Consider the following 57,671-nt stretch of genomic DNA (forward strand, 5'->3'; position numbering starts at 1 on the left):
GTCCTATCCGATGTCCACCTGCTCCGAAGATATGTCCCCCCGGTCCTATCCGATGTCCACCTGCTCCGAAGATATGTCCCCCCGGTCCTATCCGATGTCCACCTGCTCCGAAGATATGTCCGCCTGCTCCTATCCGATGCCCCCCTGCTCCATTACCCAGTTGCCCTGTTCCAGTTATTATCCCACCAATAGAGCCTGAGGATCCCCTTGTCCCAGTCACGATTATGGTCCCAAAATCAACCGCTGAAGCATGGATGGCTTCTGGCAAGCAGGATGAATTAAGTCCTGAGGATGCACATCAGTATGCGCTCCAGGCTGCAGAAGAGGCTTACTGCGCTGCTCTGGAAGAGTTGGGCATGGCTGGTGAATATTCCGGGTTCCCCAGCGTCAAGGGCTGTAAGAAAGGTGCATTTGATCCCAGCGCAAAAGAATAAAACATTCTGGATCCGGGAGGAATTCTCTCCCGGGTTCTTTCAGGTGGGTATTAGATGCTGATACTAAACAATCTAAATGATAATGATTTTCCATATTTTCCATATCCTCTTCAGGAATCCGGGAATGAGGACGATTATATCACAACAAATCACCTCATGGCCAGGCCTATTCGATTGAACCGGCAGGCAGCTGAAGTTCTCCGACTCGCAGATGGCGTAACACAACTTTCAGATATTATTGGTCATATCGTAGAGTTATATCCTGATGCTGGTGGGTCCGAAGTTATCAAACCAGGGGTTCTGGAACTCCTCAGGATATTAACCGAAAGAGAACTTATCTGGTGGCGTGGGGTTCCCGCCCTGCCGGTTCCTGTCCAGCCGCCGCAGAGCATTTTCTGGGAGATTACTGCAGCATGCAATCTTCGGTGTCTGCACTGTGTAGTCGGTGCAGGCCCTAAACTGGAAGAAGAACTTTCCACCAGCAAGTGCCTTGAGCTAGCAGAGGAACTTGCTGCTTTTGGGGTAAAAAATATAGCCTTTAGCGGTGGAGAGCCTTTACTACGTCCTGATTTTTTTACCATTGCAGAAAAGGTTCGGGAACTAGGGATGGGTGTCCAGGTGGCAACAAACGGAACTCTCATAACACCTCAGATTGCTCATCACCTCATGAACCTGGATGCGGATGTACAGGTGAGCCTTGATGGTTCAAGACCTGAGATCTATGATATCCTGCGCCCAGGGCAAAAAGCGTTTACTAAATGTATTGAAGGTATCCAGGCCCTGGTTGCAGAAGGGCATCAGGTCACTATTGGCACTGTGCTCTCATCTATAAATATCAAAGATATTCCAGAAATTGTGGCACTTACAGAGCGACTCGGAGCTACAGCATTTCGGCTTATCCCTTTTGTTCCAAAAGGTCGAGGACAACTGCATAAAGATATGGAGGTGCCTTTAGCACAGGTCAAGGAAATAGTCCAGTATCTTCATGATATGAGGGAACGTACCAGACTTCAGATTTCACCACTTGAATTTGAAGATATGCTTGATGGAAGCCTGTGCCCAGATCCTCTAGTACCTGAGATGCCTCTCAAGTGCGGGGGTGCAGTTGAGTATGGAACTATTACTCCTGCTGGAGAAGTACTTACATGTCATTTCTTTGAGGGTGTACGGGCAGATAATATTCGCTCTGCTTCATTTCGTGATGTATGGTACCGCTCACGTTTCCTGAATTATTTTAGGAGCCTGAGAGTATCGGACCTGCATGGTAACTGTTCCGCCTGTACTTGGCTTCCCAGGTGTGCCGGAAGCTGCCGAGCAGTGAATTATGCAAAGGGTGATCTTTTTGGAGGCAACAAGTCGTGCTGGGCCTCACAAAATACAACAGAAGCAAGGTTGAAGTAACATAAGTTAAACATAATATAATAGCATGATTGTCGTGGATGTTATCTTCCGTTCTGCAACAGGGGAATCGATCCTTCTAAAAGAGCCATCAGAAGATCGTAATTTCACTCGATATGCGGCAACTAAAGAGACTCAGGATGAAGCGGTTAAAGCACTGACCGGATTGGGATTTGAATTAGTAGGCCCGCCATCGCAATATGGGGTATCGATCTCTGGTCCTTCTCAATTAGTGCACGAAGTATTTGGGGATGAACCATTTACTGTTCCCAGGTCTTTAGCAAAGTGGGTCGAAGCTGTTCGGATACCACCACCTGTGGAGTTTTATGGAAAGGGTCTGGATGAATAATAACAACGTGTATTTTTTTAAAGGGATTGTCTCTTTGACTGGAGTTTCGTTGAAATTTTTTATAAATTCCTCAGAAGAAGCAGGGTCATCTGCCCGAAGAAGCCGGAAAAAACCGGTATCACAAGGTTATCGTCTATCTGGTTTACTGCGGTTTCCGTAAGGGTTGCAAAAAAAGCCATGACAAGGGACACTAAGGGGTCTCCGACTATAACGAGTCCGATCAGCAGATCAATTATGAATTCGGAAGTTGACCCTTCAAGAGATTTATCGTTTTTAAAGATTTTTTTGAAAATTCTTTTTTTTCCGTAGAATTTTCCTATCAGGGCTGCAGCCAGGTCTCCGAAGGTGGTCATAAGGATTGCAGCATAAGCGATTTCCCTGTTGAAGAGGGAGATTGTTGCAATTGCACCCAGAGCGAAGTAGATGTGCCCTCCTAAGCTATCGGCTTCATGTTCCCTGTACATCATATAGAATATGGGAATTTTCATGCCCTGTTCGAGCCGGAAGTATTCCAGGAAAAGGACGGTTACAAGGAAAAGCATGAGTACCCAGAGGATTGTCTCTTTTCCGAAAAATTCGTAGATGAGCACTATCAGGACTGAGACCAGATGTACACTTTTTCTCAGGATTTCAAAGATAACTTCTCTGGAGGGCATGGCATAAAGTTTTGTGAGAATAAAATATAAATCTATACTGGTCGGTGGGCTTAGAGAAACCCGGATTTCTTTGCAGTCGGATTTCTTGAAATTAAATATCTTGCAAAAAAGAGTTTTGAAAACCGGATTTGAGGATTTATCTCTCCAGTATTTCTCTGGCTTTTCTCTGGCTTTTCTCTGACATTTCCCCCGGTATTTTTCTCCGGCTTCCTTCTGGTATTTTCCCCGGTTTTCCTCTGCTGTACGGCGATTTTTCCGGTTCAAAATACTTTTTCAGGCGCTATGTGGGGGTTCAGCAGAGTCTCCTATTAGTTTTTTAACCATATTCATGTCTTTAATTATTTTCAGACTCATTAGTCCTCCTATTAAAAGGTTCATATGGTATGTCAGGGTTCTCCAGGCAAGCACGGTAATTCCCAGAATGGATGAATCTACAAAAATAGAGAAAATGGACGCTGCTCCTAATTCAGCAACTCCGCTTGCTCCGGGAGTTGCGGGTATTACCATTATAACAGCCAGTAGCACCTGAGCTGCAAAGACGGTGATAATTGAAGGTGTCCGCGAAAGGCCCATCAGGATCAGGACTAGGAGTGAAAATTCTACGGTCCAGAAAATAAAAGTATAGGCAATTCCACAGAGCAGCCCTCTTTTTCCTTCTGAAAAAAAGACCCTTACACTGTCATGAAAATGGTCTATTTCCCTGTCAATCTGTTCCATTAAGTGTGAAACTGCAGCATCGGTCTTTTTTCCAAAAAAAGGAGCAAGCCTGCCTGTTAGCCTGTGAGTTACGTATTTTACTTTTTCGGGTTTCCAGACGCCGTAAACAAAAAAGACGAGAAGTATAAAGACAAGGATATTTACTGTTAAGAAAGCTGCATCAAATTCATAATTTGAAATAATGTCCCCAAGAATGTAAAAGGCAAAAGGCAGACAGGAAAATATGAATATGGCATCAAGCAGGCGTTCCCCTACAACGATTGCAGTAGCCTTGCCGAGAGGAATTTTGTTCCTGCTCAGGCCGTGGACTCTCAGTATCTCTCCGCCTGCAGAAGAAGGGGTAATCCCTGCCACAAAAGTACCTGAGATGACTATCTCTGTCACTTTCAGGACACTTATCCTGTATCCCAGGGCTTTGCAGAGAGCCCGGGTCCGCAGCCCCCAGATAAAGTATGAGCTAATATGAAGGAGGGCAGCTGCCAGAATGTACTCCAGCTTGATCCTTTTCAGGGTTTCAATAGTCTCCGAGTTAAAAGTCAAGCATGTAACCAGGGCAATTGATACAGCGCTGATAACCAGCGACCCAATAAGCCATTTTTTATACCTGGTCATTGAAATCTCTTAATTTTATTCTTTAGTATAGGTATTATCTTATTTAAGGAAACTTCTTTCTCCAATATATAATGAACGGCACAAGAGAAGTTCGATATGTCAGAGTGAACTGTTTTCTTTAGTCTTGAGTCCAATTTTAAAAAGTCTGCACCGTTCTTATAAGATCCTTACTTATTCTTAACAGATTTATGTCTACTAAGCGATTGTATTTCTTAAAAGTTCCTGTTTCTTAAGAAATCTGTACTAAAAAATAAGAAAATGAAAATTATCTGTGTATCAGAAAGAAATTATCTGTATCAGAAATGATGGTTGTCCCCGGGTACACGGTTGAGATTTGGCATAAGGTTTCCAGCCCGTCTAATACTTTTGTTTTTATCTACTACTGTACGCAGGCGGGCTCAAGCCTTGAGCGACGAATTGAAAAAAGGCTTAAGACGTCATATACGGGCATTTCTTTAAATACCAACCAATTAAAAAGGGAGTACCGAAATGATAATAATCGGACAAAAATCCAGCAGAATGCCTGTGAAAGATTACAAAAGCAAAAAAGCAAAGGTTCTGATCAATATTGAAAACTCAATTTGAATTTGCAAGAAACCCGTATTTCCAGGGTATGAATAATTTTTAATTGAGTCCGGATAAATCCGGAACATACCTTTTGACCTGGAATTATGCGGTTGACCTGGAATACGGGGTCCGATTTAGATTCTCAATGCAGATTCTCGATTATACTCACTCTTAATTTTGGGTATCCTCTTTTGATTTTAGATCCTCTTATATATACTCTTAATTTTTGATCGGTTTTAACCTTTCTTTAAATCCTGTATTTCAGGAGCCTTCATATGTAGTATCATAGTCCGAATTGATTACAATTTCCTTTATGCTGGAATTCTTTTCGATCACAACTTCAGGCCAGATCTTTACTCCCGAATGTATGGTCGAATTGTTCCCTATAACGACTTTATGCCCGATTACTGTCCCATTCTCCAGGCTGCACTCATCTCCTACAGCAGTTTCATCCGCAACTACAGCTCCGGAGATGTTGGAGTTTTTACCTATGCATACATCATCAAAAAGGTACGAAGAAAGAATCTTTGCATTATTATCGATAGTGCAGTTTGCACCTATCACGCTGTAAGGTCCGATAAGGACATTATCGCCAATTACAGTGTTTTCTCCTATAACAATGGGCCCAACGAGTGAAGAATTCGAACCGATCGAGACATTGTTTCCTATGGATAAGGGGCCTCGTATTCTTGCGTTTCTTGTTGTGAAGTTTCCTTCTATTGTGGTCCCTGGAAGGGCATCCAGCATCCAGCGCTGGGCCTGCCTGTAGGCTGCCGAACTCCCTACATCAGTCCATTTTCCCCGGACAAGCATGCCGTTAATTCTCTTATCTGCCGCAAGCAGGGCAGGGAAAAGGTCTTTTGCAAAATCATACTTTTTATTTTCAGGGATCCAGTCAAAAATTTCAGGGTCACAGATGTAAATGCCTGTACTTGCAAGATTGCTGAATATCTGTCCGGATTTGGGTTTTTCCAGGAAGCGGTGGATCCGGTTGTTTATATCCATATCAGCAATCCCGAATTCCCTCGGGTCATCAATGGAAAGAAGTCCTATAGTTACCAGAGCATCGTTTGTTTCATGGAAGCGGTACATCTCCCTCAGGTCGAGGTTAAGGACGTGGTCTCCCCCAAGCACGATGAAAGGCTCATTTTTCAGGTACTTTTCAGCATTTTTTACCCCGCCTGCTGTCCCCATCTTTTCTTTCTCATACACATAATCTATGTGTACTCCGAACATGTGCCCGTCTCCGAGCTGTTCCTCTATGCGTTCTCCCATATATCCCAGGGTCATGACTATTTCATTGAACCCTTCCCTCGAAAGGTGCTCTATCAGGTGCAGGACTGATGGTTTATTGAGAATCGGTATGCTAGGTTTCGGGTGTTTGAAGGTCAGTGGCCTGAGCCTTGTCCCTGTGCCTCCGCACATGATACATGCTTTCATATTTTCTCAAATGTTACTCTATAGATATATTGTTAACGATCTGTTCTTCCTGTTTCAAAGCTTATTGATGACGATTATTTCAGAGCAATATCTTCTTTTCGTTCTACCCTTATCTCTTTCTTCCCCTTATACTCAGAAATAATGCCTGTTATGCTTATGAAGTCTCCTTCATTGATTAATCCGTCCAGGGCTTCGGCCCCTGCTGTCTTCGGGATAAATACGCTAAGGACTTCGGAGTCAAAGTTTACTTCTAAAAGCAGGTGATCTCCGGTATAAGTAAATCGTTTACTTAAAACCTCAGCATCAAGAGACACTTTTTCCCCAACTTCGGATTCGTGGGTGTACTTCAGGGCTTTTCCTTCTGACTGTTGTCCAGCTCCTGCAAGTTCCTGCCCGAAGAGCAGGTACGCTGTCGAAAGAGAGAACAATGCCATAACGAGCAGCACTACCACGACTTTCTCTTCCTTTTCCATCTTCCACCACTTTCCAGTTTGTGGATTCTTAAATTAACTTCTTGTGAATTATCTTGAATAAATTTATTTAAAGGATCAGTTTACATTTCCAGATCCGTTCACAATGGAGACAAGTTTTATTTCAAGGATCAGGGTTTTGCCTGCAAGTTCATGGTTGAAGTCAAGGGTTGCGTAAGTTTCCGTGGAATCGAGCACTTTAACTTCACTTCCCCCAGGCGTTATTATTTTTTTTCCTGCCTCCGGAGGGTACTTTAGTTCAAGTCTTGAAAGAGGAATTTTCTGAACGAGATAACTTTTAGATTCTCCGTAGGCGTCTTCAGGCACGATTTCAAGGGTTTTTTCTTCTCCTTCTCGCATTCCAAGAACCCCGTCATCGATACCTTTTATCACCTGACCGGTGTATGTCCTGAAAAATAAAGGTGTGTATTCTTTTTCTTCATCATATATGCCAGCCTCAAGAGCTTTTTCTTTTAAGGTGGTATCGAATACTGTTCCGTTCTCAAGGTTTCCAGTATAATCAATAAGGAGATAATCTCCCTTTTTCACAGTACGAGAGTTCTCCATTGTTCCTTCTCCTGCTAATTTTTTTTCTTTACAGTTTTTTCCGGCAGTCCTTATTCTTTTCCTGGTCACCAGAGGAGTGCATCTTTTTTAATGAAATATAAGCCGGTTTTAAACCGGTTTAACTGATGTAAGCTTCATTCTATTGAAATAAGCTTTATATCGAAAATCAGAGTCTTGCCTGCGAGTTCGTGGTTAGAGTCAAAAGTAACATGCGTTTCATTTACATCAATGACTCGGAACTGTCCCCCGTACATACTGCTGAATGTCTGTCCGATTTCAGGTTTCACTGACAGGTTCAGGTCCTCAAGGGGGACGGCCTGAATTTTTGCTTCATCATATTCTCCGTAAGCTTTTTCAGGGGGAATTGTAATGGTTTTTTCTTCTCCTTTTTTCATCCCGATTACGCCCTCGTCAAAACCCGGAATCATCTGACCTGCACCAGCTGTAAAGGCGAGGGGGCTGTAATTTCTTTCCTGATTATATGTGCCTGCTTCCTGTGCTACCTCTTTTATTGAAGTGTCAAAAACTGTGCCGTCTTCGAGTTTTCCCACATAGTCTACCTGGACGTTATCACCGGCCTTTACAGCTCTGCTTTCCCCTGTCACATCCCCTTTATCCGTGCATCCGCTTCCAAGGATTATGCTCCCCAGAAGCAGCATGGACAGGAAAAAAATTGTCCCCCTCCCCGCCCTCATTTTTTATGCCTCCATCGAAACGACTTTTATTTTGAATATCAGGGTCTTGCCTGCGAGCTCATGGTTGAAGTCCACAATGAAGTTTTCCTCGCTTACCTCTGTGATAGTGCCCCTGAGTCCGGTTTCCGTAGCCAGCTGCATCCCTACTTCCGGAGTAAAATCCACAGCATTACATGGCAGTTCCCTTGCGTACTCTTTCATATATTCTCCGTACGCTTCCTCGGGAGGAATTGTAATGGTTTTTTCTTCTCCCACTTTCATTCCGACCACACCCTCGTCAAAGCCTTTAATCATCTGCCCCGCTCCCACGGTGAATGTCAGAGGATTGTAGTCTCTCATTTCGTTGTATATACCTGCCTCAGCGGCAGCTTCCTTTTCCGATGTATCGAAAACTGTGCCATCTTCCAGTTTTCCCACATAATCAACGGAAATACTATCTCCGTTTTCGACTGGTTTGTTTAAATTTTTACTTATCTCTTCAGTCATAATAATCAATATGACAAAATGAGAGCATGTTAGATAAACATAATGATAAATAAGGTGTTAGAAACCGGTTAAAATGATTCCCGGAAATAGGAAACACAGGAAGCTTTAAACCTTATTTTTTAAGTTTTGATTTCGAATTTCGATTTCTGTTAGTTCTCTCTTTTAGCCCTGCTCATTTTCTTTCATTCCTTTTTCCAGTCCATTTCGCTTTTTTCACCTACTTCTTTAATCTTCTTTCATTTTCTTTCATTTTCTTTAAGTTCCTTTTGATATTCAATATATGAGTAAACAACAGTAATCCCGGCTACAAAAATTGCGGGCACAAGGATGAAGTAGATTGCAAATTCCGGAAAAAAAGCCCCGAAGATTGCTGCTATTCCTGCTATTTTGAATAGTTTCCCTCCAAGCCGGTTAGTTCTTTTCCACACCCTCTCGCTGCTGAGAGTCCAGGGTGTCCTGATTCCGATGAACCAGTTCTGCTCTGCATTTTCCGTAAGTATCCCTATATAATAAAACAGAAGCCCTATCCCTACAGGAATTACGGCATTGGGGCTGATCTGAATTCCTGTGTTCCAGAGCAGTATCTGGAGATGGACAGCGACCATAAACAAAACCATTATCGCTATAAACCCGTCATAATATTTCCTGAATTTTGCTATATTTTCTTTCAGCGGGTCAATTCTCGGAATTACCAGGAACATAATTACAAGACCCGTTATCACTAACGGCATGAAAAAGAGCCCCCAGAGTTTCGACATATAGCCGTCTACTTCTCCCTGTGAGTTCCAGTGAGTTGCCATCTGTTCAGGTACCTGCGGGTAAAAATAGATTGATAGGATAAAAGAAAGAAGAACCAGTCCTGTTATTGCTACTGTAGCTTTTCGCATGTAAATTCTTTAGATGTTTCAAATATTTAAAAATGTGGAGTACTTATAGGTCTGCCAACGCTAATGGACTGGCTACGGATCCGACACTGCATCTTGCACTGTATCTTGCACTGTATCTTGCACTGTATCTTGCACTGCATATATGAGTGGGAATGCTTATCGACCTTCAAGTTTTCTGAAAACCTTAACCTGAGTATGAGACGTTTTTCCCGGACTTCATTCTAAACCCGCCAATCAGTGCTGCAATCCCTCCTATTACAAGGGAAATTCCATATATCCAGGGCAGGACAACGGCACCTGCCAGGGGGTTAACCAGCAGGAGTATCCCGAGGGCAATTGTCAGGAGCCCGAGGACCGCCATTCCCGTTCCGCCTCCTTTGAGCGCCCAGACAAGTCTGATTACGCCGTATATAATACTCCAGATTCCTATTATGATTACAAGAAGCGCCAGGATTACAAAGGGACTGTACGGGTACACAAATACCACAATCCCGATAAGAATGCCCATAACACCGGAGAGCAATTTCCATCCCATGTTCTCTCTGTCCATTAGCAGTGAAACGATTGAAATAACTCCGCCCAGAAACCAGAAGATTCCGAGTATCTGGACTAAGGTTATGGTGGTTACTACAGGTGAAAACAACAGAAATAAGCCTATGATTACGGCAAAAATTCCTTCCAGTACAACCAGCCACCAGGGGACCTGCATTACTTCATATTCCACAGTGCGGTATTCTGCAGCTGTTTGTTCCATATACTTACCTCCAGAGTTGCTTTAAGTAGAAAATTTGATACTGTCGGCTACCCCAATAAAAAGTACAGGTATCAAAAATACACCTCTTACCTGAAGTATGAAGTTTCCCGACTCTTCTGTGCACTGTGATTCAGTCAGGTAAGAAGGTTAATCTCCGCTATATATTATATATTTGAAATTATATAAATCAATGAGTATTTATTTCTCTTCTAATGTTCTGTGCTGTGTTCAGGCACACATGGGCCATGCTTCATAGCTGCTCAATATTCATTTTTGAACGCCACAATGCATCTTTATTTTTAATCTTTCCTGTACACCGAAACCGGGACGTGCGCAACTCAAAAGACAATCTAAATAACTGCATGTGAATATTCTCAAACAATGTTTACTTCTTATTGGCACGTTGACTAAAAAATCACACCTTATCACAAAAAACTAGGATAATTTAGTTAATTTGATATAACATTGCCAATTTCGTAAAATAAATTCATTTTAAAACTCAATAAGTGTGACTTAGGACGTTTTTATGTCCTTTAAAGACAACGCCTCAGCCATACCAGTGCATCCTGTACAGTCAAAAATGGGGATTTGAGGTAACTCTTGATATTGAGATTCTAAAATAATTTGTAGGGGTTTTTCTTTTGTGGCAAATAAAAAGATTATTATCGATTTTATTTACAGTGGCTCTCGCACTTCAGGTTATTACCGGGTACGCAGCTGCGACTGAGTTTTATGTTGGCGACGATGGACCGGGGAACTACACAACAATCCAGGAGGCCCTGAAAGATGCGGTTGATGGAGATATCATTCTGGTTAGCCCTGGTACGTATCCTGATGAAACCATATTCGTAAATAAATCAGTGACTATCAAAGGAGCAGCTGGAGCTGAATATCCTTCAGTCGGTGGTTTTTCTCTTCTCAGACACTCCAGAATAGAGGGGCTCACAATCACAAAAGGCGTTGACTTCTCCGAGGGTGGGGTATCCTGCACAATTCGAAACAACCGGTTCAACGGCTGCGGTGTCAGCATGGGCACCAGTTACATGTACGGGAACCAAACCATAATGAATAACCTCTTTATGGGCAGCCCGGTTGGTGTATCTACATATGACAGTATTGACAACAAAATAACAGGAAACACTTTCAGAGAATGTGATATAGGTATCACACTCACATACGGTGCGGGTGGTCATATTGTAACTGGTAACATTATCAAAAACTGTGGCATCGGTCTTTATATCATCAGGGACTCTGCGTCGGTATATAATAACTATTTTTTGAATGACGTTAACCTGTTGATTGAGGACGGAAACCCCGGAGGGTCGTTCAGCGTCCCAAATATGCCTGGCCTGAACATAATAGGCGGTCCTTATATAGGAGGTAACTTCTGGGGATCTCCTGCAGGAGCTGGATTCTCCCAGATTCATTTGGATGCTAACGGTGATGGGTTTGCGGAGGAACCTTACTCTCTAAACGAGCAGAATATTGATTATCTGCCTCTGGTGACCCCCAGGACGGAGCCTGTACCTGTACCCCCTGTCGCAGACTTTACCGCCAATCCCACTAGCGGCTCTGCCCCCCTTCCCGTTCAGTTTACTGACCGTTCGCAGAACGCAACATCGAGGAGCTGGAAATTTGGAGACGGAGCTACTTCAAGCGATACGAATCCAACGCATTCTTATTACAAGGCAGGAAACTATACTGTTAACCTTACAGTAAGCAACCTGAAAGGCACGGATTCAAAAACTGCTGTTATAACTGTGCTGGAAGAGAATGTAGATAATGATGTATTTCCTGTAGCAGACTTTATCGCCAATCCTACCAGCGGCTCTGCTCCCCTTTCAGTCTCCTTTACTGACCGTTCACAGAATGCAACATCATGGAGCTGGGACGTAAACAATGACGGAGTCGAGGACTCAAACGCGGCAAGCTTTGTTTATGTGTATCCTGCCACAGGAACCTATACCGCTAAACTGACTGCGATCAATGCAAAAGGCACTGATGTAAAAACTACTTTGATAGCTGTAGAGAAGAAAAGCAGCGGAGGAAGCCACAGCGGTGGTGGCGGAGGCGGAGGCGGAGGATCTCCTGAGCCTGCAAAGAATGTAGAGGTCAAGGAGCTTGCCCAGGTCTTCATTACAAACGGTAAGGCCGTAAAGTTCGAGTTCACGAAGAACGCCACCTGTGTTGTGTCTGTGGGCTTCGATGCGATCAAGAACGTAGGCAAGACCACAACCATTGTTGAGCAGTTAAAGAAAAAGTCAGCCCTTGTCTCGAAGATGCCTGCAGGCGAGGTCTACAAGTCTTTCAATGTCTGGGTAGGAAATGCCGGATATGCAACCTCAAAAAACATCGAAAACCCCACCCTGAGCTTCAAAGTTGAAAAGGCCTGGATCCAGGATAAGCTAATAGAACAGGACTCGATCACCCTGAACAGGTATGATGAAAAAGTCTGGACGCAGCTGCCAGCCAGCCTGTCAGGTGAAGATAAAAAATACCTGTATTTCACAGCTGAAACCCCGGGATTTGCCTCTTTTGCGATAACAGGTGAGTCACAGGGTGCCCCTGAAAAAGTAACCGAAAAAGGGACTTCGCTTGAAACCCGGTCGCTGCAAGGAGAAGGTAATGAAAGTACAGGGTTGGACACGGATTCAGAACAGAGTGAGAGCACAAAATTCTCTGGCATCTCTCCGGTCTATGGCATAATAGGTTTACTCTTTTTAGGCCTGATATGTGCGATTATTTATAGACAGATACCAAAATGAGGTCATGAAAATGGAACGCTTCATAGCGTTTCTTTTTTATCTTTTTTTGTGAGGAAAGGTTGATACTCAATAAGCCTGTAATCGGTTTTGTCATAAAATCCTCATATCCAGGAATCAACCTCTAAAACCTTAAGAGAAGTAGTGGAATTAAAAACTATAATGGTTTCAGCTTAATTACCAATTTAATTAGAAAAGAATATGGACCGGTCGGGAATTGAACCCGAGGCCTCTACCATGCCAAGGTAGCGATCTACCCCTGATCTACCGGCCCATGTTGCGTTTTGCTTTGTCAGCACTCCCACATACACTCAGTATCGTATATATAACTGTCGCCACACATGCTCCGCTTCCTGTAAATAAAATTTAGTATCTGGGAAATTCCTACTATCCGAGCAAAAGGTATAAGTAGTAATTCGAGTATTAGAAGTGTTGTCGGATTGGGATGCTTTCCCTAAAAAAGCCTTTCAACTCTGATAATCATAGAAAAACCTGACATCTGGGCCCGTAGCTTAGCCTGGTGGAGCGCACGGCTGATAACCGTGAGGTCCTGCGTTCGAATCGCAGCGGGCCCACCACAATCCAACAATCCAACAATGTCTTCTCAGAGAACTTTCAGGTTTTCTAAACTGAATACCTTCATTGAGGGCCCGTAGCTTAGCTTGGTGGAGCGCACGGCTGATAACCGTGAGGTCCTGCGTTCGAATCGCAGCGGGCCCACTATACTTTCTCTTAATGATATCTCACTCTTTTTTGTTTATCCTTTTGTTTTTTTCCCTACATCTTCTTTCAGACATCTTCTTTCAGACATCTTCTTTCAGACATCTTCTTTCAATCAATAACTCTATTCCGATTCCATTTTTTCAATTGTATGTGATCTTTTACAACCTGATTACTTTTTTAATCTTCTGGAATATCCTAAAATAGAATCTCTTTTTTCATGTATTTTAGAATCAATTTCCACAAGTATGAAATACGGAAGGTATGAATAAAGGAAAAGCTTTGCCAATATTTGCGATCTAGTCCTCTTGAGCGAAGCTCACTGTGATACACTATAAATTAGTCTGCTTGAGCGAGCGAAGAGAAATGGATCGCGTCCTCCCGAGGCGCAATTCGGACGAGACACAATTCGAGCGGCTCAACTAGGGTTAGTAAGAATAATACTAACGGAAAAGTTGTTAACGAAAAAGTTGTTGGTAAGAAAAAAAGTTAGGGTGGGGGTAATCCCCTTTAAGACAGAACGGCTTCTGGATAGTTGAAGTCCAGGCAATTTGCGGTATGAAATCCTGCCCCTGACTTCAGGCCATTCTGTTCCCTATCATAAATTTCAGGCAATGTGCTTCAGGCGTTCAATATTCCTCAGCACAAGTCTGCTTTCGGCTATGATTTCGTCTTCGATCTTGCTAACAATGCGGTCCATCGGGACCGTTAGCCTGTACAGCTTGATCGGTCTGCCTTTACCTTTTGATTTCTTTTCTTCCCGGATGTTAATCCAGTCGTTTTCGCGGAGGTACCGCATTGCAACACTGACTTCCGGCTGTCTAAGACCAGATACCATTTCGATGCTCTGGGAAGAGATTTCCCTTCCTTTTGCAAGGCAGGCGAGGGTAAGAGCAATTGGCCTGCTGATATTGATCTTTCTAAATAATTCTATCATTTCATATTCGCTTGATCCCATGGATAAGGGAATCTCATTCGTTATGTCAGTAGTTTCTATAGCTAAACCACTTTCATCTACCATTATAATCACCCAAAGAAGCATTATAGAGTGAATTAATATAAATATTTACTTATGTTTTAGTTTTAATATATGTTTATTTATATTTATATTTTAAAATGTTACACTGGTTAACATTCAATTTTATGTGGCTACTGACTTCGTTTTGCTTAATTTGCTGCGGTTGACCTTTTTGGGGCTTTCTTCTTAATAAACGATATGAAGTGCCCTGACTCGCCTCCCCCTTAAATAATTGTGGCTCTTCGCTATTTCAAGTGGGTAATTTTACAGTCACTTCCTGAATATAAATGCAATACATATAATATTTTGAAAAATTTATTGTGGCAGCTGATTCAAGCAAAAGTAGCGTTATATTTTTCGAGTAAAAATAAATGAGTTATATAATCGACTCAGTTCTAAAATCCAGTGATTAGTGTAAACAAAAAAAATCACTGGATTTCAAAATTGGTTATAATTCTTTGAACACGTAATCAGGATTGAAGTCTATAGATGTCGAATATTGAGTTTATTCAAAGTATGGATTCTTTCTGCAAATTCATTGTTTCAATCAAAAAATGCAAAAATCACTGGATTTTGGACCAGAGCCATATAATCAATGGGTGCCAGAGACATTGAATAAGTGATAAAATTACTTTTGGGACCTCAAACCTGAGCTGGAATAAAAAAGAGAAAGCAAAAAGAGAATAAGATATCTTTAATTTAACTGTTCAGGTTATGAGGAGTTATTCCCTGATTATATATTCAGGTTTTTAATTTAAGAATGAACCTTTTACATATGAGATTGTAAGAGAAAAAACGCGTTAATCTCAATTTTTTCGCCGATTCTTCAGGAAAGGTTCTTGAGACGTTCTATGTTCTGGCGTATGGTATTACTCTCAGCAATGATGTTTTCTTCTATTGTGTCAATAATTTTTTCCATATGAACTGTCAGTTTGTATAGCTTTACCGGCCTGCCCTTGCCCTGGTTCTTCTTTTCTTCCCTCATGTCTACCCAGTCATTTTCACGAAGGTAGCGCATCGCAATGCTGACTTCTGGCTGTCTAAGACCTGATACCATTTCTATACACTGGGAAGAGATCTCTTCTCCTTTTGAGAGACATGCAAGAGTTAAGGCGACAGGTCTATTTATATTAAGCCTCCTCAAAAGCTCGACCATTTCGTACTCAATCTCTCCCATTTTAATATTATTGTCTTCTGATATTAGCCCATTATCTGCCACAACTATCATCTGCCGTTTATACCGTAGAGCACCTTATATTGGCCTCAGTATCATGTTTTATCCAGTATCATCAGATCATGGAAATATATTATTTTCAAACGAACAACTTTAATGAATTAACTTAACGAATTAGCTTTAATGAATTAACTTAATGAATTAACTTAATGAATTAACTTAATGAATTAACTTAATAAATTAACTTAATGAATTAACTTAATGAATTAACTTAATAAATTATCTCACTCAATTACTTCAAATGGTTAATTCCAAATGGCTATTTTTGAATTTTTTATTTTTTCACTTAATATATCTGTATTTATTTAAAGTTAAAATCTGAGGAAGTGCCCAACAAATCTGGCATCTCAGTTAATTTATATAATAATGATCTCCCTATATATAATTATATGCATATAATAACTTTCTGACAATAAGAGGCACTAAATATATTTCAGTCGAATACCCTGCACCTTGCGGCGGGGTGCGCCAGCGCAACTTTTATTTGCGAAATCTATGGAGCTACAGGGTAAGGAATAAGCTGGGCAACGTGATCTTTTGCAGTTCTTCATTCAGGTATATATAGGATTAAAACCTTTGATAGTATATCTTCTACAATCTGAGGACGCTTACCAGGGTACAACTGAAACAGATAAGCGTTAAAATCTCCTTTTTCTCAAATATCTGTCCTAATTTTGCAACTATGCTCTTTCATCTGTCCTCTTTGGGTTACTTATCCTATTTTTTCGGCAATGTTTAAATACAAATCCCTGAAAGATTTAGTATAATGACTGCTGGGACGACTGATGGACTGGACAAAGCTGCTGTATTTATCTGCCACTGCAGCGGGAACATTTCCGAACACGTTGATGTAGATGCCGTAAAAAAAACCCTTAAGGCAGAAGGGATCTCGGTTTTTGATTATGAGTACCTGTGCTCAAGCCAGGGGCAGTCCCTGATCAAAAATAAAATTCTGGAAGGGAATCTGAACAGGGTAGTAATAGGTTCGTGCACTCCTTCCAAGCATGGCACTCTCTTTAGAAAGTGCATCCAGGAAACCGGATTGAATAGAGCAGGGCTTGAAATTGCAAATCTAAGGGAACAGTGCGCCTGGGTGCATCCCGACAAAACAGGAGCTACTGAAAAAGCTCTTTCTCTCCTGCGGGCCAAGCTAAAACGCCTGGAAAACATAGAGCCCCTGAAAGAAATAAAAGTGGATATTGCTCAGCAGGCCCTTGTTATAGGTGGGGGGATAGCAGGAATCACAGCTGCGCTGAACCTTGCAGATAATGGGATTTCCACCTTCCTTGTTGAGAAAAATTCAAGCATAGGCGGGCAGATGGCGAAAATCGGGAAGATATTTTCCCCTGATAAGCTTGCGGAAGAGTGTGCAATGTGCTCACTCAGCCCTCTGATGAACGAAGTTGCAGCCCACCCGAAAATTACACTTTTGACCTGGACCGAAGTTGAAAGCCTGAGCGGAAGCGCAGGAAACTTTACTGTCAGGTTAAAGAAGAAGCCAAGATATGTGAAAGACAGCTGCACAGCATGCGGAAGGTGCAGCCGTGTCTGTCCTACCCCGGTTGAAGACGAGTTCAACTGCGGTTATATGGACAAAAAGGCAATTTCTCTTCGCTTCTCCCAGTCAGTCCCCAAGATCTACTGTATTGATCCCGATTATTGCCTCCAGTTAAAGGGGGAAACCTGCGGAAAATGTGCAGATGCCTGTAAAACCGGAGCAATTGATTTTTCCCAGAAGGAAGAAATTGTTGAACTTAACGTAGGTGCAGTTGTTGTTGCCACTGGTTTTGAGGAGTATGACGTCTCCCAGAAACCCCAGTATGGATACGGAATTTTTGAAAATGTGCTGACCCAGATGGAACTTGCCCGAGTCCTCGGCATCAATGGCCCTACAAAAGGGGAACTTCTGAGGATCTCCGATTTCAGTAAAGCTTCTGCTGTTTCAACTCCTGCAAGCTGTACTTCAAGGTGCGAAAGTTCCTCTGCGCCGTCCTCTGATGCCGAAACGCCAAAAAGAATTGTCATGATCCAGTGCGTGGGCTCAAGAGACGAAAAAGAGGGCGGAAATCGTTACTGCTCAAGATACTGCTGTATGGCGGCTCTGAAACACGCAAGCCTGATTAAGAAAAAATATCCTGAAATAGAAATCACGATTTGCTATATTGATATGAGGGCTTTTGGTTTTTATGAAAACTATTACCGTGCAGTTCAGGATACCGGAGTCAAATTTGTTAGGGGAAGGCCTGCCGAAGTTGTTGAAAAGCCGGACAAGAGCCTTGTTGTAAGGGTCGAAGATACCCTTAACCAGAAAATGAGAGAACTTCCTGCTGATCTTGTTGTACTTTCCGCGGCCATGATACCTTCTCCGGGGACCAGGAAAATTGCCAGTGTGCTGAATCTGAGCCAGGATGAAAGCGGCTTTATTAAGGAAAGGCACTCCAAGCTAAAACCAGTAGACAGTTCCCTTGACGGAATCTTTGTTTGCGGCACTGCCCAGAGCCCTAAAGATGTTACAGATACCATTGCCCAGTCCGGACTTGCAGCTATAAGGGCAAGGACTTTCATTACGGACAGCCCGAAAACGCTGGATAACGAAATTGCAGTCGTCAACCAGCTGCTTTGCACGCGCTGTGGGGAGTGCCTTAAATGCCCATTCGAGGCCCTTTCCCTGAATGAGGGCGGAAGGGTTGTTCTTGACCCTCTCATCTGTACGGGCTGCGGATACTGTACTGATCTCTGCAAGGATGGAGCCGTTCAGATCGCAGGCTTTACGAAATCCCAGCTAAAAGCCGAGATGGAGGGTGTGCTCGAAGAAGGAGATGTGCTTGGCTTTGTAAATTCCGGGATTGCTTCCCTTACCTGCGATAATATAGGTAACAGTGTGCTCACATATCCTTCAAATGTTAAATTAATCAAGGTCCCTACAGGCCTGGTAGTGGACAGAGACCTGGTGCTGCATGCTTTAAAACATGGGGCGTCTTCTGTCCTTTTTGTAGAAGACCCGCCTGACAGCCCGAGAGCCGAGATAATATACCCTCTTACTACCAGGCACGTTGAAAAACTCAAAGAAGAACTTGGAGATTCAGGAAACCGGATCTATTTCAAAAAAACCTATGTTCCGAACACAAAAGGGCTTGCAGGAACTTTTACCCGCCTTGCCCGGGAAGGAGAGGTGATCAGATGATGCCATATGTAAATAAATACGATACCCCGGAGTGTAAAACTCTTGCAGAGACCGCAAAAAAAAGTATCCGAACCCCCGAATCCATGGGACTAGACCGCTGTATCCAGTGCGGAGCCTGCACTGCTTCCTGTCCTGCAGCTCGGTTTACGGACTACAGCCCGCGGCAGATCGTAAAAAAGGTGCTCGAAAATGATCGTAGTGTGCTTGAATCTGAAATGATCTGGTCCTGCTTCTACTGCTATTCCTGTAATGTGCGCTGTCCCAGGAACAACAGCCCTGTAACAATCGTGCAGGTGCTCAGACAGATCGCTATCAACGAAGGAATCGGGGTTGAAAAGCTTGCCTATTTCCTTGAGATCGGAGAGTACCTTGCCGAAAACGGAGCCAGCAAGGTCCCGGGAGCTGGTGTCAAGAACATGGAGAAAGACCTTGGAGAGCGCTGGATTGGAATGAAAAGGAATCTGGAGCCCATCCGTTCCGAACTGGGGCTCAGCGCCAGGGATGTCAGGAACACCAATGGAGAAGTTCAGGCTATTCTTGAGAGCACGGGCTATTTCGAAAGGGAAAAATGGATCAAAGCAAGGATCCAGGAAAAAAAAATTCACGGGTTCCTGAAGACCGACGGCACTGAAAACGAGAAAAAACGCGGAGGCTTTGGCTTTGAAAGCGATAGAGAGTATACCGGACAGCAAGCTCTTACTGTTTAAGAGCTGCATGGTCGGGCAGGAATATCCTGGAATAGAAACGGCCACAAGTTACGTGTTTGACCGGCTCGGGATAGATTACGGTATAAACGATGAGCAGTCCTGCTGCACGGGGATAGGGCACTACACCGATATCTTTGAAGGCCTCACAACAGCAGCTATTGCAGCCCGGAACTTTGCAATCGCCAGAAGGAGCGGATATCCCAATATAACCTGCCTCTGTTCAACCTGTTATGCCATTAACAAGGAGGCATGCGAACTCCTTAACACCAATACTGAGGTCCGGGAAAAAGTCAACTCCATCTTCAGGGAAAAGGGCTTCGATGACCTTGTCTATGAAAAGGGCGATATGGACTCCCGGACCAACTTCTATCATGCAGTCGAGGTCCTCCTGAGTAAAGTCGATCAGATAAAGGAAAAGAAACAATTCGATTTCTCAGGAGTTAAAGCAGCCTCCCATCACGCCTGCCACTATTATAAAGTCAAGTATCTCGATGTAGTCGGAAGCCCGGAAAACCCCCAGCTTATAGACACGATAGCTGAAGCCTGCGGAGCATCCCCTGTCCGCTGGTACGAAGACCGTACCCTTACCTGCGGAATGGGCTTTGCCCAGCTCCACCTTAACAAAAGCACCTCTCTTCAGGTTACCAAAACTAAACTCGACAGCCTTCAGAGAGCCGGAGTGGAGTTAATGATCCACATGTGCCCGAACTGCCATATCCAGTACGACCGCTACCAGCCTGTAATTGAAAAAGAGTTCGGGGTAGAGTACGACATGGTGCATATGAATATTGCCCAGCTCGTAGCTCTTTCAATGGGCGCAGACCCCTACAAAGTATGCGGTTTCCAGACTCACTCCGTGCCTCTGGAAGGTTTTCTTGAAAAGACCGGAATAATATAAAGTCCAGTTTTTAAATAGAACTGGCTACCTTTTTTATTTTGATTTTTCCCAATTAATTTTTTGGCTTTGTTGAAATTTATCTAACTTCTTTGAGGAATTTTTGTTTATATATACGTTTTTTTCTTGACTGGTGTCTAATTCAATTTTTGGCGTCCCATTCAACCCACCAGTCATTGGATCATTAATGCCAATAATTCCGGGTTGTCCAGGTCCTTTATTACTTCTTCCTGAGTTTCCATCCACCATACAGGCAGATCAAGCTTCCCAATAATCCAAAACCTGGAGTAGAGTTATTTTTACTTGATTCATTTCCACCTGAGCTACTACCATTATTAGATTCAGAATTATTATTGTTTGAATTATTTAGTTCGGCAGCATTTATTTCTTCATATGATAAGTTCGTTTCTTCAACCCCTATATCTTCAGTTGAACTGGAGGTTGCCCCTGTGTTTTGATCAGTTACATTAGAATCTACAAAATGCCCAAAGACAATTTCAATGGGTTCGACTCCTACGTCCACAGTGGCTATTACATCGTTTGTAGCCGTGTCAATTACAGAAATAGTGTCGCTACCGTAGTTCACCACATACACCTTTTTTCCGTCAGGAGTGAGTGCAACTCCACAAGGATTAATTCCTACAGGAACTGTAGCTGTAATATTGTTAGTTGCTGTGTCGATTATAGAAACTGAATTGTTTTCCCAGTTTGTTACGTATACATTTGTTCCTGCAGGGTTAACTGCAACTCCCCAAGGATAGCGTCCTACATTTACTGTGTCTGTAACAGTGTTTGTGGAAGTATTAATTACAGAAACCGTGTCGCTGTTTGAGTTTACCACATACACTTTTGTTCCATCAGGACTGACTGCAACATCCCAAGGACTACTTCCTACGTTTACAGTGGCTATAACTTCATTTGTGGCTGTGTCAATTACAGAAGTAGTGTCGCTGATATGGTTTGTAACATAAATTTTTGTTCCATCTGGAGTGACGGCAACTCTATCAGGATTCAACTTCACATTAACCGTGGCTATAACTTTATTTGTGGCTGTGTTAATTACCAAGATATTGGTGCTGTCACGAACCGACACATATGCCCTTGTTCCTTCAGGGTTAACTGCAACTCCCCAAGAACTGCCTCCTATATTCATGGCATTAACTGTATTTGTTGCAGTGTCAATTACAGAGACAGTTTTGCTGCCTATACCTGAGTTCGTCACATATATTTTTGTTCCTGCAGGGTTAACTGCAACTTCGCCAGGATAGCCTCCTATCTTCATCATGTCTGTAACATTGTTGGTTGCTGTGTCAATTATATGAACAGTCCCACTGTTTATGTAGTTCCCCGCACTCATCACATATGCAAATGGAGCCGCACATGCAACATCCACCAGTATTAAAATCGCAAGTGCAGTTATTCCCAAAACTTTTATGAGAATATGCTCTCGATATGTTTTATCACATGTTATTTCTTTCATTATGATTCTCCCTTATGAATCCTTATAGTTGAGATAATCTCGAGATAAATATAAAATGTATTTTTGGTTTACTTATAAATTAAACTTTAAATCTTGGAACAATTTTGTAAAAAATGAAAATAGTAAACATTGTGTATATCTTAACTTAAACAAACATATTAAAAATAAAAGTTCGATAAACCTGCTCTTTGGTTTATCGTATAGAAACATGTAATCAACCTTTAAAGCCAGAATTTTATTGAACTCAGTGAGGATTTTTTATCTCACATATACACGTGCAACTTCTGGACCACCGTAAGTGCGTTCATATATTGCAGTACCGGGGAGCGGATCATTAATATACAAATAGAAATACCCACCTTCATTTTTGTATCCTCGACAAACCCGACAATGCCCAGAAACCAGACTGAAAAAAGGTCTTTCATTGTCAATCTCGGTAACAACGTCAATATTATTAAATGCAGAAGTCCTAGTAGTTGGCGTCTTTCCCCATTTATTTATAACCCATTTTTCAATGTCATAACATGTGAGCCCAACCGGGGGTTTCCCTTTCAAATAGGTATAGATAGACGTTTGTGAAGGGGCGGGATTCGGATCATTAAAGTACATACAAAGCATTCGGATACTAGTTGGAACACAGTAGTAGTTAGTTTCTTGTCCAAGATGGGGAACAGGAACATCTCCACTTGTTATTGCCGTTATCGCTGCATCGTCAATAAGTTTTTTAACATTTTCTTCAGTAACTGCAGCATTAATATTAACTCCTTTATTAGCTGCTGCTTGTTCTATAGATTTTGCGTACTGATCACTTTTCTGCCATTCCTTTAAGTTGTTTTCCTTTCCAGACTTCAAAATCTGGTCATACATTGACCAAACTCCAAGTTCTGTTTCAGTTACAGGTTTATCTTGTACCTCATCAAGGGTGTATCCGTCTACAAATATCCGGTGTTCAACTCCAGTGGTCTTGTCTTTCACTACAGTCATCGCTCCTATACGTGGATAGCTGTATACAACCAAATTGGTTGATTTGATTTCCCCATCTGAATACTCACTTTTGGCTATTTCTATTGATTTTTTCATGGCTTCAGCCACTTTATAAGGTTCCGGATCAAATACAATGTCATAAATTGAAGGCCCCAACGTTTTATCGGCACAGACGTCGATTGTACCTATTAATTTATTTTCTTTATATACTGAGAACCGATAAAATAATTTCTGACCATTTATATCATAAAGCTCAACTGGTTGGTATCAATAGATGCCTCTGTCCAATTTTCAAAGCCTGGTGCATCGGCTGCTATGAAACTTATCATGTTCGCATTAGCATGCTTAAAAGCTTCCTCAGCAGTTACAGAATAATCTTTTTCTTCCTATGCACTTACTGCCGGCATTAACACCATACCAATCAGCAGTGTTGCTAAAACAAGTATACTTACTCCAATTTTATTACGGTTCATACTTTAATCTCCTGTGTATCTTATACCCAGGAGGCAGGATCAGGCAAGCTAAGCCTTAAATACACGCAAAGCTAACATAAATCATGCCTCTTAGGGTGTATTTTATGGAGTTCGTATGGTACGGGAAATACTTTTGAACTCCATGAATTCCTCTTATCTAACTCCTTATAAGTTTTCCGGCCATTCCATCGAACTATCCGTTTTTCGTGCCTGTTTTGAGTCTGCAATATTCTGAATATTCTATAGTTGATGATCTGGCCAATAAGTATATGTATAAGCATATATCCTTGACATATATTCAAGAGTTGATATCCAAATGTAAAAATTCACATCTATACTCATATAAGAGGATCTTTGTGGACTGCTTACAGTATTACAGCAAAAGTCTCTGTGTTTGTATTTCATGTGAGCCTGTAGAGTCAGTGAATCTTCTAAACTTTGACAAGCATCTCCAAAAATTAGATCCTCTCTTTTTAGACAAATTCTGATAAAATACCGTCCGCACCCTTACCTTCGGAATGGGCTTTTCCCAGCTCCACCTTAACAAAAGCACCTCTTTCCAGGTTACCAAAACCAAACTCGACAGCCTTCAGAGAGCCGGAGTGGAGTTAATGATCCATATGAGCCCGAACTGCCACATATCCAGTATGACCGCTACCAGCCTGTAATTGAAAAAGAGTTCGGGGTAAAATACGATATGGTGCATATGAATATTGCCCAGCTCGTAGCTCTCTCAATGGGCGCAGACCCCTACAAAGTATGCGGTTTTCAGACTCACTCCGTGCCTCTTGAAGGTTTTCTTGAAAAGACCGGTATATTATAAAATCCCGTTTTAAAGTTGAACCGGTCATCTTTTTTATTTTGATTTTTCCCAATTAATTTTTTGGCTTTGTTGAAATTTATCGAACTTCTTTGAGGAATTTTGGCTTATATATACGTTTTTTCTTGACTGGTGGCGAATTCAATTTTTGGTGTACCATTTGACCCAACAGTCATTGGATCATTAATGCCAATAATTCCGGGTTATCCAGGTCCTTTATTACTTCTTCCTGAGTTTCCGCACTCCATACATGCAGGTCAAACTTCCCAATAATCCAAAACCTGGAGTTGAGTTATTTTTGCTCGATTCATTTCCATTTGAGCTACTACCATTATCGGATTCAGAGTTATTTTTGTTTGAATTATTAAGTTCGGCATCACTTCTTTCTTCAGTTGCATTGGAGGTTGCCCCTGTACTTTTGGCAGTCATATTGGAATCCATAAAAGGCACAATTACAACTCCAACAGGATAGATTCCTACTTTCACTGTGTCTGTTACATTGTTTGTAGCGGTATCAATTACAGAAACAGTGTGGCTTGCACAGTTCACCACGTATACCTTTGCTCCATCTGAAGTGACTGCAATTCCACAAGGTGCCCTTCCTACAGGTACAGTAGCTGTAACCTTGTTTGCGGCTGTATCAATGATATCAACAGCACCTGTAAGTGAATTGGGTCCTGGAAACTGTATCGCTACATATACCTTTTTTCCATCCGGGCTAACCGCAACTCCACAAGGAATGTCTCCTACGCTCACTAAAGCTGTAAGCTCATTTGTACTTGTGTCAATTACAGAAATAGTAGCTGTGGAGTCATGACGAATATTAGAGTTCATCACATATGCCTTTGTCCCGTCCGGACTGAATGCAACCCCAAGAGAGTTGTTTCCTGTGTGTATTGTGGCTGCAACAGTGTCTGTGGCTGTGTCAATTACAGAAACTGTACCTGTAAAGTTAGTTGAATCGCCGCCGGAATTCGCCACATATACCTTTTTTCCATCCGGACTGACTGCAACTCCGAAAGGAAAATTTCCTACTTTCAATGTGGCTGTAACCTTGTTTGTGGTTGTGTCAATAATAGAAACAGTGCCGTAGCTGAAGTCCGTCACATATGCCTTATTTCCATCCGGACTGACTGCAACTTTTTGAGGATAGATTCCTACTTTCACAGTGCCTATAACTTTGTTCGTGGTGGTGTTAATTACAGATACAGTGTTGCTACGTGAGTTCACAACATATACCTTTTTCCCATCCGGACTGACTGTAACTCCAGCAGGATGTTCTCCTACATCTACTGTGGCTGTAACCTTGTTTGTGGCTGTGTCAATTACAGAGATATTATTGCTGTCGGAGTTAGTAACGTATGCAAATGGAGCTGCACCTGCTACACTCACCAATATTAAAATCGCAAGTGTAGTTATTCCAAAAGCTCTTATGAGGGTATCTTCTCTGCGTGCTTTATTAGACATTGCTGCAGATGGAAGTGGAATAGAAAAAGTGTCAATCGATATTGTTGATATACTTTTATTTTTCATCTTTTATCCCCAAGCAGTATATGTCTTTCATGGCAGGGCTATTTTCAAAAGATTTGAACTTTGGACATTTTTCTAAATTCTTCATTAATTTAAGTCAATTTCAAGATAAAACAAACGAGTAATCAGGTGAACTAATTTCAGGATAAAATTTTTTTGATTACTCATTATTACTCTCCTTTATCCAGAATGCAGCTAGCAGGCTTACAAACCAGTAAACTATTTCAAATCCAGGAGTTCTTTTGCTTTCTTTTGCAGGAGTGTCTGTGTTTTTTGTTAAGATTACCCCGTCACCGCCATATTCTTCGCTTCCATTACTGTTTTTTTTATTGGAACTGCTTGTATTCAGCACGAATACCTTATCCACTTTTGAGGCTGTTATGTTTGCATTGCTTACTGTCAGGTTAACAGTATAGGTTCCTGCTGAAGAGTAAGTATGGATCGGATTTTGATTTGTTGAATTATATCCATCTCCAAAGTCCCAGTTCCATAAAGTTGCGTTCTGAGAACGGTCATTGAACTGGATCGAGAGAGGGGTGTAACCGGAGGTGATATTGCTACTGAAGTCTGCAACAGTAAATGCTGATTCCGGATTTGCTTTCAGAATAACAAGACCATTAACACCTTCACCTGCATAGACATAATTGCCGGAAACTGCAATATCTCCAGCAGAACCTGCATAAAGCCCTTTAAGAATTGGAGAAGAAGGATTGCTTATATCAACAACCACAAGACTATTATCAACGGCTACATAGGCGTAATTGCCTGAAATTGAAACACATTCAGCATATCCGGAAGTATTGTAGTTTCCTATCTGAATTGGAGAAGAAGGATTACTTATGTCAATAATCGCAAGCCCATTTTTGCTATCAGCTATATAGGCATAATTGCCGGAAACTGCAACATCGTAAGCAAGTCCGGCAGTATCGTAGCTTCCTTTCAGAATTGGAGCAGATGGGTTGCTAATATCAACAATCAAAAGACCGTTTCCTTCATCGGCTACATAAGCATAATTCCCGGAAACCGAAACACTCCAAATACTCCCGGTATAATCATAGTTTTCTATGATAATTGGGGATGTGTCATAAACTCCCTTAAGAATTGGGGAAGATGGGTTGCTTACATCAACGATGAAAATGCCATTAGCCATATCGGTTACATAGGCGTAATTGCCAGAAACTGTAATACCTTGAGCCCATCCGCCAGTATTGTAACTTTTATTTAGAATTGGAGAGGAAGGATTGCTAATATCAACAATCACAAGGTCATTCCTATCGGCTACATAGGCGTAATTCCCGGAAACTGCAACATCGTTAGCAGATACGGGAGTATCGCATCTTCCTTTGAAAGTAGGAGAAAAAGGATTGCTTATATCAACAATCACAAGGCCATTATCCCAATCGGCTACATAGGCATAATTTCCTGAAACTGCAATACTTTTAGCCCTTACGATAGTATCGCAACTTCCTTTGAGAGTAGGAGACGAAGGATTGCTTATATCAACAATTACAAGGCCAGTATTGCTATTCGCTACATAAGCGTAATTCCCGGAAACTTCAATACCATGAGCATATCCGGTAGTACTGCCGTTTCCTTTTAGAACTGGAGAAGAAGGATCACTTATATCAACAATTACAAGGCCATTATCATTATCAGCTACGTAAGCGTAATTACCCAAAACTGAAACATCACAAGCAATTCCGGCAGTATTGTAGCTTCCTTTCAGAGTTGGCGAAGAAGGATTGCTAATATCAATAATCACAAGACCAGTATTGCCATCGGCTACATAGGCGTAATTCCCGGAAATTGAGACACCGTAAATATCTCCGGTAGTATTGTAGCTTCCTTTGAGAACTGGTGAAGATGGATTGCTTATATCAATAATCATAAGACCATTATCCCAATCAGCTACATAGGCATAATTGCCGGAAACTGTAACATCGCCGGTAGGACCTGCATAACGTCCTTTGAGAATTGGATTAGAAGGATTACTTATATCAACAATCACAAGACCATCATTATCAGCTACATAGGCGTAATTTCCGGAAACTGAAACACAATAAGTATATCCGGGAATATTGTAGCTTCCTTTCAGAGTAGGAGAAGAAGGATTGCTAATATCAACAATCAGAAGACCATTGTCGTCATCGGCTACATAAGCATAATCTCCGGAAACTTTTATGTCCCTTACAAAACCTTCTGTCATAAGCTTACTCACTAAAACAGGTGAAGAGGGATTAGTGATATCCAATATCAAAAGATCCTGCCCCTGCCCAACGTAGGCATAATTGCCAGCGACATCAACAGCGTCTGTCGTCCCGCCAAAATGTCCCACCAGTTCCATGTTTACTTCAGGAGCAGCTACTGCCCCGGCAACTGATACTGTTATAGTTACAAAAAAAGCAACAAATATAACCGAATGAATTATTTTTCTGGTTATTTCCATTAATTATACATCCTGTCCTTCAAGTTCTCACTCTCGTATTTTTCAAAGATGTCAAACCCTTAACCACAGATACTTTTCGACTTCCATTTTTGATACTTCCATTCAAACAGAATCTAGCTTTCCAGTTATACCTTAAGAAATGATAACGGATTTAGAATTAAACTGAAAGTCGTTGACTGACAATCATGACGTTTTATTGGCATAGAAATCTATTCTACTTACTGTGCTGTTATATTTAGTTTGGATGGCATGGAAAGTACTTTTGAACTCCATAAATTCCTCATAGTCGACTCCTTATAAGTTTTCTGGCCATTCTCTCTAACTATCCGTTTTCCATACTCATTTTGAGTCTGTAATTATTTCCTAATCTTCGATTGTTAGAGACTCTGGTCAGAAAATATTTATATGAGCAGCTACCCTCACTCAAATTAAAGTATTTAAATAATAAAGAAAGTATCACAACTAATATTCATATATGATTATATCTGCGAAAAGTCCCTAACTCCATGGCAAGGGAATAATCAAAGGTGCCGGATTTGCATCTCTGCTCTCGTATAGGGCCTATAATGTGGTAGGTAGTGTAAAAATCGAATCGGTGAAAGTAGTTTACAATACTGTCAAATCAGGGGTAAAGGTAACTAAGCATTACAGTGCAAATATTTTCATTTTGCTCTAACTCATTTTTTATCTTTGTTGCTTCTTTTTCCGGAATCCACCAGTTCTTAGATCCCTTATAAAAACGAATTTCGCACCAAACAAACCTTTTCAACTGAAGATCGTATTTGTCCAGCACCGCAAGGAAATTTTTATCATAGGTAGCTTGTTCATATACCGTAATAATGTAATAATTTCCTTTTTTGATAGCAGGAACAGACTTAGTCCAATTGTTTTCTTTCCCTAATTCATCTCTTACATCCGTTATTTTATTTTTGTCTACCATTATGTAATATATTTCATCTGTACTATTTGTGTCATATTCCATTCTATAGTCTACAGTCATGTTAGAGTTTTGAAGAATGGTTTTTACTTCCGACTCAGAAATTCCATCTTTAAATTGAATATACAGACCACCTACTTGCGATCCCGGAACTGGAAAAGATGTATTAACTGGTGGTTTCGTATCAATTGTCGTTTTTATAACTAATCCTGCAATTATTATGATAGTCAGAAAAACAATAAAAAAAAATTTCTTTGAAATTTTACTCATGCCAACACCTATAAAATGAGGGGAGCATAAATCCCACTTATATACGGTTGATTTTTGAATCAGAGACTTCAATTGTTTTTATTTCGAACCGGAATCTAAATGTATATATTTTTCCAACGACTTTTGCTTATCCAATCCACTGTAACTTCTTTTTGAACTTCCACTCCCATATTGGCAAGCCAAGCTTCCCAATGATCCGAAGCTTGGAGTATTACCCATCAATATACCCAAGACCTACAGTCAAAATTTTCTCATTTGTTTCAAGCTCATTTTTGATCCTTATTGCATCCTTTTCCAGAATACAATTCTTTCCCACAACCCAGTCCGCTGGTCCAACTCCAAAATGGATATAACACACAACTGCCTTTTTCAACTGAAGGTTATTTTTTTCCAATATTGTAAGAAAATTTTCATCTGGAACAAATTCTGCAGATAACATAATTATGTTATAATTTCCTTTTTTGATTTCAACTAAAGAAGTCCAGTTTTCATCTTTCCTTAATTCATTTATCTTATCTTCATCTACTTTTACGTAGTACATTCCACACGAAATATTAGAATTGTAGTCTATGGTATAATTCACAGGTATGTTGTAATTCTCAAGAATGGCTTTTACTTCCGATTCAGTAGTTTCATTTTCAAATTGAATAGATAAACCAGCTACTTTAGCTCCTTGAGATTGTGTCATCAGTACTACGATAGTTAGAATGAATATAAAAACAAGTATACTTACTCCAATTTTATTACGGTTCATACTTTAATCTCCTGTGTATCTTATACCCAGGAGGCAGGATCAGGCAAGCTAAGCCTTAAATACACACAAAGCTAACATAAATCATGCCTCTTATGACGTATTTTATGGAGTTCGGGTTATTGGGAAAGCACTTCTGAACTCCATAAACTCCTCATAGTCGACTCCTTATAAGTTTTCCGACCATTTTCTCTAACTATCCGTTTTTCATACCTTTTTGGGTTTGCAATTATTCTGAATCTTCGATAGTTTGATGATCTGGCCAATAAGTATATGTATGAGCAGCCACCCCCACTCAAATCAAAGTATTTAAATAAAAAAGAAAATAGTACAACTCAGATTCATATGGGGGGATATTTGTGAAAACCCCACAACCCCGTTGGCAAGGAGATCACAAAAGGTGCAGGATTTGCATCCCTGCTCTCGCGGAGGGCCTATAATGAGGTACGTAGTGTAAAAATCAAATCGATGACTTCTTCCGGAATCCAATATGTCAGAGGTCCATCATTAAAAAGAAAACGAATATCACACCATGTAAACTTTTTTGTCCCAATATCATATTTGTCCATTATTGCAAGAAATTTTTCGTCCTGGATCGCTTGTTCAGAGACCGGAAGAACGTAATAATCTCCTTTTCGGGTAACATCAGCAGGAGAAGATATAGTCCAATCTTTTTTATCTTCCTTCATCTCTTTTACAAGCTCGCGTCTTATGTCACTCCAATTATCTTTGTCCGCCATTATGTAATATTTTTCCGGAGAATTAGTGTCATATGTTATTCTATAGTTCCGAGTCATGTTGTAGTTTTGAAGAATGGCTTTTACTTCTGACTCAGAAATTCCATCTTTAAATTGAATAGCCATACCACCTACTTTTGATTCAGAATCTGGCGTTTTCGCATCCTCTACCGGCACTTTTACAAGTAACCCCCAAATCGCTACGAGAGTTAGAAAAACAATAAAAATAGCGATTTCCTTATTGATTTTGCTCATACCAACACCTCAAAAATGAAGAAGATTCGATAAACCTTATAGATTGGCTGTTTGCATAAAGGATATATAAGCAACCATTGAAACCAGAGATTTATCGAACTCCTCTAAGGAATTTTAAGACGGCCTCACATATATACGTTTATTATTTCAGGAGTGCAGAGGGTCACGAATACCCAGTACTTTAGAGGCTGTCCGACAATTATTGCCAATAATAACTGAATTCCTTCTTTTTCGGTTTTAAGGCTTTAGATACTTCAATTTTTACATATTTATTACCCAAAAATCGAATTATCGGACAGCCTGTTTAGGGTGGGGTGGCCACATGCAATTTGATTTTGATTTTATCTTTTTTCAGGCACCTTTCATACAGGGCTTACTTTTTCCAAGCCTTATTCTGCAAATTCTGAAAATTCAGATCGATTTCTCCCAGCCCTGTCCCATATCAACGAGAGGCCTCAGCTCAATAATCTCGAAGGTGGCAGTTGCGTATATCATCTTTCCCGCTTCCTCCCCGGCTATTTTTGCGATCTGGCTTTTGATCATATCAAGCATCTCGCCGGAAGTCGCAGATTCTTTCAACTTCATATAAACCCTGATCCCTTTCCATGCCATAATATCTGCTCCCGGCTCCATTATCAGGAACATTGCGTAAGGGTTTTCCTGAAGGTTTGCAAACGTGCGGTTTTTCCCTGTTGCAACTACAACGGTCTTTTCATCGGTCATCTGAGGCGAACCGAAAACAGCCGAATCTACCTTTCCGTCTTTACTCGCTGTGCTGAGAACCCCAATTCTCGGTTGCTTGTTAAAGTAGTCCATCAATTTTGACGTCATATTAAATCCCCTATCACAAACTTATTTTCTCGCTCTTCCCCTTAAATATTGAAGGAGCAGGCCGCCTGGTCCGAAAGTACTGCCCGGAAAAGAGCTTTATTACTGTGCAAGCTGCGATAAATATGAGTCGTAAGTATGCTTAAAACTTTGCCTGATGTGAGTAATAAGTGTTTTTCACTTACATTTGGAATCCTGATGATAAAAGACCGGGGAGAAAATATCTAAATGATTGACCCGCCAGCAGCCCTGTTATTTTTAAGGATTCAAAAACATGTACTCCGTGGGTTCAGATAAGAGAAAATAGGAAGAAAAGGAGGCAAGAATGGTAAAAGAGAAAGAAAATAAATAGGTGATTATCCAAAAAGTATTTTTTTATTAGTATTACAGTGGGTTAAGTAAAAAAATTAGAGGTTTGATATTTTAAGTAACAGATAATGTTACTCTATATTCTACAATTATTCAAATTAATTTTTGATTGGTTTCGAGCTTTTAAAACCAATGGGATAGTGTACCAGGAAGTTCTTGGCTAACTAACCCAATACCTTCTAACTTCTTTCTCTGTATTTCATTTAATGGCGGAACTACTACAATAAGTAAATCTTTGGGTCGAGAACAAGCTACATATGCAAAACGGGCATATTCTGAGGTAGGATTCTCTAACCAGTGCTCGAAGTGGCCTCCTTTTGAATGTCTATCTGGATTTGAAATGAGCATTAAAGCGTCTAAAGTTTCTCCTTTTACGTCGTGAATTGTCGTCATGCGAATTTTTTTACTGGAACTTGATGAAGATAAAGAGTTCATGACCAATTCATTTGCCTTTCTGGAAGGAGCTTTTATTTTTCTTTTTGCTTCGTCCCATTTAACGTAAGTATCAGGCAAGTTCAAAAAATATTTTTCTAAAAATCCTTTGAGAGAACCGCACCACTGACTCCATGTTTGAAGTCTGCTTCCATTTTTAAATGTTGCAAGCTCTTTTGAGGAATTAAGGATATTTGATAGAAACATTCTCCAATCAATATGTTCAAAAGTTTCAGGACAATGTTGATTCTGGTGATTTCCTCTCCCTTTATATGCTAAATTACATATCGATCTCCCTAAAAGTTCTAATGCCTCAATAATTGATTCGGTTTTTTTGAATTCAGAATTCCACAGAAAAAAAGCTTTTGCAATATCATAAGAGATTGACTCCAATGGATTTGTTTTCTTTACTTTATTTATTAAGGCTTTTCCACGAACTACTATTGAACAATTTCCACATTCAATATTTTTAGAATTAAGATACCATTCAAATAGTGAAGGTAACCTATGTAATTCATCAGAAGGACACTCCCACAGGACACAAGACGCATCCTCTCTAGGTATTCTACCTTCGGGAGGGCATTGGATTCCGACTAACTTGGCACAAAGATTGGTGATATCTTGGTTGCTTCTGAAATTTTTGGTTAATTCCATCTCATGCATACCAGAAACAGCAATAAAATCTTGAATTTTGAATGGATCTACATCTATAAAATCATAAATTGACTGGTTAATGTCTCCTACAAAGTGAAAAATCACTCCTTTTTCTTGAAGAATTTCAACTACATCAAGTCTTGATGGAGCCAGATCTTGACATTCATCTATTATAATATACGGAAATCTTTTTGAGATAAGATCTAGAATCGTCTCGTTTTGATTTAACAGTCTGTATGACCAGAATTCAGCGTCCTGATATGTTGCAAATCCACTTTTAGCAAATTTTAATTTGTTTTCGATTAGTATTCTTCTTTGATAAGAATTCAGATTTCTTTCACGATTCCTGTTAAATTTGATTGAGTTATTGCAGTCAATGTAGTACTCATTTACTTTCACTTCTTGATATGAAGGTTGACTCGAGATAACACTTTTATAATTTTCAAGGAAAGGAGCATTTGAATCGGAGTCAATGATATTTACACTTGTGTCTCCATCTTTACCTTTATAATCCATTACTGAATAACAAAATGGTTGAAATATATACTGGTGCAACCAGCTGTCCAAAGTGCCCACAAAGTGAGGAAACTGGACGGCTTTCTGTTTTGAATATTTATTAGCTCTTTTCCATATTTCAGAAGCTGCATTTTTGGTAAAACTTAGAATTGCCATTCCTGCATAAGGACTATCCCAAGAAGATGCTTCATAAGCGGCTTTAAATCCTACAACTTCAGTTTTCCCACTTCCAGGACACGAATTTAGAAAAGAGGAATTAGCGATAGGGTTTACAATAAACTCTAATTGTTCCAAGCTGAGCTTCTCTATATGTTCATCGTGCTCCAACCTTTTATAAAGTTGCTCTAATAGCTCTTGCCGCTTTCTTTCTTCCTCAGTTAGATTTTCCTGTGACATACAAAATCGCATCTCGAATGTAGGAAGGCACTTCAAAGTCCGGTTTATCATCTGATTTCAGTAACATTGCAAGTTCTTGAGCAAATTCACCTTTTTTCTGATCCACATGATTTAGAAACCAAAGAGCCTCATCTGTCTTTTGTTTCTTCTCTTTTGTACGCCAATCAATGTTCTTTGATTGTCCCGCTCTTTTTTTTATCGGACCGTTTGTTTCGGTTATGTTTTCAAGAACAGAACTCATTATTGCGAGGTTATTTCCTTCTAAAGCTAAGTCATACTCAAAAGTTTTTGAATTTATGTACAGTCTACAATTGGTGGTATGTTCTCTTAATTCGCATACAAGGTATCTTTGTGGATTATTGCAATCCTCTGTAGACTGGCTATCAGAAGTCCCAAGGTTATCTCCTTCTGGATCACAATCTGTAATTCCAACACATCGAATTGGGATATTGTCGCAGGGCTCAAAGTTTCCTTCAGATATTTTGTAACCACAAAACAATTGCATGAAATATTTAAAGTATATCCCCTCGATATTTATCACAGAAATCCCATAATCTTCAAGAGTTTTTTGTCCCAAGATCTTTTTTACAAATTCCGGAAAAAGTATTGCTTCTGATATTCCTTCCACTAAAATGACCCCTTTAGAAAACAACAAAACAGATTTTGTGATATCGATCCATCTCTCTAAGAAAAATTTAGTTTTCCTATCCAAGCAACAATTGGTAAGTGCTATAGCTTCTCTCTCTCGACTAAGTGGAGACAATGACATTACAACAACTGGATCAAGTCCAACAGCAGCTGCTATAGTAGGAGAATGAGTAGTAATTATCACCTGAATGTTGTTTTTCTCGGCAGCACTCTGTAAATATTGGAGAAGACGAGTTTGAAGCTGAGGGTGTAGATGAGCTTCAGGTTCTTCGATCAACAGCACCTTTAAAGATGTTGTACTTACATCACTTTTTGCTTCCATCTCGGCTATAATTGTGGCCATGTAAAGAAGATTATTGTAACCTAAGCTGTTTTCTGATATATCTCGGAATGATTCTCTTGGGATCTCTCCCTCTTTTATCTCAGGAAAAAATAACAAGCGAAGCTGATGGATGATTTTATTAAAGTTTACTTCTGAAAATTGTATCGAAACATCCTGTCCTAAGATTTCTCCCACAGAGTCAATTAAGCATTTTTTAATTAACCCATTAGCATTTTGTATAAGGGGATCGCTAAGCAGTTCATTATTTTGTTCTTTTACCTTTTCCTCCAAACGTTTATCTTCGTCTCCTGAGCCGTTGAGACTAGTTAATAAACGAGCAAGCCTTGACCCTCGATAAGAATTCAATTTTTCTTCTGCATCTCTCAATGGGGGTAAGTATACACAATTGATAGAATTTACTAGCTCCCATTCAAAAATTCCTCTTCTAGAGGTCCCTCCCCACATATTTTTTCTTATTCGGCCCCTTGCATCTTCTTTATTTATAGCTTCCAAATGCAGCTCTGCTTGATTCACATTACTGGGTTTTAACCAAGGTAAATAAGCAATCTGTTCAGGCCCCTCTAATTCATCAAAAATACAATCAATTAGAATATTCGCAACTGGTGTGGCGCTCTCTATGGAGAAAGGTCTATGGAAGTCATTTAGCGATATTCCAGATCTATTGTACTCATCTTCCCCAAGCAACAAGCGAATGGCGTCTATCACTGTACTTTTTCCACTTCCATTTTCTCCCACTAAGACGGTAAGTCCTTTATTCAAAGACAATCTAAAACCATCATTAAAAAACCTAAAGCCTTTGATATTTAATATGGAAATGTACATCGTAGAGCCTTCGTTTAAATTTAAAATTCACTTAATATTCTGTTCTAAGGTTCCCTGAAATTTATTTATTAGTGAGTTTCTTTCTAATAGAAAACAACTTTGTTATATTTTCATAATCCTTCTAAATTGAACTCTCTTATAAATTAAGTATGTTTCTAATTTGACACTTTGTTATTTATTCTGGGGCAACCAAAATTTGGGACTCAGTACCAAAATTCAGTGATGAATGTAAAAATTAAAAATCACTGATTTTTATACTTGGTTACAGTTCTCTTGATAATACTCTTGGATCGGGGCCTTTATATCTCAAATCTTAATCTTAATTAAAGACCTAATTTTTCTTACTAATTCAGAATTTCAATCAAGAAATTCAAAAATAATTAGATCTTGGAACAGAGTCTTTCATAATAATGAAAACGCTACTTCTTAGCATTCACTATATTTCTTCGAATTGAGCTGGAATCTTAAGACTCTGTCTAAAAAGTGTTTTTCAAGGGAAAGAGCTTCAAAAGCTTATACTCCTAGGTTGAGGGAAATGAAATAAAAGGAGGTTGGAGTCGGGAAAAAATAAGGGAAAGAAAGTTGATAAGGACCGGGAGGTTCGCAAACTTCTTCTTGACCGACCCGGCATGAGAAATATCTGTTTTCCAGGTTTCACAGGGTACGTTTAAAAAAGAAATAGAAAAGGATTGAATTGATCATCGGTTACTAAAAAATGAAAAAAAGTAAGTTACGTTTTTTTAGGCGGGGACCCCCATATAAATTCGGTGAAGTTCCTCGGCGACATCCTCAGTGCTATTGTATTTCTTGTCCGGAAGCATGCCAAGTTCCTGCAGTATGTCCGGGATTGCTCCACTCTTCCTTGCTTGTTCAATAATGTCGTTCCTTTTTATAGAAAAATCTATATTTTTCAATATCTTCTGAGTTTCCACGGGAAGTTCTGCAATAAATCTGCTTTTACTTTCAGTTTCCATGATATTCCCCTTACTTTTGTTCAGGTTCCTTTAAATTTCCTCGACATTTGCAGCGTTTGTCTACTCCTTTTCCGGAGATTATTTGTATTCCGCAGCATGTCGTTCCTGGTGTTACTATCCTTAGCGTTTAACAACATCTTCCTTCTTTGCAGGAAAATCGATTTTTTTTGAAGCTTCTGAAGGAAACCTAACTTTTTTGTTAGTGTATATATCAATGATGATCTACTATTTAAATGTTAATATGTTATTATAAAATTATGTTAAAAATTAACACATTTTTGTAGTTTTGTGTCAACACATACTTTTTATTGATAATATCATATTATTTAATTGGTAAAAAAGAATTCAATCGTAATCCAGTTTCTTTATAGATGGACGATCAGTCTAGAGTCCTTGAGTACCGTTCTTGAGTACCGTCCTTGAGTCTCTCCAATCATTGATATATTGCGGCGGCCTCGTTATGTCCGGGGCTTTAAAAACTTATACTCAGGGGTTCAGGGTTCAGAGAAAGGAATAAATGAAAAAAAAGAGAAAGAAAGCCACGGAGGTTTCAGCCCCATGGCAGATTACTTCAGTTTAATTGAGGCTTTTTGATGCCGTTTCTTAAAACCCGGCAGTGGTGTTATCAAGTTTAGCTGTCATATCTTTTCTCCGAGCCGACTTTGATAAGCCAGACATCAGAGACCATCCCATACGAGGAAGTGCGTCCTGCGAGTATGTATTCTCCCTCACGGGTTTCCTGGGCAAAAGCTGCGGAATCGTCATCCTGGCCTCCAAAGTTCATCTCCCATTCTTTCTGCCCATCGGAATCGGTCTTCATCAGCCAGGCCTGGATATCGTTATAATCACTGCTCGGCTGGGTGATGCCTGCAAGTAAAAAGCCTTTATCTGTGGTTTTCCGAACCGAATAGAAATTATCTGTGTACGGGCCTCCAAAGGTCTTATTCCACTGTTCAGTCCCGTTTGAATCTGTTTTAATCATCCAGCCGTCAGTTCTCCCGGCCCCGAAGGATTCCGTGGTTCCTGCCAGTATGTATCCTCCGTCCTCAAGTTCCTGGACAGAGTATGCATAATCATAGCTTTCCCCGCCAAAGGTTTTACTCCATTCTTCTGTTCCGTTGGAGTCGGTTTTTATCAGCCAGGCTTCATTTTCGCCTGCTGAGGAATTGGTGAAACCTGATATTACGTATCCTCCGTCTTTGCTCTGGTTGACAGAAGATGCGTAGTCCTCATTCATTCCTCCAAAGGTCTTATTCCACTGTTCGGTCCCGTTGGAGTCAGTTTTAATCAGCCAGGCATCAGATGCTCCTGCCCCGAAAGATTCCGTATGTCCGGCGAGTAAGTATCCCCCATCGATGGCCTTCTCGACCGAAAATATAAGGTCTGTTTTATTCCCGCCAAAAGTAAAATTCCATTCTTCTGTTCCGTTGGAGTCTGTTTTAATCAGCCAGGCATCCGGTTCTCTTGAATCTGGGTCTTTTGAATCTATTTCTTCCCCCTTTTCAAGATAGCCCGCAAGTACGTATCCTCCATCTGCCGTTTGCTGGACCGAGTATGCACAATCATATGCAGGGCCCCCAAAAGTCCTGCTCCATTCTTCAATTCCATCCGGGTTTAATTTCATCAGGAGGGCATCAGCGTTAGCTTCATCGTAATTAACCACGGTCTCTCCTGCCAGTATGTATCCTCCGTCCTGAGTCTGCATGACAGAATTTGCACAGTCAAATTCGATGTTCCCAAAAGTTCTGTTCCACTGCTCTGCCGGGATAGCTCCGGCTGATGAGGCACTTCCTGCAAGCAAAAGTAAGGATAAAATACAAACAGCAAATGAAATATATTTAACTCTCATCTTTATTTTCCCCCGCGTCAAACTTCACTAATATATTCTTCTATCTATAAACTAACGTTAGTATATTAAACTAACTCTTCATAAATTAATTTCTTAAATGGTGTGCCATACGGCTACCCTACTGTGGTATAATTTTTAGACTTCTCCCTTGCGAACAAAATGTCCTGAACCATGCCTGTCTCTAGAAAAATATTTTACAAACCTCTTCCTCTAATAGAACTTTTAGCTCACAAATCCATTAAGTATATATATCTCGTTATAGTGAGTTCTGAAACCTTAATTCTTCAGCGTACATTTCATTCATTATCACTTTATTCTCGGAAAGGAGGCTTACTTTTGGGAACAATCAGCGAAAAAATATTTTCCCGGACCGCGGGAACCGAGGCAAAGGCTAACGATTTTGTGCTTGCAGATGTGGATTATGCAATGGCGCATGACGGCACGTCGGTGCTTGCAGTAAATGCTTTTAAGGAAATGGAGCTGGAAAAGGTCTGGGACCCTTCAAGGATCGTAATTCCTTTTGATCATATCGCACCTGCGAATACTGAGACTTCAGCTACCCTGCAGAAGGAGATCAGGGAATGGATAAAGGAGCAGCGAATACCTAACTTCTATGAGGTTGGAGAAGGGGTCTGTCACCAGGTCCTTCCTGAAAACGGCTTTGCAATGCCCGGAAAGTTGATTGTTGGGGCTGACTCGCATTCCTGCACTTACGGGGCTTTCGGGGCATTTGCAACAGGGGTAGGGGCTACCGACATGGCTGAAATCTTTGCCACGGGAAAGCTCTGGTTTAAGGTTCCGGAAAGCTTCAGGATGACTGTTGAAGGCAGCCTTCAGAAAGGCGTCTACGCAAAGGACCTTACCCTTTACCTTGTCGGAAAGACCGGGATTGCCGGGGCAACCTACAAAGCAGTTGAGTTTTACGGGCAGGCGATCAGCGAACTTTCGGTTGCTGGCAGGATGACGCTCTGCAATATGGCAATTGAGATGGGGGCAAAGACCGGCATTGTCCCACCGGACGAAAAGACCTTCGATTTCCTGAAAAACAGGGCAGTTGCGCCTTATGAGCCCGTCTATGCCGACCCTGATGCTGCTTATCTTAAAGAGTTCACATACGATGCCGGAGATATCGAACCTCAGGTTGCCTGCCCGCATCAGGTGGATAATGTAAAGCCTGTAGGAGAGGTTGAAGGTACTCACATAGACCAGGTCTTTATCGGGACGTGCACGAACGGAAGGCTTGAAGACCTCGAGGTAGCAGCAGCAGTCCTTAAAGGAAAAAAGGTTGCAGTCAGGACAATTGTGATTCCTGCCTCCCGCACCACCCTCCTTGCAGCAATCGAAAACGGGACCATGGAAACACTGCTGAAAGCCGGTGTGACCCCTGCAACCCCTGGCTGCGGCCCCTGTCTCGGTGCCCATCAGGGCGTGCTCGGGGAAGGAGAGGTCTGCGTTTCAACTGCAAACAGGAACTTCAAAGGCAGGATGGGAAAAGACGGCTTTATTTATCTTGCATCCCCTGCAACCGCAGCAGCCTCGGCACTGACAGGTGAAATAACTGATCCGAGGACAGTTTGAACCGGCAGTCTTTATGGCTGCCCTCCAACAATTATCCTTGAAAACGTTTTTTAATCTCTATTGGATCAACTTTACTCAGATCGACTGTGTCAGCCAGTTTTTCTGTTGCTCCCTCAAAAAATAAGTACAAAAAAAGAAGTAGAAGGAAGAAATCAATGACTTTTCTTTCTCTTTCTCTTTATTTTCCGTTTCCGTTTCTGTATTAACAATGTGAAAATTCATCTTAAATCCACCTAAAATTTATACCATGAATTCTATACTCTTAAACAGGAGGGAATAGCTATGACAGAAGAACTTAATCACGATAACCTTTCACATTTGATTGAGCACTGGATCGAGCATAACGATAGCCATATAAAGAGTTTTAGAGAATGGGCCCAGAAAGCCAAAAAAGACGGTTTTCTCGAAGCCTCTGAAGATATCCTTGAGGCTGCCAGCAAAGTTGAGGAAGCAAATAAACTCCTTGACAAAGCAAGGGAAGGGCTTTTCCATCTCCACAGCCACAAATAACTGTAATGGATAAATGCCCATAACTAACTCTTAATTATTTATGTGTCTGGCCTGTGCCTTTCACCTTTTCTCTTTTCTTTTATTTTTAGTCTGTCTTTCACTTACTGGCTTTAGTTTGTCTCTGTCTGACTGGCCATATTTTCTCACTAATTTACCCTGCATGTTCTGCCCGAACCAGGAGAGCCCTTATATTTTTTAAATCCGTAATTAGCTCTCCCACTTCCTGTTCTTCCAGATATTTCATAAAACCCTGCTCCTCTTCAGGGTTCAGGTCCTCACTATTCAGCAGCTCTTCAATCAGGCTATCTCCAAAAAGACTGGCTTCAGGGTCATTTTTGCTTTCAGGCTTGCTCTTCTCAATGGAACTTTCGCCGGAATTCCCACTGGAAACTTTATTTTCATTCACTTCCTCTATTGAGAAAAGATCTGTGGTTTTTATTTTTTCTGCCTTCTCCGGAAAAGTTTTACCTTCATTTTTTTCTCCGGCTCCGCTTTTTGGGGCTGCTTCTTCGGCGTTTACTATAGTAGTTTGGCTAGTGTCATGTATTATATCTTCAGATATTTTTCCGTCAGGTTTTTTATCTTCAGGTTTTTTATCTTCAGATTTTTCGTCTATTCCTTTAACCTCTATCTCCATTCCACTAACTTTTACCTCTGTAAATCCGGCATCTTTCGCAGGCAAAGAATCGTTTTTGATTTCCAGAGGCCCGGATGTTTTTACACGTACTTTTCCGGGGAGCGGGGGGAAAATTTCTTCCCGCCAGGGAAATTCTGATATTTCTTGTATTTCTTCGTTTTTTTCTTTTTCTGCTTTCCTGATCAGATCAATGCGGGCTTCAATCTCTTTTTTTTCTTTTATTAGCTTTATTATTTTTTTCTTAACCTGGTCTCGACTTTTTGTCAAATCCTCCATATCTTCAAGATTTACATCAGCTGTTTTCGGTTTGAGTATTAAATCCTTTAAGCTCCTCACTCCCAGGCCCTTTAACCCATTTTCTCTCAGTTCTTTTAATCCGTCTGTTTTTAAATCTTTTAAACTGTTCATCCAATTGCCTCCCACAAAATCTTATTTATTCTGGTTTCTATTTATTCTGGTTTCAAAATTTTCTTCCGACACCTTTCTTCATACTCTAACTGAATACATTTTTTTTCAACTGAATGTGTCTTTCATATCTCAAATGTGAATACCCTCGATACGACCGGAGGGATGAGAATCATACAAAGCCCTGAAATTCCGGACATCAGGCCCCCATAGAAAAAAAGTTTATAATTTCCTCCGCCCTCCACAATCTTTACTACGAGGGTGTTTGAAATCGTAAGAATAATTATCACGGAAAAAGTTAATTTATAGAGTATGGGTAAACTTTCGGCTACATTGAACATGCTCATTCCTATTCCGGACATCCCATTCATCCCCCCTTCCATGGACATGTAAGATTCACTCATATCGGAGACGAGCCCACTGAATTTGGAAATTATCTCAAGTACAAAGATCAGAAGCCCAACCATTACAGCATGCAGAATTATTGCAAGCCCCTTGAAGCCGGAACTGACCAGCTGCCGTTTCATTCTCAGGAGTACAATTGCCAGGCTTGAACTCGAAACTATGTCCCCTATCTCGGCCGGGTCCCCTCCCAGTTCGACTGCATCGGTAAAGATCCTTGAGCACCTGTTTATCAGTTCGGAACCTGTTTCCCCTATGAATTTATCCCAGCAAAGCCTGGGCTTAAGCCCCATAGAAAGGCCCATGTGCAGCTCTTCAACTCCGGGCTTGAGACAGCCGATAGTTTCCAGGTCAAGGTTTTCCATTGCACTCCTTATAGTGATTCCCGTTGTTCCTGCAAGGGTCCCCAATGTCTTTACAAAAGCAGGAAAACTGCTGTCTCTTTCACCGATTTTCCGGTCGTCAATCATAGCAAGGACGCCTATCGGAAGCATAAAGAATGTCACTCCCAGCAGGATAAATTCCGGCCTTGTCCCGAGCAAAATGAGAGCAATAAGAAAAACCGCACCGAAAGGGAGCAGAATCCGGCTCAGGAACCTGATTTGTTCCTGTTCCTTCGATTTACGGCCAAGGGCATGTACCTTTTTTTCGGCAGGAGCTGACTTGTATATAATGTAAAGGGCAAGCCCGCATATGGTAAGAGTTAATAATACAATCAGGAATGCAATTGTTTCTATATTTGCTATATTATAGATCATGACCGAAACAAGGATTATGGTAACAACGAGGTTTACGGATACCATCAGGGCAGTATAGCCGTCAGTCCATTTTTTCAGGGATTCAATACATCTCTCGTACTCATTAGAGTAGATCTCTTCCCTTGTGATTTTTTCCTGTTTCAGAAAGTTTTTCTCAGGCTCTCCGGAAGAGAGGATATTTGCCATCCTGCCAAATAGTTTTGAAAGATAGGCATCCTTCAATTTCTGAGAAATATACTTGCAGGCTTTTGCATACTCGTATCCCCATTTTGAGGCAAGGATATAGATCTGTTTAAAGTATTTCGAAGCTTCATACTCCTTCTGGCGCCCTGCATAATCAAAGATCCTGTTCCTTTCGATATCCGCAGTTGAAATCGCAGCCATATATGTTAGCAGGAAGAGCATATCGTCATTGACTCTTTCAACAACTTTAGTGTTTTTCAGTTTTCTGGCGAGGTTAAAGTATCCATCCATTCCCTGTTTTTCAGCATTCAATTTTAAGTTCGGAACTATCTGCACGAAAGTCATGATGTTAGCCCCGCCTCCTCAAGCCGGATCAGGGTGTTGAACAGGTCGTAAAAATTGGTAATCTTTGCCTGGTGGATCTTCCTGAGTATTTTTGCCCTTCTGTCAAGTTCCGAATAAATTTTTCTAACCTGGTTTTCAGGAATCCCCATGCGTGGGGCAATTCTATGTTCCAGCAGATAAGAGTTGTTTTTTCCGGTGAACTTGAATGTATCCGTAACAGGGTCCCATTTGAAGATGTCCATAAAATTAAAAGACTGGCTCTCTGAATCGTAGCCTACGATTTCGTTTATGCTCAGGATTCTCCTTCCAAGCCCTTTTCCCGGAACGTTTACAGCACTCTGGATAATAACCACATTCAGGTTATCCACATAATTTTTGGGAACATTTATCGGGTCGCCTGTCAGTCTCTGGATCAGTTTCTCAACTGAAGCTGCATGGAACGTGGACATTACAGGATGTCCGGTCTGCATTGCCTGAAAAGCGATATTTCCTTCAACCCCACGGATTTCTCCTATCATAATCTCATTTGGACGCTGGCGCAGGGCTGCCTTTAACAGGTCAAACATAGAGATATCAGACCCGCTGTCCTCCCTTGTACTCCTTGTAACTTCCCGGGTCCAGTTCTTATGGGGGACCTGCAGTTCCGGAGTGTCTTCAATAGAAACTATTTTGGACTCAGGTGGAAGAAAAGTAGTCACTGCGTTCATCATTGTAGTCTTTCCGGAGGCTGTTTCCCCTGAAACGAAGCAGTTCATTCCTGCCCTGAGCATCATCCACATGTATGCAGCCATTGTGTAGTCAATTGTCCCGAACTCGATAAGTTCGAGGATTGAAATAGGGGTCCCCATAAATTTCCTGATGGTAAAATTACTCCCCTGCTTTGACACATCTTCTCCGAACACGATATTAATCCTTGACCCGTCCGGAAGAGCAGTATCGACTATCGGGTCCCTGTAGGTAATTGGCTTTCCTACTTTTTCGGACATCTGTATGACAAAAGAATTGAGTTCTTCGTTTTCCTCAAACGAGATTGTTGTTTTAAGAGATGAGAACACCTTATGCTCAACAAAGATCCTGCCAAGCCCGCTGCAGCTTATGTCTTCGATATTTGAGTCGAGAAGTAAAGGTTCGAGCACTCCCATCCCCACCTTGTCCCTGATCATCAGGTATTTGATTGCACTGAATTCCTCAGGCGTTAAGGACATTTTCTGCAGTTTTCTTATTTTGAATGCTTTGCCGGCTTCCTTCAGATTTCCAAGAATTCCGGATTTTTCGCTTTTTTCGCTTTTCTCGCTATTACTTCCCTCTCTAAGGGAAGTTTTTTCCTTACCTGAAATTGTTCTCTGTCCCCTGCTTTTTCCTTCCGATATCCCGGAATTTTCCTTTAAATTCTCTCTTACTTCGCAGGTTTTTTCAAGGGCTTTTTCGAGGAGCTTCTTTTTTTCTTCAGGATCTTTTGTGGTGATATCCTGATCGTATATTACGTCAATGAGTAACTTCTCAACTTCCTCTAGTTTGCTGTCAAGTTTCTGGAAAAGGCAGGGCTCTATGGGAATGTAATAGTTTCTTACGTCTTCTTTATCCGGATATATATGAACGGCAAGCCCTTTTCCGGTAGGATAGATCAGGTTCGGGCGTTTGATACCTTTCATGGATCTCGAAATTCTTGGATAAAATTCCGGAAATCCTATTTCTTCCGTCGGGAGCCTGCAGACATAATCAAGGATATGATGGTTTTCTTCTCTGTCAACGAACTCCTGCATTTCTGAAGAAAGGCTGGAGTACATCTCTTCTCTGGAACGCCCCCCATTCTCCGGCGAAGGCAACGGATCAAAAGGCAGAGCTTCCATCTCGAATCCTCATTCGGGTTTTTTCTCCGATTGCCATCTTTCCGGCTTTTTTTTCCGATTGCCATTTTTTCGGCTTTTTTCTTTTTTTCAGGCTTTAACCTTTGAAACCGGAATGATCTTCAGTCCAAACTCACTGTCCACATTAAAACTCACCATATTTCCGGTAATTTTCCTGGCACCCCTAAGTTTCTGGATTTCCATAGTTTTTACCCTCTGGTCCCCAACCTGCTCTATCCTGAGTTCAAGACAGGCACTGCAAACTGACCTTAGCCTGTAAAGCACCACCTGGGAAAATGCATACCCGTGCACGCTAATGAGAATGGTCTTTCCCCTGTCACACAGCTTTACGCATTCAGTAAAGAAGTTTAACACTGCATTTTCCGAAGCGTTCACCGCAAAGATCGTCAGGGAATCTATAAGGATCAGTTCTTCTTCGCATTTTTTTATACATTCCAGAAGTACCTGAAGCAGGCTCTCGCTCAACTGGGGATTTTCCTCAACATAGCTTGCATTAATCTCAAATATTTTTGATCTCCCTATTATGAAATATTCCGAAATCCCGAGCTTCAGGCTCTCCATCTGGTTTAGAAGTTCTTTAGAGGTCTTTTCCGTTGTTAAAGCAAGAACTCTTTTATCCTGGTTCAGGGCTCCCCACATTATTTGCTGTAATAAAATCGACTTCCCACTATCGTTTCCTCCTTCTAGAAGGCAAAGTGAACCTACAGGAACTCCTCCCTCCAGTTTCCTGTCGATTTCCATGTTTCCGGTAGATATGAACTCCAGTAATGCTTTTTCTTCCTCTTTCAGGTCGCTGAATATTTCTTCATTGAAAGACTCTTTTTCATACAGTGCTCCCTCATCCTTACTTTCTTCCATTTCTCTCCCCCCTTCTCCGGGATTCCCCCACAAATCCCTGAATTCTCGTAGCATCCTGATCCATTTGTTCCGGTTTACTTGCTTATCAGGATCTTCCTTGATACAGAAATTACCCACTGAATATTATCCACTGAAATATTATTCACTGAAATACCGTGAAGCCTTTATCCCATTGGGGGCAGCTACCAGAAGCCAGTTTGCGCTGGAGTTTCCAGGTGGGTCTGAGGGATCCAGTCTGACCTGCATTTTCATTTTCTCTCCCGGGTCAAAGACTCCCGGGTTTATCAGGTCAGGAACAATACCGATTTTTGTCCACTTCCCCCTGTCCTCTGAAATAATTTCGCTTTCCTGGTAGGGAATCCAGATAGTCTTCATGTCACCTGATTCATTTTGATAGGTAACGATCACGTCCATATAAGTGAAGTCCCCGATTTTTGTCGAGCCCGTGTTCTGCAGGTATACCAGAATATTTTCCGTGTCTATAGTGGAGGCATTTGTAACCTCTATTTCCGTTTTTAACATCTCGTTCTTGTTTTCCTGCATCTCAATGATTGAATTAGCGAGTCCGTCTGCCATGTAGAACCCTCCCTTCGAGCAGACATACGATGCCAGGAGGATGGTTGCAACCGAGATCATTGCTGCAATTATTGACCCGAACCCCATTATGACACCGTAAAATAGGCCTCTTCAGAAACCCCGTTGTATGTACTGAACTTGATGAAGTATTTCTTTCCGTTCACAGGCAAATATACAGGTTTTATTTTTATGCGTAGAGTCTCTCCTTTATCCCAGTTATCGTCCCCATTCTGTTCGATCAGGTAGCTCCAACCCGGAGTCAGATTTCCTGTTTCATCATAGGGTATGCGCTCAAAGTTTCCTGCCTCTCCAAAAAAGAGGTCCGAATCGGGAATTATGCCTGAAGATATTTCCTTGCATCCTACATTCTTTATCCATACATGAATCTCTGTACCTTCAGCAGCTGTTGTTTCATGCAGGATTTTTATATCTGTCAGGATCTGGTCTCCCATAGAGTCCGAACGGCTCGTTATCGGGTCTCCTGCCGAGATGACCGAGGGGTATACAGCTGAAGCAAATCCAAATGCACAGATCACGGATGCTATTGTTAGAATCGCAGAGCTTATCGATTCCCCACTCAATTTTCGACCCCCGCTTTAATTTCCGGTCTTTTCAAACCGGATAAATTGATGTTGATTTGATGTTGATTTCTGATTAAACGGTTTATCAAACCGGTTAATGTATATGATATTAAGTTGCATCAAATTTTATAATGTCAAATGATACTGCTAATGAAGGTGATATTGGTTCAGATTATCTGGAAGCAGTTAGTTTCAACTTCTCAGTTCTGTCTCAACTTCAAACTCAGTTGAAGACCAGCCCGGCTTTCTTCTCTTTTTCTTTCTCTTTCCAGCCTGAGGAGGTTTCATAAAGCGGCGGAATATTCTTTCTGAAATCTTCCGGGCTCAGGATCGCGCTCAACTGCGAAAGCACCATGATGTTATCCTTCATGCTAATCCTGTCTTCTTCTGCGGGCTCTTCAATTGAAAGTTTTGCAATGTTTTCAATAATCCTTTTTGTCTCTTCAGGGAGCTGTCCGGTAATAGTATAGAGGTTCAGCAGTCCTTCGAGGTTGCTGTGTCCTATTGTTCTGACAGCATAGTCCACCCACCGCATAAGCTCGACAAGCATAAATGTGTCAATTTTTCTGAATTTTTCAGGTTCAGGCCTGTTCATTTCTTTTATCGGGGTATTCTGTACAGGATTTTCCTGGCTGGACCTGGCGGATTTCAAGAAGCTTTCACTGTTTTTTACTATTTGATCCCCTAAATCCGAAACTTCTGCATTGGGCTTGAGTCCGTTTTCTTCATTTCCAGTCTCAGTTAACTGGTTATCTACTGCCTCCCCTTTTTCCGGCACCTCAATCTTCAGTGCTTCAAGGCTCGGGACGCTGCAGAAAGGATTTTCACTCTTGTTTACCAGATCCCTTATGTCCACGAGTAACTCCTTAATCTCCCCTTTCATTATTTTCAGTTCGGTTTCAATTTCGTTTACTCTTTTGTCCAGTTCCATACTGACCACCTGAAAACGAAGATAAATCTTTCCCGTTTTCGTAACGTTAAAAGAAAGGGAAGTATCCCCTTACATCTTAGGGGTTACTTCAGGTTCATTACAGCGTCAATCTGCGGAGGTGTAACTCTGGTGACAGGCACGATGGCACCGATCTTTGGTTTTACCTCAATTCTGAATTCTGTGTTAACCACATTAGTTGCGATATTGCTCTGCAGATTTGAATTCACGGGGACATCGATGGTGATTTGCACTTTTTCGTGCTGTTCCAGTACATCATCTCCATCGTCGTCTCCGATGAATTTCTGTTCCCATTCTGTTTCCGGGAAATAGAGGGCGCTGTCAGAATATGATATAACCATCATTCCTGAACTACTGTTATTCCCTATATCTACCGGAGACTGGCCTGCTGTGAGTTGAAGAGTAACAATTAGGTAATTTATCGTTGGGTTAGTTGCATTAGGAGTACCTTTTGCGATCACATCCCCTGCAAGCTCAACGGATGAAGTAGTTTGTTTGACACCTTCATCAATGGTTTTCTTGGCGGTATCGGAGGTGGTAAACCCGGCCCCGAGAACTACATAGGAGAATACTGCTGCCACCACTACGAAAGCGGTCAGCACTATTGCGGATTCCAGCCCTGTGAAGGCTTTTTCATCTTTCCTGAATATACTAAAAATCCCTTTCATTCTGTTTTCACTCCATACTTTATTTCCCTATGAAAAGTATATAGAAAAGTCAAAAGGCTCCATTCCCCAGCGCCTGATATTCTACATTTCTTATTGTAATTTGTTATAGTAGCTATCTGCTCAGGAGCTGATATTTATGGTTCCCGGTTAACTGACCCCCATACACATACTCACAATTTTACAACAGATACTATTCCCCTCCTAATTTATTAACTTTTGCCAAAAAATTATACAGTTATTATATTAGTGTTTATTTAAAATTTTGAGGTTATTTAGAAAATCAAAGTTATCCGGGCAGAGTATTTTGAGGTAAAAATTAGAATTTCGGACTGAGTTTCAATAATTAATCGAAAGATTTCCAGACTGAGTTTAAATTATTTGATGTAAAGAATATCATACTGAGTTCATATACTAAAAAGAAAGTAAGTGAGGTTTTTTAATAAAATTTCTCAATCTCATGCTTTACGTCTTCGATTGAAAACTTTTGCCTCACAAGGGGCTCTTTATGAATTGTCGGCACCATTTCCTCCAGGGTTTCCTTATCGTTTTTGTAAAATATGCCGTTAGGGATTTTGTCCCCCCATTCAAGAGACCTTTCGAAAGCTTTTACGCGGTTGTAAGGATCATAGTTATCTTCGAGTTTGTAAACTCTGTCCCGGTACCACTTGAAGGTATTCACTTTATTAAAAGTGACACAGGGCTGAAGAATATCAAGCAGAGAAAAGCCGTTGTGTGTTATGGCAGCTTTCATCAGCTCTTTTAAGTGCTCCCGGTCTCCTGCAAAACCTCTGGCTACAAAGCTGCAGTCAAGGGAGATTGCCATAGCAAGAGGGTTCAGGGGCTCAGAAGGGACCCCGTAAGGCTGGATTTTTGTGTGAGTTCCCCTGGCTGTTGTAGGCGAGGCCTGCCCTTTGGTAAGCCCGTATATCTGGTTGTCGTGAACTAAAAGGGTGATATTCGGGTTCTTGCGGATGGTATGAAGGAAGTGGTTTCCTCCTTCCCCGTAACAGTCCCCATCCCCGGCAACTGCAATCACATGCAGGGAATGGTTGGCAAGTTTTGCAGCCGTGGCAACAGGCAGGGTCCTTCCGTGCAGCCCGTTGAAGGTGTGGCACTTCATGTAATGGGGTAGTTTTCCACTCTGGCCTATTCCTGAGACCAGCAGGACTTCCCACGGCTCGATTCCAAGTTCGACAAGTGCCTGCTTGAGGGTTGAGAGAATCTGGAAGTTTCCACATCCGGGACACCAGGCAGGGACCTGGCTTTCATAATCTTCAGAGGTAGGCATCTACTTCCTCCTTCAGGTTTTCAATGGTAAACGGCCTTCCATCGAACTTTAAGATCTGGTGGGTAAATTCAAATCCTGTTTCGGCTCTTATGAGTTTTGCAAACTGGCCCGTGGCATTATTTTCTATGGAGATGGCAAGCTTTGCATTTTCGAGAAGCTCAATGTAATCGAATCTGTCCCGTTCGGGGAGTGGGTAGACCTGGCTGAAATGCATCATGGCAATCTTCCTGTCTTTTGAGAGGATATCCACCATCTCTTTAATCACACCGTAAGTCGAGCCATGTCCCATAAGCACTATTTCAGGAGAAGGGTCTCCGTACAGCAACGGAGCTTCGATTTCTGATTTTATAAGCGGCAGTTTTTTTTGCAGCCTTTTCCGGACCATTTTGATGCGGGTTTCGGCGTCCTCTATAATGTGCCCTTCTTCATCATGTTCGTCGCTGTCAGCTACGACAAGGTGTTTTCCGGATTCTCCGGGAACTGCAAGTAGGGAAATCCCCGTATCCGAGTATTTGTAGCGTTTGTACTCCTCTACCTCTTCCAGGTCTTTTTCCCTCAAACGATAATCATTATAGATCAAGTGCTCGAAATCGAAGTTTTCAAAGGTCCACTCGGAATCCCCAAGGTACTGGTCGGACTGGATAAATACGGGGATCTGGTACTTCTCTGCAAGTTCAAAAGCCCTGTTAGTGAGGTAAAAAGCCTGTTTTGGGGTCCCCGGCTCAAAGATTACCCTTGGAAACTCTCCGTGCCCTGCGTACAAAATGAAAAGCAGATCCGCCTGTTCGGTGCGTGTGGGTAAACCCGTAGCTGGCCCCGGACGCTGCACTTCGGCGATCACAATCGGGGTTTCGGTTATCCCCGCCAGGGAGAGACCTTCTCCCATCAGGGCAAACCCTCCTCCCGAACTTCCGGTCATTGCCCTTACGCCTGCAAAAGAGGCTCCTATTGCCATGTTAATAGCTGCAATTTCGTCTTCAGCCTGTTCTACAACAAGGCCATATTCTTCTGCTTTTGAGGCAAGGTAATTCAGAATCCCTGTTGAAGGTGTCATGGGATATGCAGAATAAAATTTGCAGCCGGATATGAGAGCTCCCATCCCGATTGCCTGAAGCCCGTCTATAAGCAGAAGTTTTTTTTCTTCCGGCTCCCGGATTTTAACGGTCTCGCAGCGGGGACAGTTTGAGATGACGTAATTGTACCCTGCCTCGGCACAGGCTACGTTTTTCTCAATTACTTCTTCTCCTTTTTTCTTGAAAGTGCTTTTCAGGATTTCTGTCAGGGTATCGAGCCCGAGGTCCAGCAGGCCAAGCACTGCCCCGATTGCTACGGTATTTGCCATGATACTGCTTTTTCCGATATCAAGGGCTATTTTTTTGAAGGGAACATCTATAAACTCAGGCCCTTCAAACTTCTTCTTGATAGTCCTGGAGTCATAAAGGATAATACCATCGTCCCTTACGCTTTTTTTATGAATTTCGATCGTGTTCAGGTCAAGGGCGAGAAGAATATCGACCATATCCCTGGAGGCTGATACCTCCAGGTCGGAAAAGCGGATCTGGTAAAAGTTGTGCCCGCCGCGGATCCTGGACATATAGTCCTGGTGCGTGAATACCTGGTATCCTGTTCTGGAAAAGATCTTTGCAAGGGCTCCTCCTATTGTTTGTAGCCCCTGCCCGGCTTCTCCTCCTACTCGAAGTGTATAGTCCAGAAATCAAACCCCCTTAATTTCTTTCATTTTTTGTATCTGTCCGGACAGATTTACAGTTTGAAAGCTCAGCGTTCCTTAATTTAAGTAGGTATTGAGAATTTTCAATTTAAATAACTCAGTTTGTTATCTATTATTATCTCAGGTTTATACTGACTAAATATTTTTAATAGATTACGCCGGAACAAGGCTTGTATATTATTCGAAAACTTGTAATTTAATAAAAAATTCTAACACTTTAATTCTATCCGGCTATTCCTGATCTTTTCTTTTCTCAGTCCCCTAAGGTTGTATTATAATTAAACCTTATATACTCTGCTATACTCTTGCCTCCACGCCTGATCTAATATGGAAAAAGTCAATACTAAAAAGATGTGATATACTGCTAAGTAAAAAGTGATTTCAAGTACCTGGAAGAAGTTCACATATCCAGAGGGACAGTATAGGACAACACAGGGACAGTATAGGACAACACAGGGACAGTATAGGACAACACAGGGACAGTATAGGACAACACAGGGACAGTATAGGACAACACAGGGACAGTATAGGACAACACAGGGACAATACAGGGACAATTATACATCAGGAAAATAAGGTGAGAACCTGTACCCTTCTGGAACTGTGACGCAAAATTATTCGTGAACTCTGGTATGTAATGAAGAAAGTACGGATAAGGTGGTTTGCAAGGAGAATCAGTTAAAATGGCAATTATAGAGGCAGTAAAAAATTTTTTTATTAAAGGTAGGGGCGTTTTATTGGGTTTTCCCCTGATCTTCCTGGGAGCTGTTCTGTTTACGGTTCACAAAATCCTGGGCCTGGTTACAGTGACTATTGGAATCATTTTTCTCACGATGAGTGATTATGTTATTGAAAACGAAGAGGAAAGTGAAGATGAAGTAATCGGGAGAGAACTGCCCGGGGCAAAGGTCGATGAAAATGAGATTGGTGAAGATAATCGACAGGAGTGAGATTAACAAAAGTGAAGTATAAATGAAAAAACGGTAATTGTTCCGGCTGGAGAAAACCAGACATTCAAATTTTTAAAACAGGTACAGTATCTTCCCCAAAAGAATACAGCCTATCAAAACAATCCCCAGTATAAGTATATCCGACTGAAGTACAGTGTATAATATAAAAAAACAAATTATTGAAGTGACCGCACAGGCCAGAATATCCACAGGATTGCTCATGCCTGCCTCCATATCAAGCTTATAAATTCACATCATGATAAGCATTTCTACTTTGAATAAAAATTTAATAATATTCCAAAGTATAATATTTCGGAAATAACCCTTTAACCAAAAATAGTTGAAATGCTTAATCGTGGCCTGAATTACTTCAAAGGTCACCTGAGTTTTGAAAAGTAGCCTGAAGACCTTAAGAAGTAACCTGAATCTCTAAAGCGGTAAGCAAAACGAAAAATGTAACTCCCCTCCCTGCTGCTTTCATTAAGGAAGGGGATTTCTTGCTTTAGTGCAGAGTCAGAGTATGTTTTTATTTTCCTGAGCGGATCGTACTAAGTTTTCCCTATCGTACTAAGTTTTCCCTATCGTACTAAGTTTTCCCTATCGTACTAAGTTTTTCTCTGTATCTTTCATTTCGCAGCTTTAGAATTTTCCACGACCGAGCTGGGCATGTGCGCGGGCGAGGTGTCCGGCAGCCTGTGCTCCTATAAGGGAAATTTCTCCTGCAAGTACGGCAGAGGCTACAATCTCTGCAAACTTTCTGGAATTTATTCCGGGGACATCTCCTGCTCCTGCCACACCAAGTATGTTCAGGCAATCTCTCTGGGTTCCAAGGCCAGTGCCTCCTCCGACTGTACCTACAGGAAGGGCTGGCAGGGTGACAGAACAGTGAATCTCTCCATATTTTGTAAGTTCCATACTCGTAATTGCGGTACTGCCTTCGACAACATGGGCCGCATCCTGCCCGCAGGCAAGGTAAACGGCAGCGATAATGTTTGCAGCATGGGCATTAAATCCCATGGCTCCTGCTCTTGCCGAACCAAGCAGGTTTTTACTGTAATTTACTTCAAACATTGATTCTGGAGTACACTTGAGGGTTTTTTCGACTACCTCTGCAGGAATGGTAACTTCGGCAACTACAGTCTTTCCTCTCCCAAGAATGGTACTTATGGATGCAGGTTTTTTGTCAGTGCACATATTTCCCGAAAGGGTAACAGGATGTGCGCCAAACTCGTCTTCTATGAGGTGCATCACTGCATCGGTGGCTATGGTTACCATATTCATGCCCATTGCATCTTTTGTGTCATAGGAAAACCTGAGATAAACATACGTTCCGGTCACGAAAGGCTTTACAGAGAGCAGTTTTCCAAACCTTGTAGTCTTTTCAGCAACTTCTTTCATCTGCTCGAAAATTTCAGGACGCTTCACCCAATCATAAAATTTTTTTGTTCTGTCAAGGCTCTCAAGCTTAAAGACCGGTGCCCTGGTCATTTCATCTTCAAAAACTCTGACATTTGCCCCACCTGACTTTGTGATGGCTGAACAGCCGCGGTTTACACTGGCAACAAGGGCACCTTCCGTTGTAGCCAGAGGTATATAGTATTCCGCGTCCGCATATTCTCCGTTTACCTTCAGAAGTCCGGCAACCCCAAGAGGAATTTGAACTGCCCCTATCATGTTTTCAATATTTTTCTTTGTTACAGTTTCCACGTCTAAAGAGAAGTTCTGGATGTGTTCAAATTCGAGTTTTGCGTACTCCTGAATGGCAAGTCTCCGGATTTTTACGGCTGTTAACGGGTCTGCAAACTCTTCAATCTTACGAAAGGCTATATCTCCGTCGAGAACCTTCTGTAAAAGAAGCTTTTCTTCCTCACTAAGTTCATAATCTTTTAATAACATGAAACCACCAGTTGATCTTTTTATTTTCTTACTTAATATTAATATTTTATAGTGTTACAGTAAGAATCGCTAATTCGAATGTTTTGCTCGTTTGAATATGGCCTTTGTGTTAAGATCCATTTTTACCCTAAATATCTGCATATTAGCATATAATTCATTCCTCAAAAGTAGTTTTCAGACTACCTCACAAAGTCCATCAAGGTATATTGGAAAACATAAAAATTGTTGTCTGTTTTGTAGCAGCCGTTTACAAAAATAGCTTAAGAATTATTTTTTCCTGTCAGTTATTTTTTGTAGAATATGTACCTGGCATGGTAGTTCACTCGGTAATCTCAAGCATAAAATCCCGGAATATTGCAGGTTAATATAAAGCATCCTATAAAGCATCCCGGTACGAACTGAAGATAAAGTTCCTCAAAATAAATGAAAAAACAGCCAATATAGTGTAAATAAGATTGAAAGAGAGGTCCGAGATAAAGTGCTAAATTGTTCAAAGGTGGATCACTCAAGGATCAGGACATTCGAGAATTAGATCGTTGAGAGGAATCTCATTACAATAGAACAATACTTTTAAATCACATTTTAGAAATCTTTCTAAAAAGGTGATTTTAAAAGACGTTCTTTAAAAAGACAGTTATTAAAATACAACTTTAACTACTTGTTTTGAAATATATTTTAACGGAATTTTAACCATTCTTTAAAGTTGATTTTCGACTAAACTGCCAGGTTCAGAAGTTTATGATCAGCTGGTTTTCCTCGCTGTACGTCAGAAAAAGTTCAGCTACGTCTTTTGAGCAAATAAACTCAATTCCCGGGATCAATTCTTCCTTTTTAAGGCCGATCATATCTGAGGCAAGCTGACAGCATCGGAATTCTACTCCCATCTCGATGCATTCCTGAACAGAGGCATCGTACTTGGGCGATCCTCTTGTTTTATCTTTCTTTGCAAGCAATACTCCCATAGGTCCCCACAGAATAACCAGAACGTCGAGCCCTTTACTTCTATAATACTTCGCGAACTTGAGAGTTTCCTGCGGGCTGGTGCTTTCGTACACCATATTTTTGAGTAGCAGTAATACCTTTTCGACTTTTGTCATAAGAACCCCAGGTCTGAACAATACTTTTCTGAAACAGATTACCTGGATGTATATAAAGTTTCACATTGAATACGAGGATATACACATTTTTTTACTTTATTTAAATAATTTTGTTCATCCCTTCGGAAACTGACAGGATCTTTAGACCTGTGCATAATTTAACTGATTCTATTGTAGCTTGGAAGCATGCAGTTACTTTTGAACTCTCAAAAGGTCTAACCACGCAAAACTCAAAAAATTTATAAAGTACTGGGCCGATTATAGAGCTCGAGTTTTTGAAATTCCATTTGGCCGAAGTTATCTACCTTTATTACAACGGGAGCGCAGAGGGTCACGAATATCCCTTCCTTTATTTTCTTTTTGGAAGGCGCCCCCAGGCAAGATTGAGGTACACTTCATGATGTTTTAGTATTGAAAGACTGTCTATGGGGTCAAGGGGAGCATCTCTCAGTCCGGTGGAGTACTTTTTCCATAGAATTCGGCTTCTTTTAATTGTACGGCTCTTTGCTGTTTCAAGTTTTTACCTTACATTCATTCCCTAAATATTAAAGTAGTATATATAAAATTTAACAACATTTGTTGTTGAAAATCGCATTCAATCTCGATTGTTCTCTTTTTTGTATGGTTTCTTTATAACTATATAATTATTTTTGACCTTTCCTACTTCAGCGAAGAGTCAATTGTAATATAGTACCAGTCCGGATGTTTTTTGTTAAAATCAATGCCAATGGACTTGTTTTTGTAGCTGTGTAGTTATGAACTGCCATAACTTGTAAGGGCTTAACTTTCACCTATAATCTTATATACTTATTATAAATATATATGTAGTTTGTATATAAATACTATGGAGGTTGTTCAAATATGATTTCAAACGTTAGTGATATTGAATCTCAAAAGCAAAAAGACTCGTCAAAAAAATTAATAGAAGATGTGGATTTAAAATCAAAAGAAATAAGCTGGCTAATAGATAACCTTCCAATAACTGTTTTCAGAGTCGCGAATGATTCGTCATGGTCTATGGATTACATAAGTAAAGATGTCGAGAAACTAACCGGTTATTCAAATATGGATTTCATTAATCAAAAATTATTATGGACTGACATTGTTTTTCCAGAGGATATTCAAAAACACAATACTGTTTTACAGAAAGCAGTTAAAAACAAAACTTCTTTACAGGTTGAATATAGAATAAAAAAGTCAGATGGTAGTACAGTATACATTCAGGAACAAGCTACTCCAGTGATCGATGATAAAGGAAAACTGATTTATCTCGAAGGGGTTTTTTTAGACGTCACTCAGCAAGTAATACGACAAGAAGATTCTCGAA

General features: G+C 41.0%; 48 protein-coding genes, 3 tRNA genes and 2 pseudogenes. 15 read left to right on the plus strand and 38 right to left on the minus strand.

The window, feature by feature from the left end; translation table 11 throughout:
• Positions 1 to 220 (minus strand): annotated as a pseudogene (locus tag EO98_RS16215) (hypothetical protein); the annotation flags it as partial.
• Positions 221 to 224: 4 nt separating this feature from the next.
• On the opposite strand from EO98_RS16215, the gene EO98_RS16220 reads away from it, so the two are divergent.
• From EO98_RS16220 to EO98_RS16230, 3 genes are read left to right on the plus strand one after another with little or no spacing between them, the layout of a single operon-like run.
• Positions 225 to 434, plus strand: coding sequence for a hypothetical protein (locus EO98_RS16220; protein ID WP_048160074.1), 210 nt, complete (start codon positions 225 to 227; stop codon positions 432 to 434).
• Positions 435 to 488: 54 nt separating this feature from the next.
• Complete coding sequence (locus EO98_RS16225) at positions 489 to 1,835, plus strand: PqqD family peptide modification chaperone (protein WP_048138191.1); 1,347 nt, start codon at positions 489 to 491, stop codon at positions 1,833 to 1,835.
• A gap of 25 nt (positions 1,836 to 1,860) precedes the next feature.
• Positions 1,861 to 2,181, plus strand: a complete 321-nt coding sequence (locus tag EO98_RS16230; protein WP_048138188.1) for a hypothetical protein — start codon at positions 1,861 to 1,863, stop codon at positions 2,179 to 2,181.
• Between the two features lie 59 nt (positions 2,182 to 2,240).
• Here EO98_RS16230 and EO98_RS16235 read toward each other — a convergent pair whose 3' ends face one another.
• The 9 genes from EO98_RS16235 to EO98_RS16275 all read right to left on the minus strand — a co-directional run bounded on the left by EO98_RS16235 (position 2,241) and on the right by EO98_RS16275 (position 10,032).
• Positions 2,241 to 3,101, minus strand: coding sequence for a diacylglycerol/polyprenol kinase family protein (locus tag EO98_RS16235; protein WP_235283484.1), 861 nt, complete (start codon positions 3,099 to 3,101; stop codon positions 2,241 to 2,243).
• Between the two features lie 9 nt (positions 3,102 to 3,110).
• Entirely contained in the window at positions 3,111 to 4,166 is a 1,056-nt protein-coding gene (locus EO98_RS16240; RefSeq protein WP_048138186.1) for a flippase-like domain-containing protein, read from the minus strand.
• 828 nt (positions 4,167 to 4,994) lie between these two features.
• Positions 4,995 to 6,173, minus strand: a complete 1,179-nt coding sequence (locus EO98_RS16245; protein ID WP_048138184.1) for a sugar phosphate nucleotidyltransferase — start codon at positions 6,171 to 6,173, stop codon at positions 4,995 to 4,997.
• 74 nt (positions 6,174 to 6,247) lie between these two features.
• Positions 6,248 to 6,646, minus strand: coding sequence for a tRNA synthetase (locus tag EO98_RS16250; protein ID WP_048138182.1), 399 nt, complete (start codon positions 6,644 to 6,646; stop codon positions 6,248 to 6,250).
• Between the two features lie 75 nt (positions 6,647 to 6,721).
• The gene (locus EO98_RS16255; RefSeq protein ID WP_048138435.1) at positions 6,722 to 7,210 is read right to left on the minus strand and encodes a peptidylprolyl isomerase; all 489 of its coding nucleotides are present in this window, start codon (positions 7,208 to 7,210) and stop codon (positions 6,722 to 6,724) included.
• A 134-nt stretch (positions 7,211 to 7,344) separates the two neighbouring features.
• On the minus strand, positions 7,345 to 7,905 hold the full coding sequence (locus tag EO98_RS16260; protein WP_048138180.1) for a peptidylprolyl isomerase: 561 nt from the start codon (positions 7,903 to 7,905) through the stop codon (positions 7,345 to 7,347).
• A gap of 3 nt (positions 7,906 to 7,908) precedes the next feature.
• Positions 7,909 to 8,391: a peptidylprolyl isomerase gene (locus EO98_RS16265; RefSeq protein WP_048138178.1), complete on the minus strand. Its 483-nt coding sequence runs from the start codon at positions 8,389 to 8,391 to the stop codon at positions 7,909 to 7,911.
• A 236-nt stretch (positions 8,392 to 8,627) separates the two neighbouring features.
• Positions 8,628 to 9,278: an SdpI family protein gene (locus EO98_RS16270; protein ID WP_048138176.1), complete on the minus strand. Its 651-nt coding sequence runs from the start codon at positions 9,276 to 9,278 to the stop codon at positions 8,628 to 8,630.
• A 184-nt stretch (positions 9,279 to 9,462) separates the two neighbouring features.
• A complete protein-coding gene (locus EO98_RS16275) occupies positions 9,463 to 10,032 on the minus strand; it encodes an HdeD family acid-resistance protein (protein WP_048138174.1) in 570 nt (189 codons plus the stop codon).
• A 641-nt stretch (positions 10,033 to 10,673) separates the two neighbouring features.
• On the opposite strand from EO98_RS16275, the gene EO98_RS16280 reads away from it, so the two are divergent.
• Entirely contained in the window at positions 10,674 to 12,797 is a 2,124-nt protein-coding gene (locus tag EO98_RS16280; RefSeq protein WP_082098653.1) for a PGF-pre-PGF domain-containing protein, read from the plus strand.
• 199 nt (positions 12,798 to 12,996) lie between these two features.
• Here EO98_RS16280 and EO98_RS16285 read toward each other — a convergent pair.
• A tRNA-Ala gene (locus EO98_RS16285) sits at positions 12,997 to 13,068 on the minus strand.
• A gap of 227 nt (positions 13,069 to 13,295) precedes the next feature.
• Here EO98_RS16285 and EO98_RS16290 point away from each other — a divergent pair.
• Together EO98_RS16290 and EO98_RS16295 are read left to right on the plus strand one after the other, a co-directional pair.
• A tRNA-Ile gene (locus EO98_RS16290) sits at positions 13,296 to 13,372 on the plus strand.
• Positions 13,373 to 13,440: 68 nt separating this feature from the next.
• Positions 13,441 to 13,514 (plus strand) — tRNA-Ile (locus tag EO98_RS16295).
• Between the two features lie 607 nt (positions 13,515 to 14,121).
• Here EO98_RS16295 and EO98_RS16300 read toward each other — a convergent pair.
• Both EO98_RS16300 and EO98_RS16305 read right to left on the minus strand, forming a co-directional pair.
• Positions 14,122 to 14,535, minus strand: a complete 414-nt coding sequence (locus tag EO98_RS16300; protein ID WP_082098654.1) for a transcriptional regulator — start codon at positions 14,533 to 14,535, stop codon at positions 14,122 to 14,124.
• An 823-nt stretch (positions 14,536 to 15,358) separates the two neighbouring features.
• Positions 15,359 to 15,760 carry a transcriptional regulator gene (locus EO98_RS16305; RefSeq protein WP_048135520.1) on the minus strand — a complete coding sequence of 134 codons (402 nt, stop codon included), beginning with the start codon at positions 15,758 to 15,760 and terminating at the stop codon, positions 15,359 to 15,361.
• A 772-nt stretch (positions 15,761 to 16,532) separates the two neighbouring features.
• On the opposite strand from EO98_RS16305, the gene hdrA reads away from it, so the two are divergent.
• The 3 genes from hdrA to hdrB are packed head-to-tail and all read left to right on the plus strand — an operon-like array spanning position 16,533 to position 20,555.
• Positions 16,533 to 18,950, plus strand: coding sequence for a ferredoxin:CoB-CoM heterodisulfide reductase subunit HdrA (gene hdrA, locus EO98_RS16310; protein ID WP_048138170.1), 2,418 nt, complete (start codon positions 16,533 to 16,535; stop codon positions 18,948 to 18,950).
• Positions 18,947 to 19,657 carry a ferredoxin:CoB-CoM heterodisulfide reductase subunit HdrC gene (gene hdrC / locus EO98_RS16315; protein ID WP_048138168.1) on the plus strand — a complete coding sequence of 237 codons (711 nt, stop codon included), beginning with the start codon at positions 18,947 to 18,949 and terminating at the stop codon, positions 19,655 to 19,657. Before hdrA ends, hdrC begins: the two co-directional genes overlap by 4 nt.
• On the plus strand, positions 19,611 to 20,555 hold the full coding sequence (gene hdrB, locus EO98_RS16320; protein WP_048138166.1) for a ferredoxin:CoB-CoM heterodisulfide reductase subunit HdrB: 945 nt from the start codon (positions 19,611 to 19,613) through the stop codon (positions 20,553 to 20,555). Before hdrC ends, hdrB begins: the two co-directional genes overlap by 47 nt.
• A gap of 33 nt (positions 20,556 to 20,588) precedes the next feature.
• On the opposite strand, the gene EO98_RS16325 is transcribed toward hdrB, so the two are convergent.
• The 3 genes from EO98_RS16325 to EO98_RS16335 form a co-directional block, all read right to left on the minus strand.
• Positions 20,589 to 20,801, minus strand: a complete 213-nt coding sequence (locus EO98_RS16325; RefSeq protein ID WP_048138159.1) for a hypothetical protein — start codon at positions 20,799 to 20,801, stop codon at positions 20,589 to 20,591.
• The gene (locus EO98_RS16330; RefSeq protein WP_048138155.1) at positions 20,773 to 22,032 is read right to left on the minus strand and encodes a YncE family protein; all 1,260 of its coding nucleotides are present in this window, start codon (positions 22,030 to 22,032) and stop codon (positions 20,773 to 20,775) included. Before EO98_RS16330 ends, EO98_RS16325 begins: the two co-directional genes overlap by 29 nt.
• A gap of 258 nt (positions 22,033 to 22,290) precedes the next feature.
• Positions 22,291 to 23,172 carry a C39 family peptidase gene (locus tag EO98_RS16335; protein ID WP_235283977.1) on the minus strand — a complete coding sequence of 294 codons (882 nt, stop codon included), beginning with the start codon at positions 23,170 to 23,172 and terminating at the stop codon, positions 22,291 to 22,293.
• An 835-nt stretch (positions 23,173 to 24,007) separates the two neighbouring features.
• On the opposite strand from EO98_RS16335, the gene EO98_RS19285 reads away from it, so the two are divergent.
• Complete coding sequence (locus tag EO98_RS19285; RefSeq protein ID WP_235283482.1) at positions 24,008 to 24,157, plus strand: hypothetical protein; 150 nt, start codon at positions 24,008 to 24,010, stop codon at positions 24,155 to 24,157.
• A gap of 29 nt (positions 24,158 to 24,186) precedes the next feature.
• The gene (locus EO98_RS19455; RefSeq protein WP_255350287.1) at positions 24,187 to 24,312 is read left to right on the plus strand and encodes a hypothetical protein; all 126 of its coding nucleotides are present in this window, start codon (positions 24,187 to 24,189) and stop codon (positions 24,310 to 24,312) included.
• Between the two features lie 216 nt (positions 24,313 to 24,528).
• Here the strand turns inward: EO98_RS19455 and EO98_RS16340 are convergent, their stop codons facing one another.
• From EO98_RS16340 to EO98_RS16385, 10 genes are all read right to left on the minus strand, one after another.
• A complete protein-coding gene (locus EO98_RS16340; RefSeq protein ID WP_052734447.1) occupies positions 24,529 to 25,842 on the minus strand; it encodes a cytochrome D1 domain-containing protein in 1,314 nt (437 codons plus the stop codon).
• 157 nt (positions 25,843 to 25,999) lie between these two features.
• Positions 26,000 to 28,285, minus strand: coding sequence for a PKD domain-containing protein (locus EO98_RS16345; RefSeq protein WP_048138153.1), 2,286 nt, complete (start codon positions 28,283 to 28,285; stop codon positions 26,000 to 26,002).
• 622 nt (positions 28,286 to 28,907) lie between these two features.
• Complete coding sequence (locus EO98_RS16350) at positions 28,908 to 29,564, minus strand: UPF0228 family protein (protein ID WP_235283481.1); 657 nt, start codon at positions 29,562 to 29,564, stop codon at positions 28,908 to 28,910.
• A gap of 139 nt (positions 29,565 to 29,703) precedes the next feature.
• Positions 29,704 to 30,246, minus strand: a complete 543-nt coding sequence (locus EO98_RS16355; protein ID WP_048143952.1) for a UPF0228 family protein — start codon at positions 30,244 to 30,246, stop codon at positions 29,704 to 29,706.
• 431 nt (positions 30,247 to 30,677) lie between these two features.
• Entirely contained in the window at positions 30,678 to 31,235 is a 558-nt protein-coding gene (locus tag EO98_RS16360) for a UPF0228 family protein (protein ID WP_048139792.1), read from the minus strand.
• A gap of 411 nt (positions 31,236 to 31,646) precedes the next feature.
• A complete protein-coding gene (locus EO98_RS16365) occupies positions 31,647 to 32,066 on the minus strand; it encodes a pyridoxamine 5'-phosphate oxidase family protein (protein WP_048139794.1) in 420 nt (139 codons plus the stop codon).
• Positions 32,067 to 32,555: 489 nt separating this feature from the next.
• The gene (locus EO98_RS16370) at positions 32,556 to 34,430 is read right to left on the minus strand and encodes a UvrD-helicase domain-containing protein (protein WP_048139796.1); all 1,875 of its coding nucleotides are present in this window, start codon (positions 34,428 to 34,430) and stop codon (positions 32,556 to 32,558) included.
• Positions 34,408 to 36,243 (minus strand): ATP-dependent endonuclease, encoded by a 1,836-nt coding sequence (locus EO98_RS16375; RefSeq protein WP_048139798.1) that lies wholly within the window; start codon positions 36,241 to 36,243, stop codon positions 34,408 to 34,410. Before EO98_RS16375 ends, EO98_RS16370 begins: the two co-directional genes overlap by 23 nt.
• A gap of 740 nt (positions 36,244 to 36,983) precedes the next feature.
• Entirely contained in the window at positions 36,984 to 37,217 is a 234-nt protein-coding gene (locus EO98_RS16380; protein ID WP_048139800.1) for a DUF2795 domain-containing protein, read from the minus strand.
• Between the two features lie 631 nt (positions 37,218 to 37,848).
• Positions 37,849 to 39,066, minus strand: a complete 1,218-nt coding sequence (locus EO98_RS16385) for a hypothetical protein (RefSeq protein ID WP_048139802.1) — start codon at positions 39,064 to 39,066, stop codon at positions 37,849 to 37,851.
• Positions 39,067 to 39,411: 345 nt separating this feature from the next.
• Between EO98_RS16385 and hacA the strand changes: the two genes are divergently transcribed.
• Complete coding sequence (hacA, locus tag EO98_RS16390; RefSeq protein WP_255350288.1) at positions 39,412 to 40,644, plus strand: homoaconitase large subunit; 1,233 nt, start codon at positions 39,412 to 39,414, stop codon at positions 40,642 to 40,644.
• A gap of 282 nt (positions 40,645 to 40,926) precedes the next feature.
• Positions 40,927 to 41,154 (plus strand): hypothetical protein, encoded by a 228-nt coding sequence (locus EO98_RS16395; protein WP_235283375.1) that lies wholly within the window; start codon positions 40,927 to 40,929, stop codon positions 41,152 to 41,154.
• A 151-nt stretch (positions 41,155 to 41,305) separates the two neighbouring features.
• Here EO98_RS16395 and EO98_RS16400 read toward each other — a convergent pair whose 3' ends face one another.
• The 10 genes from EO98_RS16400 to EO98_RS16445 all read right to left on the minus strand — a co-directional run bounded on the left by EO98_RS16400 (position 41,306) and on the right by EO98_RS16445 (position 52,383).
• On the minus strand, positions 41,306 to 42,199 hold the full coding sequence (locus EO98_RS16400) for a hypothetical protein (RefSeq protein ID WP_048139804.1): 894 nt from the start codon (positions 42,197 to 42,199) through the stop codon (positions 41,306 to 41,308).
• A gap of 122 nt (positions 42,200 to 42,321) precedes the next feature.
• The gene (gene flaJ / locus EO98_RS16405; RefSeq protein ID WP_048139805.1) at positions 42,322 to 43,884 is read right to left on the minus strand and encodes an archaellar assembly protein FlaJ; all 1,563 of its coding nucleotides are present in this window, start codon (positions 43,882 to 43,884) and stop codon (positions 42,322 to 42,324) included.
• Positions 43,881 to 45,734, minus strand: coding sequence for a type II/IV secretion system ATPase subunit (locus tag EO98_RS16410; protein WP_048139806.1), 1,854 nt, complete (start codon positions 45,732 to 45,734; stop codon positions 43,881 to 43,883). Before EO98_RS16410 ends, flaJ begins: the two co-directional genes overlap by 4 nt.
• Before the next feature lie 87 nt (positions 45,735 to 45,821).
• Positions 45,822 to 46,610 carry an ATPase domain-containing protein gene (locus tag EO98_RS16415; protein WP_048139817.1) on the minus strand — a complete coding sequence of 263 codons (789 nt, stop codon included), beginning with the start codon at positions 46,608 to 46,610 and terminating at the stop codon, positions 45,822 to 45,824.
• A gap of 138 nt (positions 46,611 to 46,748) precedes the next feature.
• Positions 46,749 to 47,273 (minus strand): hypothetical protein, encoded by a 525-nt coding sequence (locus tag EO98_RS16420; protein WP_048139807.1) that lies wholly within the window; start codon positions 47,271 to 47,273, stop codon positions 46,749 to 46,751.
• On the minus strand, positions 47,273 to 47,767 hold the full coding sequence (locus EO98_RS16425) for a hypothetical protein (protein WP_048139808.1): 495 nt from the start codon (positions 47,765 to 47,767) through the stop codon (positions 47,273 to 47,275). The genes EO98_RS16420 and EO98_RS16425 overlap by 1 nt, the downstream gene beginning before the upstream one ends.
• Positions 47,768 to 47,990: 223 nt before the next feature.
• Complete coding sequence (locus tag EO98_RS16430) at positions 47,991 to 48,698, minus strand: hypothetical protein (protein WP_048139810.1); 708 nt, start codon at positions 48,696 to 48,698, stop codon at positions 47,991 to 47,993.
• 83 nt (positions 48,699 to 48,781) lie between these two features.
• A complete protein-coding gene (locus EO98_RS16435; protein WP_052734493.1) occupies positions 48,782 to 49,384 on the minus strand; it encodes an archaellin/type IV pilin N-terminal domain-containing protein in 603 nt (200 codons plus the stop codon).
• A gap of 436 nt (positions 49,385 to 49,820) precedes the next feature.
• On the minus strand, positions 49,821 to 50,672 hold the full coding sequence (locus EO98_RS16440; RefSeq protein WP_048139812.1) for a 2-oxoacid:ferredoxin oxidoreductase subunit beta: 852 nt from the start codon (positions 50,670 to 50,672) through the stop codon (positions 49,821 to 49,823).
• Positions 50,659 to 52,383: a 2-oxoacid:acceptor oxidoreductase subunit alpha gene (locus tag EO98_RS16445; protein ID WP_048139814.1), complete on the minus strand. Its 1,725-nt coding sequence runs from the start codon at positions 52,381 to 52,383 to the stop codon at positions 50,659 to 50,661. Before EO98_RS16445 ends, EO98_RS16440 begins: the two co-directional genes overlap by 14 nt.
• Before the next feature lie 701 nt (positions 52,384 to 53,084).
• Here EO98_RS16445 and EO98_RS16450 point away from each other — a divergent pair.
• Positions 53,085 to 53,351 (plus strand): hypothetical protein, encoded by a 267-nt coding sequence (locus EO98_RS16450; protein WP_048140731.1) that lies wholly within the window; start codon positions 53,085 to 53,087, stop codon positions 53,349 to 53,351.
• Between the two features lie 639 nt (positions 53,352 to 53,990).
• On the opposite strand, the gene hmgA is transcribed toward EO98_RS16450, so the two are convergent.
• Entirely contained in the window at positions 53,991 to 55,247 is a 1,257-nt protein-coding gene (gene hmgA, locus EO98_RS16455; RefSeq protein WP_048140730.1) for a hydroxymethylglutaryl-CoA reductase (NADPH), read from the minus strand.
• A gap of 728 nt (positions 55,248 to 55,975) precedes the next feature.
• Complete coding sequence (locus EO98_RS16460; protein ID WP_048135337.1) at positions 55,976 to 56,344, minus strand: DsrE family protein; 369 nt, start codon at positions 56,342 to 56,344, stop codon at positions 55,976 to 55,978.
• Between the two features lie 861 nt (positions 56,345 to 57,205).
• Here EO98_RS16460 and EO98_RS19460 point away from each other — a divergent pair.
• Positions 57,206 to 57,637, plus strand: a pseudogene (locus tag EO98_RS19460) (PAS domain-containing protein); the annotation flags it as partial.
• Between the last annotated feature and the right edge of the window lie 34 nt (positions 57,638 to 57,671).

Origin of the sequence: Methanosarcina sp. 2.H.T.1A.6, assembly GCF_000979455.1 — an archaeon.
GTDB lineage: Archaea > Halobacteriota > Methanosarcinia > Methanosarcinales > Methanosarcinaceae > Methanosarcina.

Excerpts from the sequence above, each read along its gene's own strand:
- EO98_RS16365 (WP_048139794.1), bottom strand. The coding sequence starts at position 32,066 with ATGACGTCAAAATTGATGGACTACTTTAACAAGCAACCGAGAATTGGG.
- EO98_RS16240 (WP_048138186.1), bottom strand. The coding sequence starts at position 4,166 with ATGACCAGGTATAAAAAATGGCTTATTGGGTCGCTGGTTATCAGCGCT.
- hdrC (WP_048138168.1), top strand. The coding sequence starts at position 18,947 with ATGATGCCATATGTAAATAAATACGATACCCCGGAGTGTAAAACTCTT.
- flaJ (WP_048139805.1), bottom strand. The coding sequence starts at position 43,884 with ATGACTTTCGTGCAGATAGTTCCGAACTTAAAATTGAATGCTGAAAAA.
- EO98_RS16220 (WP_048160074.1), top strand. The coding sequence starts at position 225 with ATGGTCCCAAAATCAACCGCTGAAGCATGGATGGCTTCTGGCAAGCAG.
- EO98_RS16415 (WP_048139817.1), bottom strand. The coding sequence starts at position 46,610 with ATGGAAGAAAGTAAGGATGAGGGAGCACTGTATGAAAAAGAGTCTTTC.
- EO98_RS16360 (WP_048139792.1), bottom strand. The coding sequence starts at position 31,235 with ATGAGCAAAATCAATAAGGAAATCGCTATTTTTATTGTTTTTCTAACT.
- EO98_RS16380 (WP_048139800.1), bottom strand. The coding sequence starts at position 37,217 with ATGGAAACTGAAAGTAAAAGCAGATTTATTGCAGAACTTCCCGTGGAA.
- EO98_RS16230 (WP_048138188.1), top strand. The coding sequence starts at position 1,861 with ATGATTGTCGTGGATGTTATCTTCCGTTCTGCAACAGGGGAATCGATC.
- EO98_RS19285 (WP_235283482.1), top strand. The coding sequence starts at position 24,008 with ATGGGCTTTTCCCAGCTCCACCTTAACAAAAGCACCTCTTTCCAGGTT.
- EO98_RS16395 (WP_235283375.1), top strand. The coding sequence starts at position 40,927 with ATGACAGAAGAACTTAATCACGATAACCTTTCACATTTGATTGAGCAC.
- EO98_RS16330 (WP_048138155.1), bottom strand. The coding sequence starts at position 22,032 with ATGAAAGAAATAACATGTGATAAAACATATCGAGAGCATATTCTCATA.
- EO98_RS16340 (WP_052734447.1), bottom strand. The coding sequence starts at position 25,842 with ATGAAAAATAAAAGTATATCAACAATATCGATTGACACTTTTTCTATT.
- EO98_RS16435 (WP_052734493.1), bottom strand. The coding sequence starts at position 49,384 with ATGAAAGGGATTTTTAGTATATTCAGGAAAGATGAAAAAGCCTTCACA.
- EO98_RS16345 (WP_048138153.1), bottom strand. The coding sequence starts at position 28,285 with ATGGAAATAACCAGAAAAATAATTCATTCGGTTATATTTGTTGCTTTT.
- EO98_RS16370 (WP_048139796.1), bottom strand. The coding sequence starts at position 34,430 with ATGTCACAGGAAAATCTAACTGAGGAAGAAAGAAAGCGGCAAGAGCTA.
- EO98_RS16410 (WP_048139806.1), bottom strand. The coding sequence starts at position 45,734 with ATGGAAGCTCTGCCTTTTGATCCGTTGCCTTCGCCGGAGAATGGGGGG.
- EO98_RS16325 (WP_048138159.1), bottom strand. The coding sequence starts at position 20,801 with ATGGTGGATGGAAACTCAGGAAGAAGTAATAAAGGACCTGGACAACCC.
- EO98_RS19455 (WP_255350287.1), top strand. The coding sequence starts at position 24,187 with ATGGTGCATATGAATATTGCCCAGCTCGTAGCTCTCTCAATGGGCGCA.
- EO98_RS16420 (WP_048139807.1), bottom strand. The coding sequence starts at position 47,273 with ATGGGGTTCGGGTCAATAATTGCAGCAATGATCTCGGTTGCAACCATC.
- EO98_RS16400 (WP_048139804.1), bottom strand. The coding sequence starts at position 42,199 with ATGAACAGTTTAAAAGATTTAAAAACAGACGGATTAAAAGAACTGAGA.
- EO98_RS16250 (WP_048138182.1), bottom strand. The coding sequence starts at position 6,646 with ATGGAAAAGGAAGAGAAAGTCGTGGTAGTGCTGCTCGTTATGGCATTG.
- EO98_RS16260 (WP_048138180.1), bottom strand. The coding sequence starts at position 7,905 with ATGAGGGCGGGGAGGGGGACAATTTTTTTCCTGTCCATGCTGCTTCTG.
- EO98_RS16460 (WP_048135337.1), bottom strand. The coding sequence starts at position 56,344 with ATGACAAAAGTCGAAAAGGTATTACTGCTACTCAAAAATATGGTGTAC.
- EO98_RS16430 (WP_048139810.1), bottom strand. The coding sequence starts at position 48,698 with ATGGAACTGGACAAAAGAGTAAACGAAATTGAAACCGAACTGAAAATA.
- EO98_RS16440 (WP_048139812.1), bottom strand. The coding sequence starts at position 50,672 with ATGCCTACCTCTGAAGATTATGAAAGCCAGGTCCCTGCCTGGTGTCCC.
- EO98_RS16265 (WP_048138178.1), bottom strand. The coding sequence starts at position 8,391 with ATGACTGAAGAGATAAGTAAAAATTTAAACAAACCAGTCGAAAACGGA.
- EO98_RS16245 (WP_048138184.1), bottom strand. The coding sequence starts at position 6,173 with ATGAAAGCATGTATCATGTGCGGAGGCACAGGGACAAGGCTCAGGCCA.
- hmgA (WP_048140730.1), bottom strand. The coding sequence starts at position 55,247 with ATGTTATTAAAAGATTATGAACTTAGTGAGGAAGAAAAGCTTCTTTTA.
- hdrA (WP_048138170.1), top strand. The coding sequence starts at position 16,533 with ATGACTGCTGGGACGACTGATGGACTGGACAAAGCTGCTGTATTTATC.
- EO98_RS16270 (WP_048138176.1), bottom strand. The coding sequence starts at position 9,278 with ATGCGAAAAGCTACAGTAGCAATAACAGGACTGGTTCTTCTTTCTTTT.
- EO98_RS16450 (WP_048140731.1), top strand. The coding sequence starts at position 53,085 with ATGGCAATTATAGAGGCAGTAAAAAATTTTTTTATTAAAGGTAGGGGC.
- EO98_RS16355 (WP_048143952.1), bottom strand. The coding sequence starts at position 30,246 with ATGAACCGTAATAAAATTGGAGTAAGTATACTTGTTTTTATATTCATT.
- EO98_RS16225 (WP_048138191.1), top strand. The coding sequence starts at position 489 with ATGCTGATACTAAACAATCTAAATGATAATGATTTTCCATATTTTCCA.
- EO98_RS16385 (WP_048139802.1), bottom strand. The coding sequence starts at position 39,066 with ATGAGAGTTAAATATATTTCATTTGCTGTTTGTATTTTATCCTTACTT.
- EO98_RS16255 (WP_048138435.1), bottom strand. The coding sequence starts at position 7,210 with ATGGAGAACTCTCGTACTGTGAAAAAGGGAGATTATCTCCTTATTGAT.
- EO98_RS16375 (WP_048139798.1), bottom strand. The coding sequence starts at position 36,243 with ATGTACATTTCCATATTAAATATCAAAGGCTTTAGGTTTTTTAATGAT.
- EO98_RS16305 (WP_048135520.1), bottom strand. The coding sequence starts at position 15,760 with ATGATAGTTGTGGCAGATAATGGGCTAATATCAGAAGACAATAATATT.
- EO98_RS16275 (WP_048138174.1), bottom strand. The coding sequence starts at position 10,032 with ATGGAACAAACAGCTGCAGAATACCGCACTGTGGAATATGAAGTAATG.
- EO98_RS16300 (WP_082098654.1), bottom strand. The coding sequence starts at position 14,535 with ATGGTAGATGAAAGTGGTTTAGCTATAGAAACTACTGACATAACGAAT.